Genomic DNA, 55,880 nt, shown 5'->3' on the forward strand with positions numbered 1-55,880 from the left:
CGGATCGAAAGGCACGCGCGGCACACGGAAAAGGGCGCCCCGAGGGACGCCCTTCCGTTGTCTGTCACAAGGGACAGATGCGAAGGCAATTGCCTTACATCATGCCGCCCATGCCGCCCATGTCGGGCATGCCGCCGCCGGCTGCTCCGCCATCCTTGGACGGCTTGTCCGCCACCATCGCCTCGGTGGTGATGAGCAGACCTGCAACCGATGCCGCGTCCTGAAGTGCGGTGCGCACAACCTTGGCCGGGTCGATGACGCCGAACTTGAACATGTCGCCATATTCTTCGGTCTGTGCGTTGAAGCCGAAGGTCACGTCGTCGCTTTCGCGGATCTTGCCTGCAACAACCGAGCCGTCCACGCCGGAGTTCTCGGCGATCTGGCGCAGCGGCGCTTCGAGCGCGCGGCGAACGATGCCAATCCCGACGTTCTGATCGTTGTTTGCACCGGACAGACCTTCAAGCGTCTTGGCGGCCTGCACGAGGGCGACACCGCCGCCGACGACAATGCCTTCCTGCACAGCGGCACGGGTCGCGTTCAGAGCATCGTCCACGCGGTCCTTGCGCTCTTTCACTTCCACTTCGGTCATGCCGCCAACGCGGATCACGGCCACGCCGCCTGCGAGCTTCGCAACCCGCTCCTGGAGCTTCTCACGGTCGTAATCGGAGGTGGTTTCCTCGATCTGCGTGCGGATCTGACCCACGCGCGCCTCGATTTCCGCCTTCTCACCGGCACCATCGACGATGGTGGTCTCGTCCTTGGTGATGGAGACCTTCTTGGCCGAGCCGAGCATGTCCATGGTGACGTTCTCGAGCTTCATGCCCAGATCTTCGGAGATCACCTGGCCGCCGGTCAGGATCGCGATGTCCTGCAGCATGGCCTTGCGGCGGTCGCCGAAGCCCGGTGCCTTGACGGCTGCGATCTTCAGGCCGCCGCGCAGCTTGTTGACCACGAGGGTCGCCAGCGCTTCGCCTTCCACGTCTTCCGCGATGATCAGCAGCGGCTTCTGCGACTGGATCACGGATTCGAGCAGCGGCACCATCGGCTGGAGCGAGGAGAGCTTCTTCTCGTGCAGCAGGATCATGCAGTCGTCGAGATCTGCAATCATCTTGTCCGGGTTGGTGACGAAGTAGGGGCTGAGGTAGCCACGGTCGAACTGCATGCCTTCGACAACATCGGTCTCGGTCTCGAGGCCCTTGTTCTCTTCGACGGTGATCACACCCTCGTTGCCGACCTTCTGCATCGCGTCTGCGATCTGCTGGCCGATTTCGGCTTCGCCGTTGGCGGAGATGGTGCCGACCTGCGCAACTTCAGCGCTGTCGTTCACTTCACGGGCCGCTGCCTTGATGGCTTCGACAACCTTGGCTGTCGCCATGTCGATGCCGCGCTTGAGGTCCATCGGGTTCATGCCCGCTGCGACCGACTTCATGCCTTCCTTGACGATGGCCTGAGCCAGAACCGTCGCGGTGGTGGTGCCGTCGCCGGCTTCGTCATTGGTGCGGGAAGCGACTTCCTTCACCATCTGGGCGCCCATGTTCTCGAACTTGTCCTCAAGCTCGATCTCTTTGGCAACAGACACACCGTCCTTGGTGATGCGCGGCGCGCCGAACGACTTGTCCAGGACCACGTTGCGGCCTTTCGGGCCGAGGGTCACTTTCACGGCGTCGGCGAGGATGTTCACGCCCTTGAGCATGCGCGAACGGGCTTCAGTATCGAATTTCACGTCCTTGGCAGACATTGAGGGTCTCCTGAATTGAATGTTTGGGATGCGGTAAGCGTCGGGTCGGGCTCAGCCCGCCACGTCTCAGCTGATGATGCCGAGGATGTCGCTTTCCTTCATGATCAGCAGCTCTTCACCGTTGACGGTGACCTCGGTGCCCGACCACTTGCCGAACAGGATCTTGTCGCCGGCTTTCACGCCCATCTCGATGAGCTCGCCGCTGTCCTTGCGCGCGCCATCGCCGCAAGCAATCACTTCGCCCTCTGCCGGCTTTTCTTTGGCGCTGTCGGGGATGATCAGCCCTCCGGCGGTCTTTTCGTCGCTTTCCACGCGCTTGACCAGCACACGGTCATGAAGCGGTTTGAATGCCATCTTCGAGTCTCCTCGCTCAAAGTTCCCACTTGGATCGAACGACCCAACCTTTGGCATCGTCCGACCGTTATCACTCACCATGTGTGAGTGCTAACGGCGCAGGAGATAGGCAAGCTGCCAGAGCCTGTCAACACGAAATCATCGAAAAAACCCATGCAAATTTTCTGCGTTCCACCTTGATATCAAGCGGCTCGCCCCCATGCGATCGCTGTGCCTTGGCGGCGGTGGGGCCGGCAGGGCCCGGAGCCTCCATCCGGGCCCCGGCGCGCGGGCAGGGCCACTCCCCCGCAGCGCGTGCGGCGCGACACGCGCGTAGAGCGGAACCCGGCTGCGCGCCACGTGGCAGCGCGTCACACGCTGTCGACCCAATCCGCCAATCCGCGCCGTCCGGCCTCCGTCAGCGCATAGACACCCGTTTCGACCTTGCAAAACCACCCGTAATGATTGTCGCGCATCAGCCGCGTGGCATTGGGCACCGCACAGGCCCGCGCCACGATGGATCCCTTCTCCGGGCCAGTTTGCGCAAGATAGGCGGCACATTTCACCGCGTCCTGACGATAGGCCGTGACCAACCCGTGACGCGTGGAGCCGCCATCATTGGGATCTCCGTCAAGCCGGTCAAAAGCGCGCAGCATCTTTTCCCGGCGCGGTTTGTTCTTGCGCGGCGCATAGGGCCCCGGATCACAGTGCAGTTCGACCGTCCCGTCCGTCGCGCGCACGGTCAGGAACCCGAGGCCGAGCCGGCGGCACAGCGCGCGGTTGTCTCGCAGCGCACGCCGCGCCTGTTTGCCGGTGGGTTTCGGCACCGCGATATAGACCTGGTCGGTGATGGTCAGACGCGCCACCGCCTGATGAAACAGTGCGAGGCTGATCCGCAGCTTGAGCTCTACAATCACCGGCTCCGCCTCGTCACCGGCATCGGGCCGCCGCGCAACAAGGTCCGCAGCCCCGACCTCGCCCTTGACCACGTAGCCGCGCGCTTCCAAATACGCTTTGATCGGGGCATAGAGCTCACGTTCTCGCAACATATCCACAGTTTCGCCCCGCTCCGGCCCGTTTGCAATGCCATGCACCCGACCCGGACACCCGGAAAGGACACGCGCCATGATCCGAGCGTTCACCCCCTCCCTGCCCGCGATGGCCGCGCTCGCCCTTGCTCTGGCGCTGCTGCTCCCGGCGCCGCTTCTGGCGCTCTGCGGCGGTGAAGATCTGCGCCCGACCCTGACCGGGCCCGAGCGCGCCGAACTGGCCGATGCGCTCGACGGGCGCCGTTTTCCCGAGGGCAATCACTGGCGGGCCACCCGTGGCGAAAGCGTCATCCACCTCATCGGCACCATGCATATCGACGATCCTCGTTTTGAGCCGGTGATCACCCGTCTCTCCCCGCTGATCCGATCGGCCGGGACGGTGCTGCTCGAAATGACCGACGTGGAAGAACAGCGCCTGCAGGCCATGATGGCGCGCAACCCCGCCCTTCTGGTGCTTGAGGATACAAGCCTGCCCGCGCTTCTGAACGAAGAGGAATGGCGCACCCTTTCGGCGACCTTGGCAAGCCGCGGCATCCCCGGCTTCATGGCCGCAAAATTTCGACCGTGGTATATCTCGATCCTGTTGGCCATGCCCTCCTGCATGGCGCTCGATGGCGGCATGCCCCAGGGGCTCGACGGCCAGATCGAGGACATCGCACGCGAGGCCGGCGTCCCGGTTGCTCCGCTCGAGGCCTTCGACGCAGCGATTTCGGTGTTTGCAGAAATACCGCTCGACCGCCAACTCGACATCCTGCGCAGCAGCCTTGCCCCACCGGAGGATCAGGACGACCTGTTCACCACGCTTGCCGCCGCCTATTTCGAAGAACGCCACGCCGAAACATGGGCCGTGCCCGACGTGCTGGCCGGACGGTTTACGGCGCTTGATGCGGCACAAACCGAAGCGCTGTTCGCTGATTTCTCCGACCGCCTTCTGGTGCAGCGCAACCGCGCCTGGATCGACGTCATCCTCGACGCGGCGGGCACCGGTGACGCCCCCTTGGTTGTGGCGTTTGGCGCGGCTCACCTGAGCGGCGCGGACGGGGTCTTGGCGCTTCTGGAAGACCAGGGCTTCACGATGGATCGGCTGCCCTTCTAGAGCCACCGCCCGGCCGGATCCGCGGCCGCATGGCCCAGCAGCGCCAGCACGCGCACTAGCGCCCACATGGCCCAGCAGCGCCCACTCGGCCAGCAGCGCCCGCACGGCGGCACCGCTCCCGATACGGCCGGCGACACAGAACACCTGCGCCGCCGACCGATATCAGAAAACCCCGCTATCCGCGCATCCACACCGGCGCCGAACGGCTCCGCGCCCTCTCGACGGCCGCGTGTCAGGCCGCCAGCCCGCGCCCTTTCAACAGCGCGTCCACGCCCGGCATCTTGCCGCGGAACTGCATGTAAAGCGCCTCGGCTTCCTCGGATCCACCGCGCGACAGGATAAAGCCCTCGAGCTTTTGTGCCATCTGCGGATCGAACGGGCCACCGGCCTCCTCGAAGGCGGCAAAGGCGTCCGCGTCCATCACCTCTGACCACATGTAGCTGTAATATCCGGACGAATACCCGTCGCCCGCAAAGACATGCGCAAAATGCGGCGTTGCGTGGCGCATCGTGATCGCGCGCGGCATGCCGATCGCCTCAAGCACTTCGGCCTGTTTCTGCATCGGATCCTTTGGCGCGGGTCCGGAATGAAACTCCAGGTCCACGAGCGCAGAGGCCACATATTCCACCGTCTGAAAGCCCATGTCGAAGGTTGCGGCGGCGAGCACCTTGTCAAGAAGCGCCTGCGGCATCGGCTCGCCGGTTTCCGCATGGGTGGCGAATTCCGCAAGAACCTCCGGCACTTCAAGCCAATGCTCATAGAGCTGGCTTGGCAATTCCACGAAATCCCGCGCCACGGAGGTGCCCGATACCGACCCGAATTCCACATCCGACAGCATCTGGTGCAGGGCATGGCCGAACTCGTGGAAGAGCGTGCGCGCATCGTCATAAGACAGCAAGGCCGGCTTGCCCTCGGAGGGTTTGGCGAAGTTGCACACATTCACCACGACCGGTGTCCGCAGCTGCGGCCGCCTTGCCTGGCTGCGGAACGCCGAACACCAGGCGCCTGACCGTTTCGAACTGCGCGCGAAGTAATCGCCGATGAACACCGCCACATGCGCCCCGTTGCGCGTGACTTCCCAGGCCCGGCAATCCGCGTGATACAGAGGGATGTCGATCGGCGCGAACTCCAGCCCGAACAGCCGGGTTGCACAGGCAAAGGCGCCGTCGATCATCCGGTCAAGCTGGAGATACGGCTTGAGCTCCGCCTCGTCGAGATCGTGCAGCGCCTGGCGACGCTTTTCCGAGTAATAGCGCCAGTCCCACGGCTCGAACGGCCCGTCGATCCCGTCCGCCTGCAGCATGGCCTCCATCTCGGCCATGTCGGCCATGGCTTGCGCGCGCGCCGGTTCCCAGACCTGCATCAAGAGATCGCGCACATTCTCCGGCGTGCCCGCCATCTCTGTTTCCAGCTTGTAATGGGCAAAATCGGGATAGCCGAGCAGTTTGGCGCGGGTCTCCCGAAGCCCGAGTATCTCGGCCGCGATACCGCGATTGTCCGTCTCACAGCCATTTTCGCCGCGCGCGGTCCAGGCCCGCCAGGCCTTTTCCCGCAGGTCGCGCCGCGGGCTGAACTGAAGAAACGGCACAATCAGCGAACGCGACAAGGTCACCACCGGACCGGGCCGCCCAGCGGCCTCGCCCGCGCTGCGCGCCGCGTCGATCACGAAATCCGGCAGACCTTCAAGATCCGCCTCGGCGAGATCCATCATCCAGTCAGCCTCATCCTTCAGCAGGTTCTGCGTGAACGCTGTCCCCAGCACCGCAAGCCGCGACTTGACCGTCTTCATCTCTTCCGCGTCCTCGCCTTCCAGCGCCGCGCCCGCCCGCACGAAGCCGCGATGCGTCAGCATGAGCACGCGCGCTTCCTCGGGGCCAAGGTCAAGCGTTTCGCGCGCCTCCCACAGCGCCTGAACCCGCGCAAACAGCGCTTGGTTGGCGTAGATGGCCGAGCTGTGCGCGGAGAGTTTTGGGCTGAACTCGCGCTGCAGGGTCTGGCGGGTCTCGTTGCTGTCCGCGCCCGCAACATTGTAGAAAACCGACAGAACCTTATCGAGCGCCTCGCCCGCGCCCTCCATCGCCTCGATCGTGTTGGCAAAGCTCGGCGGTTCGGGATTGTTGGCGATCGCCTCGATCTCCGCCGCATGGGCCACGACGGCCTCCTCGAAGGCGGGCGCAAAATGCGCATCCTCGATGGCCTCGAACGGCGGCAGCGCAAAGGGGGTCGACCAGTCGGTCAAAAGCGGGTTGGTCATGTATGTCTCCTTTGCCCAAGACGTAAGCCGCCCAAGGCCGCAAATCAAACGGCTTTGCCACCCTTGCACACAGGGCAATCGGCGCGCGGCCGGAGCGTGATCTTGCGGGTCTCGCCCCAGAGCGCGTCATAGATCAGCATCTCGCCACGAAGCACCGCGCCCGCGCCGGTTATCTGCTTGACCGCTTCGACCGCCATCATCGACCCGACCACCCCGGGCAACGGGCCAAGCACACCGGCCTGTGCACAGGACGGCGCAAGCTCCGGCGCAGGCGCTTCGGCAAAGATGCATTGATAACAAGGGCCCCCGGCTTTTGGGTCAAAGACGCTGACCTGCCCCTCCCACTGGCTGAGCGCGCCCGAAATCAGCGGCTTGCCCTGCTCCGCTGCAACCCGGTTGACAAGGTAACGCGTCTCGAAATTGTCCGTGCCGTCGAGAACGAGATCATACTCTGCCAGAAGATCCGCCACGATATCCGGCGTCAGACGGCGCTTGTAGGGGCGCAGATCGGCATAGGGGTTCAGCGCCTTCATGGCGATTTCGGCGGAAAACACCTTGGGCATGCCAAGATGCGCGTCGCGGTGGATCACCTGTCGTTGAAGATTGCCCGCGTCCACCACGTCATCGTCGATCACGCCAATCGTGCCGACACCGGCCGCCGCGAGATAGAGCAACGCGGGCGATCCAAGCCCCCCGGCACCGACCACCAGAACCCGCGCCTGCTTGAGCCGTTTCTGCCCCGGTCCGCCAAGCTCGCGCAGCACGATATGCCGCGCGTAACGGTCAAGCTCGCCATCGGCAAAGGCGCCCGGCACGGGAGTTGGTGCATCGGCCTGTTCACGCGCCTCGGCTTGCCCGCGCAAACGCCGCAGAAACACGCGATAGGCCAGAACCAGCACGAAAAACCCGCCAACGATCAGCCAAAGCGCCGCGCTTTCGCCCGTCGCCATGCGCAACGGGTGGCCATCCGGCAAAACGAGATGCAGCGCCAGAACCGCAACGTAAAGCAGTCCGATCATGTAAAGGCGCGCCTGCCTTGGCGCCCCAAAAAGATGCCCGATGCCCCAAAGCAACGCTGCCAGACCAAGGACCAGAACCATTCATCACACTCCGGTGGACCCAAACCCGCCTGTTCCGCGCCGCGTGCCGGACAGGCCATCAACCGCCCTGAAGGTGGCGCGCAAGACCGGCGCGACAACCATCTGCGCGATCCTGTCGCCATGCGCGATCACAAAAGGGCTGTCCCCGGCATTCATCACGATGACGCCAAGCGGTCCGCGATAATCGCTGTCGATCGTGCCGGGGCTGTTGGGCAGGGTGATCCCGTGTTTGAGCGCCAGCCCCGAACGGGGCCGGATCTGCACCTCGAACCCGTCGGGAATGGCCAGCCGGAGCCCCGTGGGCACAAGCGCGCGCGCCCCCGGTGCCAGCGTGACCGTCCCCCGGTCGGCAAAATTTGCCCGCAGGTCCGCGCCCGCCGCACCCTCCGTTTCATAGCGCGGCAAGCCGAGGCTCGTATCGGCATCGGCGTCCCACTGGATGTCAATGGACACCGCGCTCATGACAGGGTCTGCGCAATGCGGCGGGCCAGCTCCGCTGCCACCGCGTCCTTGCCCATGCGCGGCCAGACCTCCGCCCCGCTGTCCGAAATCAGGGTCACCGCATTCTCCGCGCCCCCCATGATGCCGGTCTCCGGGCTCACGTCATTGGCCACGATCCAGTCACAGCTCTTGCGCGCACGCTTGGCCGTGGCGTTGGCTTCCACGTCATCGGTCTCTGCGGCAAAGCCCACAACAAGCGGCGGGCGGCCGTCTTCAAGCTGCGCCACCGCCGCGAGAATGTCGGGGTTTTCCGCAAACTGCAGGACCGGCAACCCGCCGGCGGTCTTCTTGATCTTGGAGTTTTGCGCCTGCGCCATGCGCCAATCGGCCACCGCCGCGGCAAAGACGGCGGCATCGGCCGGCAAGGCCGCAAACACCGCGTCATGCATCTGCTGCGCGGTTTCGACCTCGACAACCGTCACCCCCGCCGGGCGCGCCACCGCCGCCGGGCCGGTCACAAAGACAACATCGGCCCCAAGATCGCGCAACGCTTCGGCAATCGCTGTGCCCTGCGCGCCCGAGGACCGGTTTGCGATATAACGCACCGGGTCGATGGGCTCATGGGTCGGGCCCGACGTGACGAGGATCCGCTTGCCCGTCAACGGTCCGTCCGACAGCGCGGCCTCGATGGCCGCAACGATCTCCAGCGGTTCCGACATCCGCCCCGGACCGAACTCGCCACAGGCCATGTCGCCGTCGTTTGGGCCGCAGACGCGCACGCCATCTCCGCGCAGGGTGGCAAGGTTGCGCTGCGTTGCCGGGTGCTCCCACATCCGCACATTCATCGCCGGCGCAATCAGCACAGGGGTGTCCGTCGCCAGCAGCAGCGTCGAGGCAAGGTCATCCGCGTGGCCCTGCGCCATCTTGGCCATCAAGTCCGCTGTAGCCGGGGCCACAACCACCAGGTCGGCCACGCGGCTGAGCTGGATATGGCCCATTTCCGCTTCGTCGGTCAGGTCGAACAGGGCGCTGTAGACCTTCTCTCCAGCCAGCGCTGACACGCTGAGAGGCGTGACGAACTCCGTCGCGGCCCTTGTCAGAACGGGGGTGACCGCCGCACCGCGTTCCCGCAACCGCCGGATCAGATCAAGCGATTTGAACGCCGCGATGCCGCCGCCTATGATCAGCAGGATACGTTTGTTTGCGAGCATGGACCGGACCCTTTCACCGCGTCTTCACCGCGTCGGGCCGACCCTAGCCGGGCGGCCTGCGAAGGGAAAGGGGGCGCGGGTCAGCGAAAGGCGGCGCAGGGATCGCCACGATCCACCGGCGCGGTGATCTCCACCACGTCAAAGCCGCCGGGCGGCGCGCCGGTGGGCGTTTCGCCCTGCCCGAGGCTGCGCATGGACAGCGTGGGCGCCGCGCGTTCCAGCGCCGCCGGCGCACCCCAATCGAGCCGCGCGTGACCGTTGCCCGTGATCACGACAACCGGGCCCCCAAGAGCCGCCACCGCGTCGCGCGCGGCGCGGGCGAGGGCCGCATCGCGCAGCCGCTGGATCTCCACCATCACCGGCAGCATCGTCTCCGGCAGGGCATTGCAATGGGCCTCGGCCTGCAAGGTCTGGCGCATGGCCTGCTCCGCCTCCGGCAGCCTCTCGGTCAAGCCGAAATCGGCAGCTTCCGGACCGAACACGGCCTGCATTCCGGTCTGCATCGCCGCCCGTGCCTGGTCACGCGGGATCGCGGCACCCCGGATCTCGGCATCGGGCGCGGCGGCAAAAATCGGGTAATACATGGCAAAATCCGGCCAGCCGCTCGCATCCCAATCCAGCACGTCCGCCAGCGCCGCCCTATCGCCGCGCAGCGCGGGCGTCACGCGGGCGGCCTGCGCTTCTGTCAGCATTTCGAACACAAGCGCCGTGGGGCGCAGCATCTCCACGAGCGCGGCCTGACGGGCGTGGTGCGCGGGATTGTCATGCTGCTCCCCGAGGAACACAACATCCGCATCCCGCCACTCACGCAAATCGCCGCCCACGGCAAGAACCGGGGCGGCGATCAGGCATATCACGAGAAACAGGCGTCTCATGCCAGGAAGTACTGAACCTCACGCGACTGCGCCTCAAGCGACTTGCGCATTTTCACGAAAGCGGCCGCTTCAAGCTGGCGCACGCGCTCTTTCGACAGGCCAAGCTCATTGCCGAGGCTTTCGAGCGTGCGGGCCTCGTCGCGCAGCTTGCGCTCGCGGACGATGAACCGCTCACGCTCGTTCAGCGCGCTCATGGCGCTGACAAGCCAGGTGCGCAGCTGATCGGTGTCATGCCGGTTTTCCACGATCTCGTCGGCCTGTGCGCTGTCATCCTCAAGCGCGTCGATCCACTCGCGGCCCTCGTCCTCAACCGACTGCGTCGCGTTCAGCGAATAGTCGGAGCCGGACAGGCGGCCTTCCATCATCTCGACGTCATGCAACGGCACGCCGATCTCCGTCGCAATCATGTGGCGCAGCTGGTGCCGGTCGAGTGTCTCGCCCGCCGACGCCGCTTCGCGTTCGATCCGTGCCTGAACCCGACGCATATTGAAAAACAGCGATTTCTGGGACGACGTGGACCCCGTGCGCACCATGGACCAGTTGCGCATCACGTAATCCTGGATCGACGCCTTGATCCACCACACCGCGTAGGTGGAGAAGCGCACACCGCGATCCGGGTCAAACTTGTCCGCCGCCTTCATCAGGCCAAGCCCGGCTTCCTGGATCAGGTCGTTCATCGGCGCGCCATAGCGCTTGAACTTCGCCGCCATCGAAATCGCGAGCCGCATATACGCCGTGATAAGTCTGTGCAGCGCCTCTTCGTCGCGTTCGTCCCGCCATGCATAGGCCAGCCGAAGCTCCGTTTCCGCATCAAGCAGCTCGGCCTTCATGGCCCGCCGTGACAGGGTCTGGTCGTTGAATGCATCAAGTGCCATGGTCGCTCCCCAAGGTCTTGTCGCTGAATCAGCGTTTCTTTTGTCCCTTGTTCTGAGTTACGGGCCCAGCGATGGTTCGGATCACTCTTACCGGAAAAAAATTTGCATTTGGGATGCCGTTTTGACCGATTGCGTCGCAGAGGGGGCGCCAGACGCAGGATCACGGACGTTTCAAGGGCTAGACGGTCCAGCTTAACAAAACCCTAAGAGTTTACGAAAATTCCATTCATTGTTCACCCATCGTGATCGGGTGCCCCACATCATGGCATTTCCCTCCGCGATGCTGCCTCGCTAGGCTCTGCGCGAAATGCCCGGAACAAGAGGACGGCCCCTTCATGTCTGATACGCTCATCATCGGCGACTACGCCTATTCAAGCTGGTCGCTGCGCGGCTGGCTTCTGTTCGACCGCTTCGGCATTGCCGTGACGCTTCGAAGGATCAGCTTTCTGGATGCAGAGGTCCGCGACCAGTTGTCCGACCTGCCGCCTGCGCGCACGGTGCCCCTCTGGCAAACCGCGGAGGGTGGGTTGCTCCGGGACAGCATCGCGATCGCCGAAGAGCTTGCCCAGCGCCATCCCGACGCCGGTTTCTGGCCGGATGATCCGATCCTGCGCGCCACCGCCCGCAGCTTGACCGCCGAGATGCATGCCGGCTTTGCCGCCCTGCGCGAGTATTGCCCCATGAACCTGCGCGCCGCTTATCGCGCCGTGCCCGTCCCAGAGCCCGTGCGGACGGATCTCGACCGGATCGAGGAACTCTGGGCGCTGGCGCTGGAGCATTCGGGCGGTCCTTGGCTCTGTGGCGCCTATTCCGTGGCCGATGCGTTCTATGCTCCGGTGGCGGCGCGGATCGCCGGCTACGGGCTGCCCGTCGGCCCCGTGGGGCAGGGCTATGTCGAGGCCCATCTGGGCGACCCCGCCTTTCGTCGCTGGCGCTGCATGGGGCTGGTGCAAGGCCCGGACCTGCCCTGGTATCGGCGCGATTATCCCCGCGCCGACTGGCCCGGTCCTGCGCCGCGCACCGCCCGCGCGGTGGAAACCGGCCCGGCAGAAAACACCGCCTGCCCCTATTCCGGCGACCCGGTGACGCATTTCATGGAAACCGATGGGCGCGTGTTCGGCTTTGCCAGTGCGCTCTGCCGCAACGAAACCGTAGCCGACCAGGACGCCTGGCCCGCCTTTGTTGCAATGCGCGACGGTGCCTGAGCCAGCGAAGACACCGGGCCACATCGTTTGACCTGCTGCAAAGTCCGGCCTGCCGCAAAGGGATTAACGTCCCTGCCCTGTGATTAACCATTCGGTAACCACGTTGGCAGCAGGATGGGCGCCATCTTGTCCGAACAGGAGCCTGCATGGTTGCACACGCCTACACGGTGGCCTTCGACGGGGTCGAAGCGCGCCCGGTCGAAGTCCAATGCGCCGTCGCGCCGGGCGTGCCGGCCTTTTCCATCGTCGGCTTGCCGGACAAGGCGGTGTCGGAGGCCCGCGAAAGGGTGCGCGCCGCGCTCAGCGCGCTCGCCATCGCGATGCCTTCGAAACGCATCACGATCAACCTCTCGCCCGCCAACCTGCCCAAGGGCGGTTCACATTTCGACCTGCCCATCGCGCTCAGCCTGCTGGCTGCGCTCGATATCATCCCCGAGGATGCCGCCGCACATGTGGTGGCGCTTGGCGAGCTGTCGCTCGACGGTGCGCTTGTGGCGGTGCCCGGCGCCCTGCCCGCCGCGATGGCTGCGGCGGAATCCGACCGCGCCCTGCTGTGCCCCGAGGCCTGCGGATCCGAAGCGGCCTGGGTCGAAGCCTGCACCGTCATTTCCGCGCCGTCCCTGCTCGATCTGGTACAGCATTTCAATGGCCAGACCGTGCTGCCCCCCGCAAAGCCGGGCGAAGTGGTCGAAACCGGCGGTGTGCGGAACATGCGCGATATCCGTGGTCAGGAACGGGCCAAGCGCGCGCTCGAAATCGCCGCCGCCGGGCGCCATCACATGATCATGGTGGGCACGCCCGGTTCCGGGAAATCCATGCTTGCCGCGAGCCTGCCCGGTATCCTGCCGCCGCTAACCCCCGCCGAAGCACTGCAAACCTCGATGATCCATTCGCTCGCGGGGCTTTTGAACGAAGGCGGGATTTCCCGCACCCGGCCCTATTGCGACCCGCACCACACCGCATCAAGGCCCGCCATCGTCGGCGGCGGGCGTCAGGCGGGGCCGGGTCAGGCCAGCCTCGCGCATAACGGGGTGCTCTTCCTCGACGAGTTGCCGGAGTTTTCCTCGGATGTGATCGAGGCGCTGCGCCAACCGATCGAAACCGGAGAGATTGTCGTGGCGCGCGCCAACAGCCATGTGCGCTACCCGTGCCGCTTCATGCTGATCGCCGCGGCCAACCCCTGCCGGTGTGGCTACCTGACCGACAGCGCGCGCGCGTGCTCCCGGGCGCCGGTTTGCGGCGAGGACTACCTGTCGCGTATTTCCGGCCCGATGATGGACCGTTTCGATCTGCGGATCGAGATCCCGCCCGTGGCGCTGGATGAGCTCGACCTGCCCCCGACCGGTGAAACCTCGGCCACCATTGCGGCCCGCGTGGCCGCGGCACGCGCGCTTCAGGAAGCCCGCTTTGCCGGTCTGGACGACGTGATCACCAATGCCGATGCACAAGGCCCCGTGCTAGACGAGATCGCAAGCCCGGATCCCGACGGCAAGGCGCTGCTTCTGGCGGCGGCGGAGCGGTTTGGCCTGTCCGCGCGCGGCTATCACCGGGTGTTGCGCGTGGCGCGCACCATTGCCGATCTCGCCGAAAGCGATCGTGTGGAACGGGCGCATATCGCCGAGGCGCTGAGCTACCGGGTGTTGTCTGCCAAAACGCTCTGAATGAAACGCGCCGCCTCGAAGAGGCTTTCCCGCGCTTCGGGTTGCCATCCGTCGAGGAGCTGCCAGCCATGGGCGACATCGTCGAATTCCCGTGTCTCGACCCGCGCACCATGCGCGGCGAGCCGCTCTGCCATCCGGGCCCCATCCGCGCGCAGGATTTCCGTGGCGCCCCAATGCAACAGCACCGGCGGGCAGCCCGGGAAGGCGGCATAGAGCGGAGAAAGCCGCGGATCGTCCGGCGCAAGCGCACCGCGCACGCGGTCGCACAGGTCGGCAATGCGGCTGACCGGAAAGAGCGGATCCGCGTCCCGGTTCTGCACAAGGCTGTCGCCGCTCATGGTCAGGTCGGTCCAGGGCGAGAAGGCAAAGGCGCAGGCCGGCGGTGTTCCCGACTGGCACAGATGGGCAAGCAGCGCCAGCGCCAGCCCGCCCCCTGCCGAATCGCCGCCCAGCACAATCTGGTCCGGCCGGTAACCCAGTGCCATCAGCCGCGCCCATGCCGCGCAGGCATCATCGAACGCGGCTGGCGCCGGATGCTCGGGCGCAAGCCGGTACTCCGGTGCGCAAATCTCCAGCCCGACCAGCTTGGACAAGCGCCCCAACATGCCCGCATAAACCTGCGGGCTGCCTGCGACATAGCCACCGCCGTGAAAGTAGAGGATCACCGGTGCCACGGGCGTCGCCCCGACGCCAAACCAGTGCAACCCGCCCGGTCTTTGCAGGTGCCGGAGCCCGGGCGGTTGCCGCATCATCCATCGTATCGCGGCGTCCAGTTCCCGCCGGGCGCGCTCGGGCGCCTGCAACCGACGCAGGCGCGGCTTCACGAACACGCGCAGCTGGGCGTTGATCAGACGCCGCTGCCAGCTCACGCGCGCTTGGCTTCGATCACATCCCAGATGCGGCCCGCGACCGAGACACCGTCGAACCGCTCAAGTTCCTGAATGCCGGTCGGCGACGTGACGTTGATCTCCGTCAGGTACTCGCCGATCACGTCAATACCAACGAAGATCTGGCCACGCTCCCGCAAAACGCCGCCAATGCGAGCGCAAATCTCGCGGTCGCGCGCGGTCAGCGCGACCTTCTCGGCGCGGCCACCGACATGCATGTTGGACCGCACTTCGCCTTCGGCGGGCACCCGGTTGATCGCCCCCACGGGCTCGCCATCGACCAGGATCACCCGCTTGTCGCCCTTGGTCACCGCCGGGAGGTATTTCTGCACGATCAGCGGCTCGCGCGAGAAGCCCGTGAACAGCTCGTAGAGCGATGACAGATTGCGGTCTTGCGCATCAAGCCGGAACACCCCCGCACCGCCATTGCCATAAAGCGGCTTGAGGATGATATCCCCATGCTTTGCCTTGAACGCGCGAATGGTTTCAAGATCCCGGGCGATGGTGGTCGGTGGCGTCAGGTCCGGAAAATCGAGGACGAGCAGTTTTTCCGGGAAATTCCGCACCCAGAACGGATTATTCACAACCAGCGTGGTGTCCGCCAACCGGTCGAGCAGATGCGTCGACGTGATATAATGCATGTCGAACGGTGGATCCTGCCGGAGCCAGACCACATCCATCTTTGACAGGTCGACACAGACGCGCTCGCCAAGCGTCGCAGGGTCCGCCCCGTTGCGGTCCACTGTCATCCAATGACCCCGCGCCGTGATCACCCCTTCTTCATAAGCGAGCTGATCCGGCCCGTAGTAAAACAGCCGATGACCGCGCGCTTGCGCCTCTTCGGCCAGCCGAAACGAACTGTCCGCATTCACATCGACCCCGAGAATCGGATCCATTTGAAAGGCAATCTGCATAGCCATCCCCCGTTGCTCCGGCATAAATGGCGCAAGCACGCTCCCGGTTCAATGGTCGAGGTTTCGCTTCATGCCGTGATCGCGTTCTCCAGAACCCGGATCTGGCCATGCCCGTCAAGCACCGCCACGTCGAAACGGACCTCCGTCAAGGCACCGCGCGGCTGTGTCCCGAGAAACTCTTCCGCAGCGCTGATAAGACGCGCGATCTGGCGCCCGCCCAAACGCGTCAGGGCGCGTTCGAAAGACCGGCTTTTCTTGACCTCGACAAAGACCAACCCGTCCCCATCGCGCATGATCAGGTCAATCTCTCCACCAGCGCCGCGCCATCGCCGTCTTTCAAGGTCATACCCGCGCCGCGCATAGTCGGTCTCGACCTGATGCTCCGCCGAAACCCCTGCGTGGTAGCCGATCCGCCCCCGGTCGCGCCGCGCCGCACCGCAGCTGGTCTCGCCCCGTGCCGCGTCGGAGACACGCTCGTTGTAGGGCTCCGATCGTGCGCGCAATCCCGGCATCGCGTCGGTTTTCTGTCTCACAGGTCTCTCCGCATTGTTGCCGGTCACCCCTCTCTTTCAAAGGCACCCGATGTGATTGGACAGGCACCCGATTGGTTTTGGCAGGCACCAGTGTTTTGGCAGGCAACCCGATTGCCGTCAGGCTTCCGTTACGTTGGCGGAAAGCCCGAGCTTTCGCGGCCATCCCAAGTGCCGGCGGCCACTCCGCCGGATGTCAGGCGCCTACCGCCAGGCCCGCGAGACAAGCGCCCCCGCCGCCACGCAACCATCCCGCTCAGTCATTCTCCGACATGGACATTGCCATTTGGTAAACCTCCCGCCGTTTAACCCCCAATTCCCGGGAAAGCCGGTCCGCGGTGTCCCGCACCGACAGGGTTTTCAGCGTCTCGCGGACCTGGTCTTCGAGCGTCGCCTGATCGATCCGCGGCGCAGAGCCTTTCTCGATCAGAACCACGATCTCGCCGCGTGCGGGGTTTTGCGTGTAATGCGCGCAAAGCTCTGCGAGCGTGCCTCTGCGGCATTCTTCGAAGCGTTTCGTCAACTCCCGACAGACGGCGGCCTGGCGATCCGCTCCGAGGGTGTCGGCTGCGGCTGCCAACATTGCGCCCAGCCGCTTGGGTGATTCGTAGAAAACCAGTGTTGCCGGGGTGTCCGCCAGCGCTTCGAGCGCCCTTGCCCGTGCTCCGCGCGCGTTGGGCAGGAAGCCCGCAAACAGGAACTGGTCGGACGGCAGTCCCGCAACACTCAGCGCGGTCACAACGGCCGACGCGCCGGGTGCTGCGGTTGCGGGCAGCCCGGCCTCGCGCACCGCGCGCAAAAGATCGAACCCCGGGTCGGAGATCAGCGGCGTGCCCGCCTCGGACGCATAGGCCACCGACCGCCCCGCGGCGATCTCGTCGAGCAGACGCGGCCGCGCCCGCGCGCCATTGTGGTCATGATAGGCAATCAGCGGACGCTCCCCCACCGGAATGCCGCACAGTTCGAGCAACCGGCGCAAGGTGCGCGTATCCTCCGCCGCCAGAACATCGGCGCTCGCCAAAACATCCATCGCCCGCAACGTGATGTCGCGCGCGTTTCCGATCGGCGTTGCGACCATGTATAAACCCGGCGCCAATTCGCTCTTTTTCCAATTCGTCACTGGACCCCCAATTCGGCTCCTCTATGATCCCCAGCAACCGCGCAGGGGTGGAAGATCCGCCCTTGACCGCCGGTATCGGACCATGGATCACCGTCGAGACGGGGACAGACGGCCAGGGCCCGGCAAAACGATCTGTGCCAAAGGGAGATCACCTACCATGTTCGCTGCATTATCCCCCGTGCGCAAGCGCACGCGCCCGCTTCTTGCCGCCGTCGCGGCGCTGTTCCTCGCCGCGTGCGACGCCTCCATGCTTGGCCCGCTCGGGGCAAATGGCGGCGGTGGCCCGTCGGTCGATCCGAACGCGCCGATTCAGGTCGCGTTGCTGATTCCCAAATCCGACTCCGGTGCTGCTCCCGTGGCACAATCGCTGGAAAACGCCGTGCGGCTCGCGATTGCCGAAAACCCCGATGTGACCTTCGATCTGCGCGTCTATGACACCGCCGGGTCGCCCAACACCGCCGCGGCACAGGCCCAGCGCGCGGTTGACGAGGGCGCCAAGATCATCCTCGGCCCGCTCTTTGGCGAAGCGGCCAATGCCGCTGGTCTGACCGTGCTCGACGAAGGCGTGAACGTGCTGAGCTTCTCCAACAACCCGTCCATCGCCGGCGGCAATGTCTTTGTGCTCGGGCCGACCTTCCAGAACACCGCAAACCGTCTGCTGCGCTATGCGCGCACCCAAGGCGATCAGACCGTGGCCGTGGTCTATTCCGACGACGTTCCGGGACAGTTCGGGCGCCTCGCCGTGGAACGCGCCGCAACCGCTGCCGGCATGACCGTAACCGCTGCGCAGGGCTACGCGCTCTCGGTCGAAGGCGTGAACGCCGCGGCGCAGGCCATTTCGGCGGCCGCGGCGCAGGCGGACTCGCTGATGATCACGACCGATGCCACCAATGCCGCGATGCCGATGCTGCTGCGCACTCTGCCCGACAATGGCGTCAGCGCGGCAAACACCCAGTATATCGGTCTGACGCGGCTTGACGTGCGGCCGGATCTCTTCTCCCTGCCCGGTGCGGAAGGCATGTGGTTCACCCTGCCGAACCAATCCCGTCAGGATTCCTTCGCGGCGCGCTACCGCAACGCCTTTTCCACAACCGCGCACCCGCTTGCCGGGCTTGGCTATGACGGTATTGCCGCCATCGCGGCGCTGGCCAAGCAAGGGCGCCGTGATGCGCTTACCGCGCGCGGCCTGACCCAAGCCAATGGTTTCAACGGAACCGGCGGCCTGTTCCGGCTCCTGCCCGATGGCAGCAACGAACGCGCGCTTGCGGTGGCCGCGGTGCGCAACAATCAGGTGGTGATCCTTGACCCTGCCCCCAACGGCTTCGGCGGCGCGGGCTTCTAAGCCCGCGATACCGCTCGACGAAGACAAGCTGCCGGACGATCTGATCGCGCCGGCAGCCGACATATTCGACGCGTCCTCAACCCGCGAAGCGCTGTTTTCCGCGTTCGAACCGGACGCGACCGAAGCGGATATCCGGCGTATCACCGTCGCAACGCTGCGCGCCGCGCAAAAACAGGGCCGCGCCACCATTGCAGAGGCCTTCGCCGCCGAACCGTTCGGCGCGCGCCGCACCGTGCGCAGCTACAGCTGGCTGACCGATGGCATCGTGCGCCTCGTGTTCGAGGTGGCCACCCAGCGGCTGCACCGTCTTCACAACCCGACCGAAGGCGAACGCATTGCCGTGATCGCGGTCGGCGGCTATGGCCGGGGCGAAATGGCGCCGTTCTCCGATGTCGATCTGTTGTTCCTGACGCCCTACAAGATCACGCCATGGGCGGAGAGCGTGATCGAATCGATGCTCTACATGCTGTGGGACCTGAAGCTGAAGGTGGGTCATGCCTCGCGCACAGTGCGCGATTGCCTGCGTCTTGGGGCCGAGGATTTCACGATCCGCACCGCGATGCTGGAAAACCGTCTGATCACGGGTCACGCGCCGCTCGCGGCCGATCTCGAAAAGCGGCTCCGCAAGGACCTGTTCGACGGCACCGCCCGCGAATTTGTCGAGGCCAAGCTCGCCGAACGCGACGCACGCCACGAACGGCAGGGCCAGCGCTACATGGTCGAGCCCAACATCAAGGAGGGCAAGGGCGGTCTGCGCGATCTGCAATCGCTGTTCTGGATCACCAAATACGTGCATGCCACCGACAACGTGCTGGTGCTTCTGGAAAAGGGCATCTTCCGGCCCGAGGAATACGATACGTTCTGCGAGGCCGAGCGTTTCCTCTGGGCCGTGCGCTGCCATCTGCATCTCGCGGGCAACCGCGCCGTCGAGCAGCTCACCTTCGACATGCAGGTCGAGGTCGCCGAGCGGATGGGCTACGTGGACAAGGGCGGCCGTCGCGCAGTGGAATGGTTCATGCAGGACTATTTCCTGCACGCGACCGCCGTGGGCGATCTGACCCGGATCCTGCTGACCTCGCTGGAAGCCGATCACACCAAGGACGCGCCGCTCATCATGCGCATGTTCAAGCGGCAGCCCAAGACAAAGCCCGGCTACGCGGTGCTCAACAACCGTCTCGCGATCGAGGATGAGGACGCCTTTCTGGCCGACAAGCTGAACATGCTGCGGCTGTTCGAGGAAGCGCTCCGCACCGGGTTGCTGATCCACCCCGACGCGATGCGCCTCGTTCAGGCCAACCTGCACCTGATCGACGACGAACTGCGCGCCGACAAGGAGGCGAGGCGGATCTTCCTCGACCTGCTGCTCAAGCACGGCAATCCCGACCGCGCGCTGCGGCGCATGAACGAGCTCGGCGTGCTGTCGGCCTTCATCCCGGATTTCGCGCCCATCGTGGCGATGATGCAGTTCAACATGTATCATCACTACACGGTGGACGAGCACACGATCCAGTGCATCTGGAACCTCAGCGAGATCGAACACGGCAATCTCAACGAAGAGCTGCCCGTTGCCTCGACCATCCTGCGTGAGGGCGTCAATCGGCGCATCCTCTACGTGGCGCTGCTGCTGCACGATATCGGGAAAGGCCGTGACGAGGATCATTCCGTTCTCGGCGCACGCATCGCGCGGATCGTGGCGCCCAATCTGGGGCTGAACAAGGCCGAGGCCGCAACCGTGGAATGGCTGGTGCGCTATCATCTGCTGATGTCCGACATGGCCCAGAAGCGCGACATTGCCGACCCGCGCACCGTGCGCGATTTCGCCAAGGCCGTCGGGTCGCGCGAACGGCTCGACCTGCTGTGCGTGCTGACGGTCTGCGACATCCGGGGCGTTGGCCCGGAGGTCTGGAACAACTGGAAGGCGGCGCTCATCCGCGCGCTCTACAGGCAGACCCGCCGCGCGCTCGAAAGCGGGATGGAAGCGCTCAACCGCGAGAACCGCGGCACCGAGGCACGCAAGCTGCTGCGCGCCGAGCTGGAGGATTGGAGCGCGGCGGACCTGCGCACCGAGACCGCACGTCACTACGACCCTTATTGGCAGGGTCTGCACGTCACCGCGCATGTGGTCTTTGCAAAGCTGCTGCGCAACATCGAGGATGACGAGATCGAGATCGACATCCACCCCGATGACGACCGTGACGCCACGCGGGTGTGTTTCGCAATGCAGGATCACCCCGGCATCTTCTCGCGCCTTGCCGGGGCGCTGGCGCTGGTCGGCGCCAATGTCGTCGATGCGCGCACCTTCACCACCAAGGATGGCTTCGTGACCGCGGCGTTCTGGATTCAGGATGCCGAGGGCACCCCCTACGAGGATGTGCGTATCCCCCGCCTGCGTGACATGATCGGCAAGACCCTGCGCGGCGATATCGTCCCGCGCGAGGCCATGCGCTCCCGCGACAAGCTCAAGAAACGCGAAAAGGCGTTCCGGGTGCCCACCTCGATCACCTTCGACAATGACGGCTCGGAGATCTTCACCATCATCGAAGTCGACACGCGCGACCGCCCCGGGCTGCTTTACGATCTCACGAGCACACTGGCCGCAGCCAATATCCGGATCTTCTCCGCGCTGATCGCGACCTATGGCGAACAGGTGGTCGATACGTTCTATGTGAAGGACATGTTCGGGCTGAAATTCCACTCGAAGTCGAAACAGGCCGCGCTGGAAAAGAAACTGCGCGCCGCAATCGCCGACGGCGTGGAGCGCGCCAATACCGGATAGGGCGCCGGGGAGGTGGTGCGCGCGGCACCTGCGCGTTTGGGGGCGAGCGCAAGCGCCACCGGAAACCCGCGATGACCGGTGGTGGCTCGGGAGCGCCGACCTCAAGGGTTTCAAGCGCGGCTTGGGCAGTGCAGACCGCGCCGTCGTCGTGTCACCGCGCCCGCGCGCCAGCGCTTGGCTGATGGGCCAGCCTCCCATGCCACAAGGGGGCCGGGGTCAGACCGCAGGACAACTGGGACCCCCTCAGACCGCAGGACAGCTGGGGCGGGCAGCTCCTCAGACCGCAGGACAGCTGGGAGACCAGCCCCCCAGACCACAGGACATCTGGGGGGCCAGCCCCCCAGACCGCAGGACAGCTGGGGGGCCAGCCCCCCAGACCCCCCGGGATATTTCCAGCCCAAAGAAACACAGGCGCGGCACGAAAAAGGGGGATGCCCGCGCGATGGGAGGGGGATGCGCGGGACATGGTGCCGGCAAGGCCGCGCCGGGCTCGACCCCGCCGCTTGCGCCCCGCGCTCCTCGGCATCGGTGGCCCGGTGATCCCGAAAGGGCGGCCGACCCGTTGGCTTTCCCGGCATGGAGTGTCCCAAGGCTGGTCCCTGTGCGAGGCTCGGCAAAATGCATGCCCGGCGCCGCGCAGCGCCCAGGCATCTCCCCCGGGCAGGCGCCGCTGCACCACGTTGCCCCCCCTTTGGCCGCGCGGCACGGCGGGCCTTTCGCGGCCCATCGCAATCCGCTAAGCCACCCCCAGTCAACAAGGCCGTCCCACCATGAAACCCATTCGCCTTCTTTCCGGTGTCCTGACCGTGGGTTTCTGGACCTTGATGAGCCGCATCCTTGGCGTTGCGCGCGAAATCATGATCCTGGCCTTCATCGGTCCCGGCCCTGTCATGGACGCCTTTGTCGCGGCCTTCCGCTTGCCGAACATGTTTCGCCGCTTCTTTGCGGAAGGCGCGTTCAATGCGGCCTTCGTGCCGATGTTTTCGAAGAAATACGAAGCCGATGAAGACCCGTTGGGCTTTGCCCGTGATGCGATGAACGGGCTGGCCGTCCTGTTGCTGCTGCTGACGGCGCTGGCGTTGATTTTCATGCCCGCGCTGGTCTGGGCCGTGGCTGGCGGGTTCGTGGGGGATCCGCGCTTTGACCTGACGGTGGGCTATGGGCGGATCGTCTTTCCCTATATCCTGTTCATCTCGCTCGCGGCGCTGTTCTCCGGCGCGCTCAACGCCTCGGGCCGGTTTGCCGCGGCGGCCGCAGCCCCCGTTCTGCTCAATATCCTTGTCTGTCTCGCCATGGGGCTGGGCTATTTGCTGGGCGGGTCGGTTATCACGTGGCTGGTCTGGACGGTGCCGGTTGCCGGCATCGCGCAGCTTGCGCTTGTCTGGGTCGCCGCGGATCGGGCCGGCATCCGCTTGCGCCCGGCGCGCCCCCGTCTGACGCCCGATATGCGCAAGCTCGCCGTGATCGCCCTGCCCGCCGCGCTTGCCGGCGGCGTCATGCAGATCAACCTGCTCGTCGGGCAGCAGGTGGCCTCGCATTTCGACAAGGCGGTGGGCTGGCTCTATGCCGCCGACCGGCTCTATCAACTGCCCCTTGGCGTGGTCGGGATCGCAGTCGGGATTGTCCTTCTGCCCGACCTGTCGCGGCGCCTCAAGGCGGGGGATGCCGAAGGCGGGCGGGCCGCGCTGTCGCGCGCGGGGGAAATCTCGCTCGTGCTGACCATCCCGTCGGCTGTTGCGCTACTCGTGATCCCGCTGCCGCTCGTCTCCGTGTTGTTCGAACGCGGGGCCACGGGGCGCGATGACAGCCTTGCGATTGCGCTCGCGGTCGCGATCTACGGCGCGGGTCTGCCGGCCTTTGTGCTGCAAAAGGTGCTGCAACCGCTGTTTTTCGCGCGGGAGGACACGCGGTCTCCGTTCCGCTACGCGGTCTGGGCGATGGGGGTGAACGCCGCTGTCGCGGTGGGGCTGTCGCCGGTGATCGGCTGGATCGCTCCGGCCATTGCCACCACGCTCGCCGGCTGGGTCATGGTCGCAATGCTCTTGCGCGGCGCGCGCCCCATGGGTACGGTCGCGCGGTTCGACGATCGGTTCAGACAGCGGCTGCCGCGCATCCTTGTGGCGTCCGCAGCGATGGGGATGGTGCTTTGGGGCGCGGGCCATGTCCTCGCGCCATGGCTCGACATGGCCTATCTGCGCTACCCGGCCCTGCTAGTGCTGATCGTGATCGGCGCGCTGGCCTATGGTGTCGCCGGGCAGCTCCTCGGCGCGTTCCGGCTCTCGGAATTCCGCGACAGCCTGCGCCGCCCCCGCCGATGATCCCGACTCGATCGCGCGGCGCGGCTCACTGACGGCGGATCCGCGTGATCAGCCGGGCCAACCCACCCGGCACCAATACGATCGACAGCATGAACCCGGCCACAAAGCCCGCAATATCGGCGATCCAGTCCGAGCCGGCATCGAACAACAGGCTGAACACCAGCTGAATGAAGAGCAGCAGACCAATCAGCGTGAAGGCCCGCATCTGCGGCGCCCCGACCTGCCCAAGCCGCAGCCATAACAGGTAGGTGAAGCTCCCGATCAACCCGTAGACCGCCGGAAACCCGCCCACCAGCAACGCCGGGTCGTCGAGCGCAAGCCCCCAGACCAGCGCGCCGAACACGGTGGACACCACAAACACCGCCAGAAAGGCAACCGCCCCCATCGCTTCCGCCACGATCTTACCCATGGCCAGCAGGATCACCATGACAAAAAGCCCATGCATGAACGTCACGTGCACAAAGGCATAGCCGAGAAACCGCACCAGATGCTCCGCCGGGTAGCGCCCGGTCTCCCGCATCCAGTCGAGCACCGCTCCCGAGAAGGCAAACCGCTCGATCGCCATGGTGCGCCACCCCACCGCGTCCGGCCCGCCGATCAACCCGCGCGCACCCAACGAAAAGGCCAGCTCAAGCCCCGCCATGATCAGGAAGAGCGCCACCACCACCGGGGGCAGCGGGTTGACGGGGCTTTCGTTATGGGGATGGGTCATCGCTCGATCACGGGCCGCGTGCGGCCTCCTTGTGGCACAGGGGCGGACGCCGCCTGCTTGACGGGTCCCGGACCCACGAGTAAGCCAGCCGGAAGCAGAATTCCAGACGGAGAAGACCCATGTCCGAGGCCCCCGCCTCAACCGCTTTCACGCCGCGCGTGTTCTCAGGCATCCAGCCCTCCGGCGGGCTGACGCTCGGGAATTACCTCGGTGCCCTGAAACGCTTCGTGACGATGCAGGATGAGGCTTATCAGACCGTCTATTGCATGGTCGACATGCATGCCATCACCGTCTGGCAGGATCCCGCCAAGCTCACCGCCGCCACGCGCGAGCTCTGCGCGGGCTTCATCGCTTCCGGCATCGACCCGGAGCGGTCCATCCTGTTCAACCAGAGCCAGGTGCCCGAGCACGCGCAGCTTGCATGGATCTTCAACTGCGTCGCGCGCATGGGCTGGATGAAGCGCATGACCCAGTTCAAGGACAAGGCCGGCAAGAACGCCGAAAACGCCTCTCTGGGGTTGTTTGCCTATCCCGCTCTGATGGCCGCCGATATCCTTGTCTACCATGCGACCCATGTGCCCGTGGGCGAGGACCAGAAACAGCATCTGGAGCTGACGCGCGACATCGCGACCAAGTTCAATCACGACTACGGCGTGGACTTCTTCCCCCTCACCGAGCCCGTGATCGAAGGTGCCGCAACCCGCGTGATGAGCCTGCGGGACGGATCGAAGAAGATGTCGAAATCCGACCCCTCGGATATGAGCCGCATCAACATGACGGACGACGCCGACACCATCGCCGCCAAGATCCGCAAGGCGCGCACCGATCCCGATGCGCTGCCATCCGAGGCGGACGGCCTGGCCGAACGCCCCGAGGCGCGCAACCTCGTGAACATCTATGCCGCGCTTGCCGACATGACCGTGGACGCCGTGCTGCGTGATGTCGGCGGCAAGCCGTTCTCGGAATTCAAGCCGATGCTGTCAGAGCTTGCCGTGTCAAAGCTGTCGCCGATCTCTGCGGAAATGGCGCGGCTTGTGGCGGCCCCTGACGAGATCGACCGCATCCTGTCCCGCGGCGCGGAGCAGGCGCGCGACATCGCCCGGCCGATTGTCGAAAAGACCTACGACATCGTCGGCATGGTCCGCTAGGCGCTGCCGTTTCGGCCTTTGTCAAACTCAGGACTCGGCGGTGCGCACCCAATCGCGCGCCGCCTCTATATCCTTTGTCTCGAACACACGCATCTTGGTCGACATGAAGGCCCCCGCCGCGCGGGTGATCGGGCTGAGCCAACCGATATCGGTCACGACTGCAACATGGCTGATATGCGACAGGTTCTTGATGTCGAACCGGATCCCCGGCAGCAGGATGCTGGGATCGAAGGTCGGAAAACTCTCGATGACCTCGATCATGCGCACCGTGCCGTGGGTGTCGATAAAGGCCTGAACCTGCTCGATCACCGCATCATATTCCTCGCGGCCAAGATGGCCGGACACGGTGAATTCCATAAGCTTGGCGGCGGGGTCTTCGGAATAGGTCAACGTCATGGGGTTCTCCCTTCTCCAGAACCCCGAGCATAGCGCGGCGGCGCGCCCGGTTGCATGACGCATATCAATACGCGCTGCGCAACGGTGGCTTTGCCGGATCAGCTGGCCTTGGTGATGCGCGCCAAAAGCCGCAGAGCGTGGCTCGGGTCCCGTGCCACGGGCGGCAGAACCGGGTCATATGCCGCCCGGATCACACCGGCGATATCGGGGCGCAGGACAATCCGCCCATCCGGCGCCTGCGCCAGCGCCGAGCGGTCGCCAAACGCCGTATCTGACCACAGGACGATGCTCTGAACCGCCTGGCTGAGCGCCAGTGTCTCGGCGGGCACCGCGCCAAGCTCCGCGTCCATCCGCAAGAAGATGAAACAGGCCCGGATCGCCCCCGCCTGATCAAACCGGAACACCCGGTATTGGTTGGCGTCCGCCGCCTTCAGCCGCGCCACCAGAGGCTCCAGCCCTTCGATCAGCCGGTCGAGATCCGGCACGCCCAGCAGCTCGTCCCAGTCGCGGAAGAAGAAGATCATGACATTGGAACCCAGTTCCGGGTCCGTCTCCGCCATCTCGTGCCCGGCCAGCGCGCAGACCGCCTCGAACGCGCCCTTGATGACGCCCAGCGTCCTGTCCTCGACCCCAAACACGATCGGCGCAATCGGCCGCCCCCAACGCGCGCACAGGTAATGACCGTCCGAGCGGGTGAAAAGCGCCTCGACGGTCTCTGCCGTCAGCGCATCCTTTTGCGGTCCGGTCTCCTCCGATTGGGTCATGGCGCCTCTCCGGTCCTCTGTTCGCGCGGTTTCCGGATAGGCACATAGCCGGACCCGCCCCGCGCGCCAACGCCGAATATGATGACCCGTCGTCAAAACCGGAGCCCCGCGCCGCAACGCTCCGGAACTGCGCAGCATGGAGCGGGGCCGCCCGGAGCTGCCGCGCCGGGCCGGAAGCCGCCGCCGCCGGCCTGCGCGGCCCGAGCCCCCATGACAACGCCCGGCCCGATGCGGCCCCTCGCGCCCCGAAGCGCGGTCGTTCACATCTCCAGCTGCCGGGTCGCATTCGCCGAACTGGCCAGCGCAGCACACGCACCCCATGACAACGCGCGGCCCGATGCGGCCTGTCACCGACCCGCCGAGCCACAGAGCCACAGAGCCACAGAGCCACAGAGCCACAGAGCCACAGAGCCACAGAGCCACAGAGCCACAGAGCCACAGAGCAGTCCCTCACATCTCCAGCTGCCCTGTCAAATCCATCAGATCAGAAGGCACAGCACACGCACCCCATGACAACGCCCGGCCCGATGCGGCCCCTCGCGCCCCGAAGCGCGGTCGTTCACATCTCCAGCTGCCGGGTCGCATTCGCCAAACCGGCCAGCGCAGCACACGCACCCCGTGACAACGCCCGGCCCGATGCGGCCGGTCACGCCCCGCAGAGTGGTGATTCAAACAATCTGCGGCCGGGTCGATGTGGCCAACAAGGCGGGCATGGCACTGCGCCCGAAGGCATCGCGTTACCCCATGTGCCAGCCGGCAAGCTCATGCGCAGGGCGAGCGGGTCGCATCCCCATGCGCATGGGTTGTGCATGGAATGTGCATAGGATGTGCATCCTAGTTTTCGAACAGATCCGACTGTCCGGGCGGCTTTGGTGCGCTCATGCCGAGATGTGTCCAGGCCTTCGCGGCCAGCATCCGCCCGCGCGGCGTGCGCTGGATCAGCCCCTGTTGCAGCAGGTAGGGCTCCACTACCTCTTCGAGCGCGTCGCGGCTCTCTGACAAGGCTGCGGACAGGGTTTCGATGCCCACCGGCCCCCCTGCATAGTTCTCGGCAATCAGCCGCAAATAGCGCCGATCCGCACCGTCTAGCCCGAGGCTGTCCACCCCCAACCGCGTCAGAGCGCTGTCCGCCAGAGCCCGGCTCACAACGCCATTCGCCTCCACCACCGCGAAGTCGACAACGCGGCGCAAGAGCCGTCCGGCGATCCGCGGAGTGCCCCGGGATCGCCGCGCGATCTCAACCGCGCCTTCCGCGTCGATCTGGACGCCCAGCTTGACCGCATTGCGCGCGACAATCACCTCAAGCTCCTGAACTGTATAGAAGTTCAGCCGTGTCGGAATGCCGAACCTGTCCCGCAGCGGCGTTGTCAGAAGCCCCAGACGGGTCGTGGCGCCCACAAGCGTGAAGGGCTGCAACTCGATGCGCACGGTGCGCGCCGCAGGCCCCTCTCCGATCACAAGGTCAAGCTCGAAATCCTCCATCGCCGGATAAAGCACTTCTTCCACCGCCGGGTTGAGTCGGTGGATCTCGTCGATGAAGAGCACGTCATTGCGGTCCAGATTGGTCAGGATCGCCGCCAGATCGCCAGCCTTGGCCAGCACCGGGCCGGAGGTCATCCGGAACCCGACCTCAAGCTCCCGCGCCATGATCTGCGCCAGTGTCGTCTTGCCCAATCCAGGGGGTCCATGAAACAGCGTGTGGTCCATGGCCTCCGCACGGGTGCGGGCAGATTGAATGAACACGCGCAGGTTTGCCCGCGCCTCCGCCTGTCCGATAAAGTCTTCGAGCTTCTGAGGCCGCAGCGCGCGATCAAAATCCTCGGGCATCTCCGCACCGCGCAGCGCCGGATCAGGTTCGGTCATCGCGCGCCTCCGGCCTTGCCCAAGCGCGCTGCAGGATCAGGGAACACCATAGGACGCTCACGATTGCGGCGCCAGCAAGCGGAGCGCCGCGCGGATGAGCGCAGCCGTGTCCGCCTCCGGTGCTTCACCGGCGGCCTGTGCCACAGCGCCCGCGGCCTCCCCGGGCGCGTATCCGAGATTGCTCAACGCCGAAAGTGCCTCCGCCTGCGCTGCGCCGGACCCTTGCGCCGCTTGCGCGACACGGGGTGCAGCGGATGTCTGCGGTTCTGGCGCGCGATCCGGCGCGGCATCGAGGACCGCCACATCCGGAGCGCCGCCCATGGCCATGACGGAGGGTGCCTTGTCCTTGAGTTCGTTGACCACCCGCTGCGCGGTCTTTGGTCCGATGCCCTTGGCGGCCTTCACGGCATTCCAGTCGCCCAACGCGATGGCGCGTCCAACCCCGTCCGGCCCAAGCGTGCCAAGAATCGCCAGCGACGCCTTTGCACCAACGCCCTGCACCGACATCAGCAACCGATGCCATTCCTTTTCGACGAGAGTCGGAAAACCGAAGAGCTGCAACAGATCCTCGCGCACCAGCAGATCGGTGAACAACGCCGTCGCTTCGCCCACAGCGGGCAACGCGGCCAGTGTGCGCTCGGAACAATAGACCACATACCCGACCCCGCGCACGTCGATAAGAACGTGATCTTCACCGCGTCCGATCACGACACCCGCAACACGTCCGATCATGACACCACCTTCATGCGCTTTATGCTCAGATGATGCGCATGACAGATGGCGATGGCCAGAGCGTCTGCCGCATCCGCCCCTGCCGGTGTGACCCCCGGCAACATCATCTTGACCATATGCTCCACCTGGCGCTTGTCGGCATGACCAACGCCGACCACCGCCTTCTTGACGGCGTTGGGGGCGTATTCGCCAATCTCTAGCCCGAACTGCGCCGGGACAAGCAGCGCAATGCCCCGGGCCTGACCGAGTTTGAGGGTCGCGACGGCATCCTTGTTGACAAAGGTCTGTTCGACCGCGGCCACATCTGGCGCATGCGTGCGGCAGATGGCCGTCAACTCCGCGTGCAGCGCACACAGACGCTCCGCGAGATTCGGTCCTGCGGAATGGCAAATCCCGTTAGCGACATGCCGAAGCCGGCTTCCTTCGACGTCAATGACGCCCCAACCGAGGTTGCGAAGACCCGGATCTATTCCAATTATCCGCATCAAAACTGCTCTTGTTGTTTTGACGCCACGGTTAGCACGAAACGCGAACAAAGCAAAGGTTAATGCCCCGAGGATCAAAAGCGACATGGGGTGGTTCAGCGCCGACCGAGATGGTCCATTTGCGTCCCGCAAGCGCTTTGAAACGACATCGAACCGGGTCGGATTTCTGTCTGTTTTACAGGGCGTTAAGCAGATCTCGAGCTATGCAAAAAGCGCATATGACCCATGCGTTTTTCGCTGCTTGTCTGGGCAATTTGCCGGTTTTATGTGCGGTTCATCAACACGAACTGTTCACGCCAAGATCAAGGAGACAGACATGGCTGCATTCGACACGACCCGCCCCTACGCTGCCGCCGGCTCTTCCAGCCGTATCGCATCCGTGTTCCTCTCTGCCTTCTCGGCGGTCGCGGCATGGAATGACGAGCGCCTCACCCGCAAGAGCCTGTCGAAACTGTCTGACCGTGAGCTCGACGATATCGGTCTCGTACGCGGCGACATCGACTCGATCTCGATGCGCTGAGGCCGCGACCTGCCCGATGCCGCTGCGCCTGTTGGGCGCGGCGGGTGTGTGGACGGTCCGGCAAATGGGATTACACTTGGGAATGGCCGTCCTTCGGGGCGGCTTTTTTCCGTTCGGGGCTTTACACGCGGCACTGCCCTTGCAGGTCGCTTGCGCCCGGACGGACCGCGGTGGCGGCAAACACCCTGCACCAGAGGATAAAGGGCGCACCGTGCCTAAGCCATCGGGCGCCCTCTTGAGAGGGGGCAGGACATGTCACAGGGGCGTGTCCACGACAGAGGACATCCGACGATCTTTAGCCGAGCAGCGGTGCAATGAGACCGCCGACAAACCGGGTGATCGGGTCTGCCTGCATCAACCACGCGCCGGCCTGCTCATACAGGCTGCCCGCCTGAAGCGTCAGCACGTTGCTGTTATAGGTCTCGGGACCAAGCCCTGCGAAAAGGAATGCCTTGAACAAGAAGAACCCGACACAGGCCGCAAACAACAGCCGCAAACCGAAACCGGCGGCCTTGCTGTCAGGGCACTGGACGATCAGGCCCGTGTTCTTGTCAATCTTGGTAACGTATCCACGCGCCATCCGCGCGTGCTTTGCGCGGACCTCGGTCTCACGTCTGCGAAATCTGATAAGGGCGTCATCCATGAGCAGTCTCTATCATCCGGCCCCCACCGAATGATGACCGGTCTAACGGTCAAATGAGGCAAAAGTGGGGCAATTGCCTCTCTTTTTTCTTAAAGAACCGTAAATTGCGGTGAGAATGGGTCGCGTGGATCAAGCCGATTTGTGCAGCAGCAGCGTCACCCAGTCGCCATAGGTATCTTGACGCTCGAGCGCGATCCCCTGCGCGGCATAGGCCTTGACGACCTCATCGGCCTGCCGTGTCAGGATACCGGACAGGATCGCATACCCACCCGCATCCAGATGGCGCGCCATGTCGGGTGCAAGGTCAATCAGCGGCTGCTTGAGGATATTGGCAAAGATCAGGTCAAACGGCGCGGCGGCGGCGATATCGGGATGGTCGAACCCCACCGCCTCAAGACATGTGACCCGGTCGCGCAAGTCATTGGCCACGACATTGACTTGAGCAACCTCGACGGCGACCGCGTCGATATCGGAGGCGATCACCCGATCGGGCCATATCCGTGCCGCCGCCATGGCCAGCACGGCCGTGCCACAGCCGATATCGGCCACGCGGCGCCCCCGGAACCCGTCCGAGGCGAGGCGATCCAGCGCGCACAGGCAGCCCAGGGTCGTGCCGTGATGGCCGGTGCCAAACGCCATTGCCGCCTCGATCAGCAGCGGCTCGGCCTTTTCGGGCACCTTGTCGGCGTCGTGGCTGCCATAGACAAAGAAGCGCCCCGCCTCGACCGGGGTGAGCTCGCGGCGCACCTTGTCGACCCAATCGGTATCCGGCACCGCGCTGATGACAAAAGGACGCGCGTTGAAGCCGGCGGCCAGCAGGGCGAGTTCCACCTCGTCTGGACTCTGGGTGAAGTAGCCACCCACCTCCCAGGTGCCGCTGCCGTCCTCGATCTCGAAGACACCAACACCCGAAGGTTCGGGATCCATGGCTTCCATGGCTTCGCCAAGCGCTTCGGCGCTGGCCTGGTTGGGCAGCTGGGTAAAGGCGGTCCAGGTGGCGGGCATGTTTGTCGTCCTATTCGGCGGGAGCCGCGGCAAAGCGCGAGAAGATCGTTTCGTTTCCGGGTTCGGGATGACGCGGGATGAGGAGCGAAAGACCGAGGCTGACCGCAGCCATCGCAGCCGCAGCGGCGAAGACGGCACTTGGGGAAACCAGCCAGATATAGCCAAGCAGCGCGGGTAGGAACACCGCCGCGATATGGTTGATCGTGAACGCCACCGCCGCAGTCGGCGCAATGTCACCGGGATCGGCTATTTTCTGGAAGTAGGTCTTGAGCGCGAGCGCCAGCGCAAAGAAGATGTTGTTGGCAACATAGAGGATCGCGGCAAACAGCGCGCCCCAGCCAAACCAGTAGATCCCGCCATAGAGCACGAAAACCGCCGTCAGCCCGACATATTCGAACGCCATGGCATTGCGTTCGCCAAAGCGGTGCACGACACGGCCGAGGATGGGCGCGAGAACGATATTGGCAACAAGCGTGATCAGCATCAGCTTGGTGATCTCGTCCACGGAGTAGCCAAACCGCTCCACCATCATGAACCCGGCGAACACCACGAAGATCTGGCGCCGCGCCCCGGACATGAATTGCAGCGCGTAATACAGCCAATAGCGCCGACGCAGCACGAATTCCTTGGTCTGGGGGTTGGGCGACTCAAATTGCGGAAAGGCCAGCACGCAGTAGAGCACGATCGCCAGCGTCAGCCCGCCCGACACGAGATAGACGAAGTTATAGGACAGATCGAGCGCATCCCACGTGGCGACAATGGCGACATAGGCCACAAACGTCGCCGCAGAACCCGCCGAGATCAGCAAGCCGAGCACCTGCGGCGCACGATCCTTGGACAGCCATTGCAATTGCAGGCTTTGATTGACCGTCTCGTAATAGTGAAAGCCGATGGAGCTGAGCAGCGTGATGAAGAGGATCCCGCCCAAAGACGGGAAATAGGCGGTCAGCGCGGTGGCGACCCCCAACAGTGTCAGCGACACCATGGCCAGAACCTGTTCACGCATCACCATGATGACGAGGATGACACCGACCGCAAGAAAGCCCGGAATCTCGCGCACCGTGTGAAGCCAGCCGATATCCGCGCCGTCAAACCCCGCCGCCTCGATAACGAAGTTGTTGAGCAGCGCCGACCAGGTGGCAAAACTCAACGGCATCGCAATTGCCATGAGAAAGAGCAACGTCAGCGGCCTGCGATGGACAGGCAGGCTATGCGCCTCTGAAAGGGGAAATACGGCCATGGTTCTGGCTTTACGCCCATTGCGAGGCTTTGCCTAGACTCCGGCGCCACGAATCCGTTCTTCGAACGACCAAGGCGCGGCCCGTCTGATCTGCATCAAGGAAGCGATACGCGATTCTCGACATAGCTCACGGCAATGAGCGAATGGAGGCCCAAACATGGACCTGGTTCCCCTTGTCGATCGGCTTGGCGACGCGCCGAGTGCCGCGCTTTTCGGGCTCGTTACGGGCATCGTCTTCGGCGTGGCCGCGCAACGCTCCCGCTTCTGTCTGCGGGCGGCTGTTGTCGAACTGGCCCGCGGCCGCATGGAAGACCGCATGGCGGTCTGGCTCCTGTGTTTCTCGACCGCCGTGGTGTGGGTGCAGGCCGCGCAGCTGAGCGGTCTGATCGAAACCGGCGACGCGCGGATGATGGCCGTGCCGGGAAGCTGGTCGGGTGCGGTGATCGGCGGATTGCTCTTTGGTGCGGGTATGGTGCTCGCGCGCGGCTGCTCTGGGCGCCTGCTGGTTCTGGGCGCCACGGGCAACCTGCGCTCGATCGTATCGGGCCTGATCTTTGCGGTTACCGCGCAGATGGCGCTGACCGGTTGGCTCTCGCCGGCGCGCGACAGTCTCGCGGCGCTGTCGATCACGCCCAACGGGCGCAATATGGAGCTCCTCTCGTCGCTGGGCCTGCCGGCCTATAGCGGTTTGCTCTTTGGCCTCGCGACCGCCGCGTTGGCCCTGCATCTGGCACGGCGACACAAGATCGGCCTGCGCCGGCTTGTTTTTGCTTCCGGCGTTGGCTTCGCGACAGCACTCGGCTGGGCGCTGACCTATGCACTCAGCCAGGTCGCCTTTGAACCGGTGCAGGTCGAAAGCCTGACCTTCACCGGCCCGTCAGCCAACACGCTGATGTTCATTCTCGACAAGAGTGCGCTTCTTGAATTTGACATAGGCCTTGTGCCCGGGGTTGTGATCGGCGCGGGAGTCTCTGCGTGGCTGGCCGGTGAATGGCAATTGCAGGCCTTCGAGGGCACTGTCCCGATGCGAAACGCCATGATCGGCGCGGCGCTCATGGGCTTTGGCGGGATGCTGGCAGGCGGCTGCGCGATCGGGGCGGGGGTCACCGGCGGGTCGATCTTTGCCGCCACTGCGTGGCTTGCCTTGTTCTGCATGTGGATCGGCGGCATGGCTACCGATGCGGCGCTGCGCGCCAGCGGCCAGCCTGCCCCGGCTTGACCGGGGTCATCACCGCCGCGCGCTCACGTCCGGATGCGCCAGCCGGTCTTGAAGATCCACCAGACGGCCACGAGGCAAAGCGCGGTGAAGCCGACAATGGCCAGAAGGCTCAGGCCCACCGGCACATCCGCCATGCCAAAGAACGCCCAGCGAAAGCCCGAGATGAGGTAGACCACGGGGTTGAAGAGCGTGACCGACTGCCAGAAGGGCGGCAACATTGAGATGGCGTAAAACGACCCGCCAAGAAAGACCAGTGGCGTGACCACCAGAAGCGGCACCAGCTGCAATTGCTCGAAATTGCCCGCCCAGATGCCGATGATGAAGCCGAGCAGTGCAAAGCTCAGGCAGGTCAGCACAAGAAATGCGATCATCGCGAACGGGTGCATGATGGTGATATCGACAAAGAACGCAGATGTCGCGAGGATCACCAGACCGATGAACAGCGCCTTGGTCGCCGCGGCGCCGACATAGCCAATGACGATTTCGAGGAAATTGACCGGGGCAGAGAGCAGCTCGTAAATGGTCCCGATGAATTTCGGGAAGTAGATCCCGAAACTGGCGTTTGTGATCGCCTGCGTCATGACGGTCAGCATGATCAGTCCCGGCACGATGAACGCCCCGTAGCTGACGCCCTCGACCTGGTCGATGCGCGATCCGATCGCGGCGCCAAAGACCACGAAATAGAGAGACGTCGAGATCACCGGAGACACGAAGCTCTGGGTCAGGGTCCGGAAAAACCGCATCATTTCGAATTGGTATATTGACCAGATAGCGCGCCAGTTCATGCCGAGGCCTCCTTGTCGCCGTTCCGGTCTTCCTGCTCCGCCACCATGCCGACGAAGATGTCCTCCAGCGAGTTCTGGCTGGTCGCAACATCGCGGACCCGCAACCCGGCGCTGCCCAGATCGGCCATGAGCCGGGCGATCCCCGTCCGGTCGGCGCGGGTGTCATACGTATACCGGAGCGTGCGCCCGTCGCGGGTTTGCTCCAGCGCGTAGCCCGCCAACCCCGCAGGCACGGCGTCTATGGGCTCGGTCAGCTCGATGCTGAGCGTCTTTTGTCCCATCCGGGCCATCAGGTCGGACTTGTTCTCGACCAGAAGGATCTCGCCCTTGTTGATCACGCCGACGCGGTCGGCAATGGCTTCGGCCTCTTCGATATAGTGGGTCGTGAGGATGATTGTGACGCCATCGGCCTTGAGCCGGGCAACGGTCTCCCACATGTCGCGGCGCAGTTCCACGTCGACCCCGGCTGTCGGCTCGTCGAGGAACAGCACGCGCGGCTCGTGACCAAGCGCCTTGGCGATGAGCACGCGCCGCTTCATGCCGCCCGAAAGCTGCACGATCTTGCTGTCGCGTTTGTCCCATAGCGTGAGTGTGCGGAGCACATGCTCCACATGGCTGTCGTCGGGCGGATACCCGAAGAGCCCGCGCGAAAAGCGCACCGCGTCGATCACCGTCTGGAACGGCTCCAGCGTCAGTTCCTGCGGAACCAGCCCGATGAGTTTGCGTGCGGCCCGGTAATCGCGGACGGTGTCGTGGCCACCAACGGAGATCGTGCCCGAGGTAATCCGGGTAATCCCGCATATCGCTGAAATCAGGGTCGTTTTCCCCGCGCCATTCGGACCAAGCAAGGCGAGGATCTCACCCTCTTCGATATCGAGGTTCACGCCTTTGAGCGCCTCGAACCCATCCTCATAGGCTTTCCGGACGTTGCGGATCTGCACCATTGCCATCAGGCGTTCCTTCTTCTTCAGGGCAGCAGACTCTAAACCCGATCGTTCAAAAGGCAACATGCGTCCCTGCACGCATCTCAGGCAGATCGGTGCGTGGGCGCGCAGCGGCAGAGCGTGTCGTTTTCGGTGTGGACGGAGCGGCGCACGGCACGTAAGCCATGATCATGCCTCCATCATCCACCGCAAGCGAAAGCCTCGACCGGCCCGCCCTCGGCATTCTTCTCATTTGCCTCGGCGTGGTCGCCATCTCGGTCAACGATCTCCTGATCAAGGTTCTGTCCGGCGGCTACCCCCTGCACCAGATGGTTTTTGTGCGCTCGGCCATCGGATTGGTTTTCACGCTTGGGTTTGTCTTTGCCGAAGGCGGTTTGGGCATTCTCAAGACGCGGTCTCCGGGGCTGCACATGCTGCGCGGGGTGCTCGTGGTCTTTGCGAACATGACCTTTTACGCGGCGGTGGCCGTGATGCCGTTGGGCAAGGCGACGGCCTTGTTTTTCGTGGCACCCTTGTTCATCACGCTGTTGTCGATCCCGATGCTCGGAGAGCGGGTGGGCGCCTTGCGGATCGGAGCGGTGCTTTTCGGCTTTGCCGGTGTTCTGGTCATGCAGCAGCCGTGGGTTGCGGAGACGGAAATCTCGCGCTGGGTCTTGCTTCTGCCGGTATTGGCGGCAGCGCTCTATGCGTTCATGCAGGTGCTGACGCGCAGACTTGGAGTAACGACGAAGGCCTCCGCGATGGCGGTCTACATTCAGTCGACCTTCCTGCTTGTCTCAGCGCTGTTCTTCCTTGTTGCCGGAGACGGGCGCTTCGCAGAAGGGGTTCAAAACGAAAGCCTGATTTTCCTGCTGAGGCCGTGGATCTGGCCCGCGCCGGAGGATTGGCCGGTGTTTGTCGGGCTGGGATTGTGCTCGGGGGTGATCGGCTATTGCCTGAGCGCCGCCTATCGCATGGCCAAGGCGGCGACGATTGCCCCGTTCGAATATATCGGCCTGCCGCTGGCGATCTTCTGGGGCTGGGCGGTCTTTGGCGAATGGCCTCAGATCGCGACCTGGATCGGCTGTGCGATGATTGTCGGAGCCGGTATCTTCGTGTTCCTGCGCGAGCAGGCAAAGGCGGCGCCGACCCCGGGAAGACGGGCACGCTGGGGGCGTCGCTAGGGGCGGATCTTGCCGGTTTCGGAGGATGCACAATCCATGCACAACCCATGCGCATGACGGTGCATGTCCGGTTTAGGGGGCGCTGCCCCCGTCTTTGGCAAGCCAAAGACTCCCCAGGAGTATTTCTGGACAGAAGAAACCGGGGGTGGACGCTTGGGAGGGGGCGTGTTGCGGCAACCTGGCGGGCAAGAGGAACGCGGATATGTGGGGGATGGATGGCGACCGAATTTCAGGAAGGACGGGGCGGGCCGTCATCGCGATAGAGCAGGTCGGCTGGGAAAGGAAGATGGCGCGGATTGGAGGGAGAAGGGAGAGCCCCCCGCGACGGACCCAGGGCGCGCGCGGGGGGAGACCGCGGCTCGGAAAGAGAGCGGCTTGGAGCGGGGAGAGCGTCGCGGGCAAGGACAAGCTCAGAGGGAGAGAGCGACGCGGGAGGCGGAAAGAAAAAGGGGTCAGTGGCAGAAAGCGACGGGGAAGGGAAAAGTAGATCTGAGGAAAACAGAGCGTCGCGCGAGAGGCAGCGTATTGAAGCGAGAAGGGAGGTCGACAAAAAAGAGAAGGAACGGCTTCGGGGGACGCGAGAGAGTGGCAGGCGCGGGACGTGGTCGGAGGGAGGGAGAGGATCGGAGGGGAAAGGGCCGGAAAGGGAGAGCGCGTTGGAGGGCGCGTTTCGACCCGAATGGCTCAGACAGAGAGATAGGCGTCACGGATTTCGGGATGGGCGTTGAGCTCGGCGAGTGTGCCTTCGAACTTGGTGGTGCCGCCTTCGATGATCACGGCGCGGTCGGCAACCGCGCGGGCGAAGTGCAGGTTCTGCTCCGACAGCAGCACGGTCAGACCGTCGGCCTTGAGCTGCGTGATCACATGGGCCATCTGTTCGACGATCACCGGGGCGATGCCTTCGGAGGGCTCGTCGAGCAGCACGAAGCTGGGATTGCCCATGAGCGTGCGCGCGATGGTCAGCATCTGCTGTTCGCCACCCGAGAGCGCCTTGCCGCGATTGCCCCGCCGTTCCGCGAGATTGGGGAAAAGCTCGAACAGCATCTCCTCGGTCCATTGCACGGTGCCGTCGCGGGCGGGCTGGCGGCCCACTTCGAGGTTTTCGGTGACGGTGAGATCGGTGAAGATGCGGCGTTCTTCGGGCACATAACCAAGGCCGAGCTTGGCGACCTTGTGGGTCGGCCAGCCGGTGATGTCCTGTCCGTTGTAGCGCACGCTGCCGGAGCCGGGCACCACCATCTGCATGATGGATTTCATCGTTGTCGTCTTGCCCGCGCCATTGCGGCCCAGAAGTGCGACCACCTGGCCGCGCGCAACCGAGAAGCCCAGATCGTTGAGCACATGGGCCTTGCCGTAAAAGCTGTTGATGTCGGATAGCTCAAGCATCGGCCGCATCCTCCTGTGCGAAGACCGTGCCGCCGCCGAGATAGACCTCCTGCACGCGCGGGTCGTTGCGGATGGCTTCGGCGTTGCCTTCGGCGATGAGTTGGCCACGATTGAGCACCATGATGCGGTGCGAATGGGCAAAGACCACGTCCATGTCATGTTCGGTGAAGAGCACCGACACGCCCCGGTTCTCGACGATCTCCGCCGTGAGCTGCATCAGGCGGATGCGTTCACGCGGGGCCATACCCGCCGTGGGTTCGTCCATGAGCAGCACCGCAGGATCATGCGCCAGCGCGATGGCCAGTTCCAGCCGCTTGAGATCGCCATACGCAAGCACCGCGCAGTGCCGCTCTGCCTGATCGGCCATGCCGACCATCTCGAGCAGTGCGAGCGCCTCGTCGCGGTAGAGCCTGTGGGCGCGTGGACGGATCGACAGGATGCGGTGGTGATGCGACATCAGCGCCATCTGGACATTCTCGCCCACGGTCATCGACGCGTAGGTGGCGGTGATCTGGAACGTGCGGCCCACGCCCTTGCGCCAGACCTTTCGCGGGTTCATGCCGGTGATGTTTTCGCCCTTGAGCCAGACCGCGCCCCTGGTGGGGGCAAGCTGGCCCATGAGCATGTTGAAGCAGGTGCTCTTGCCCGCGCCGTTGGGGCCGATCAGCGCCAGAAGCTCACCCGCTTGCAGCGAGAAGGACACGTCATCGACCGCGACAAGCCCGCCGAAAGCCTTGGTGAGGTTGCGCGTTTCCAAAACGGGGGATGGCGATGGCGGGGCCTCTGACCGGGTTTCTGACCGGGCCTGTGTGGCGGATTGGGATGCGGGGGGGTGCGATGCGGTGGTCATGCGGCTTCCTCCCGCGCCTTGCGCTTGCGGGTTTCCTCTCCGCGCAGCCAGCCCGCGCGTTCGGCCCATTTGCGCGCCGTGCCGACGATGCCCTCGGGCATGACGATCACAACGAAGATGATCAGCAGGCCAAGGATCAGGCGCCAGTATTCGAACCGGGTGATGACCTCTTCGAGCCCTTTGAAGGTGGCCGCGCCCACAACACCGCCCGCCAGCGTTTTCACGCCGCCAAGGAACACGACGATCAGCGCGTCGAAGCTGCGGGCGATCTCCATCTCGTTGGGAAAGACGCTGCCCTTGGAAAACACGAACAGCCCGCCCGCGAGGCCGGCCATCATGCCGGCAAACCCGAAGCCCAGCCATTGCACGCGTTTGACGTTGATGCCGGTGGCCTCGGCGCGGCGGTCGCTGTCACGGCCTGCGCGCAGGGCATAGCCGAAGGGCGAATGCGCGACGTGGCGCATGGCGAGGATGCCGCCAATGCAGAGGATGAGCGCGAGGTAGAAGAAGACCGTCGTGTCGTTGAGCCAGTCGGCGGGCCAGATATTGACCAGCCCGTCATCGCCGCCTGTCACCTCGCCCCATTGGAACACGAGGCTCCAGAGGAGCTGCGCGAAGGCCAGCGTGAGCATGGCGAAATAAACGCCCGTCAGGCGCAGGCAGACCCAGCCGATGATCAGCGCGCCGAGGCCCGCGCCGATGGGGGCCAGCACGAAGGCCAGTTCCATCGGGGAGTTGGAATGGGTGACGATGAGCGCGGCCACATAGGCACCGCCGCCGAAATAGGCCGCGTGGCCGAAGCTGACGAGGCCGGAGAGGCCCATGAGGAAGTGCAGCGAGGCGGCAAAGAGGCAGAAGATCAGGATGTCGGTGGCGAGCACTTGGCTGAAGCTGGAGCCGTAGAGCGGCAGGGCGGCGAGCGTGGCGATGCCCGCGGCGACAAGCAGGCGGACCTGTGTGCCCGCCGGGCGGATCGGTTTTTCCGGCTCGCCGACCTGGCCGTGTTCGCCCGCCACTTCGGGCCGTCCGAAGAGGCCGTAGGGGCGGATCATCAACACCAGAACCATGACGACGAAGATCAGCACAAGCGTGGATTGCGGCAGGTAAGTCACGCCGAAGACGTTGACCACGGAGATGATGACGGCGGCGAGATAAGCGCCGGGCAGCGAGCCCATGCCGCCGATCACGACGACGACGAAGACCGCCGTGAGGATGTTGAAATCCATCAGAAGATCCGCCCCGCCCTTGGGCAGTTGCAGCGCGCCGCCGAGACCGGCGAGCCCGCAGCCCAGCGCGAAGACGCCGGTGAAGAGCCACGCCTGATTGACGCCGAGCGCGCCGACCATCTCGCGATCCTGCGTGGCGGCGCGGACCAGGACGCCAACGCGGGTGCGGGCAATCAGATACCAGAGCAGCAGCGCGACGATGGGCGTGATGACCAGCAACGCGATGTCGTATTTCGGCACCGGCTCACCCATGATGCGGATCACGCCGCGCAGGCCGGGTGCGCGCGGGCCGAGGAGATCTTCGGGGCCCCAGATCATCAATGTAAGGTCAGCCACCACGAGGATGACGCCGAAAGTGGCCACAAGCTGGAACAGTTCGGGCGCGCGATACACGGGCCGGAGCACGAGGATCTCCACCAGCATGCCGATCACGCCGACCGCGATGCCCGCAAGCAGGATCGCGCCCCAGAAGCCGACCGCGCCGGGCAGCACCTGCATCAGCGTGTAACCGATATAGGCGCCAAGCATGTAGAAGCTGCCATGGGCAAAGTTGACGATCCGGGTGACGCCGAAGATCAGCGACAGGCCGGAGGCGACCATGAACAGCGCGCCGGCATTGGCCAGCCCGGTGATGAGCTGCGCGATGAAAAGACCCATGCGGCGTTCCTCGGATCATGGTTCAGTGCGGGGATGCGGCACGGGGCGGCCCCGCACTGCACGCGGCGCGGCCCCCGGCCATGCGCGCCCCAATGACTGTGGGGCGCGCGCGGGTGGGTCTGTGGGTCCGGATCAGTTGCCGGGACGCAGCTCCATCACCTTTTCGTCAGACGGCAGGTAGTCACCGCCGTATTTATACTCCCAGTCGACCATGACGCCCTTGCCATCGCGCAGAGCCGTGGTGCCGACATAGGCACCCATGGTCGCCTGATGGTCAATGGCGCGGAAGGTGATATCGCCCATGGCGCTGGCCACTTCGAGCCCCTTGAAGGCCTCGCGGATCGCGTCCGTTTCGGTGGAGCCTGCACGTTCGAGCGCGGCGGCGATGGATTGCACGGTCATGTAACCGACGATGGAGCCGAGGCGCGGGTAATCGTCGTAGCGTTCCTGATAGGCCTTGACGAAGGCGCCGTCCGGGCCGTCTTCGAGGTCATACCAGGGGAAGCCCGTCACGACCCAGCCCTCGGGGGCCTCGTCGCCCAGCGGGTCGAGATATTCCGGCTCGCCCGAGAGCAGACCATAGACCGTGCGCCCGTCGAACAGACCCCGGTCGCCGCCTTCGCGCACAAGCTTGGCAAGGTCAGTGCCGAAGGTCACGTTGTAGATTGCGTCGGGTTTGGCGCGCTCGATGGCCTGCACCTCCGCGCCTGCGTCGATCTTGAAGAGCGCGGGCCATTGCTCCGCGACAAACTCCACATCCGGGTTGAGCTCGGTCAGCACTTCCTTGAAGGCGGCCACGGCGTCCTTGCCATAGGCGTAATTCGGCGCGATGGTCGCGAATTTGGTCGCGCCCGACGCCGCTGCCTCTTCCGCCAGCATCGCCGCCTGCATGTAGGTCGAGGAGCGCAGGCGGAAGGTGTAATCGTTGCCCGATGCCCAGACGAGGCTGTCTGCCAGCGGTTCGGAGGCAAGGTAGACATAGCCCTTTTCCCCCGCCAGCGAAGAGATCGCGAGGCCCACATTGCTGAGGATCGTGCCGGTGATCATCACCGCGCCATCGCGGGTCATCAACTCTTCGGCGATCTTCACCGCCTCGCCGGGTTCGCCCTGATCGTCGCGGAAGATGAACTCCAGCGGACGGCCCATGACGCCACCGGCGGCGTTGATTTCTTCGAGCGCCAGCTCGATGCCCATCTTGTAGGGCCCGGCAAAGGCGGCCATGCGCTTGTAGTGGTTGATTTCGCCCACGATGATCGGGCCGTCCTGCGCGGTTGCGGCAAACGGCGCCATGGTCACGGCCACAGCCGCCCCCATCAGCGTCTTGAGAAATGTCTTTCGTTTCATATCCGTCCCTTCCTGTTGTGGATTGGGCCCAGCTCAGTCGTGCTGGACAAATGTCGGCCGTTCCGGCTCTCCAAGATATTCTGTTGCCTCTGCCTCCACGAGGTCACGGATGCGTTTGCGATAGACATTCGGCCCCTTGTCGATGGCGATGCGAATCGGTTTGCGCTTCTGCGGGCGCTGTTCGGCTTCGTGCACCGCTTCGAGCACGGCCACATCCTCGGCAAAGGCGGTGCGGAACATGCCGTCCATCTGCGCAGAGGCGTCCTCGTCACCCTGCGCGCGGTTGCGCAGATGCATCCAGTGGTCGATCGTGTAATCCTCGCTGACCGGGGTGACAAAATGAAGGGCAAAGATGCGCACACCCTCGTCGCGGTCTTCCTCGGCGATGTTGCGCCCGGCCTCGATGGAGCCGAAATCGATCACGGCGGTGGAGGGGATGTGCAGGTGGTAGTAGTGCCAGCGGTCCACATTGCCGGAAAACCCGCCGAATTTCTGAAAGAACCCGACAGGCGGCGCGTTGCGGATCCAGCGCCACGCGGTGATGACCTTTCCGGCGGTGGAAACGTGCACGGGCACGTCTTCGGAGGCCGACGAGCCAAGCGTGGTCGGGTGGACAAAGCTCACATGCGCCGGGTCCACGAGGTTTTCGGCCACGTTGAGGTAATGGGCCCGGATATGCAGCGCATCGCCGTGATGCGCATGCCAGTTGGGGTCCTCGAACTCGGGCATGTCGAAGATGTCGCCGGGGTCGGCCAGCGCGGGCTCGCCCATCCAGATCCAGACGATGCCGTGGCGCTCCTCGACCGGGAACGCATCCACATAGGCCGATGCGGGCAGGTTGTCCTGGCCCGGCACGCGCACGCATTTGCCGGCACCATCGAAGGTCATGCCGTGATAGCCGCATTGGATGGTATCGCCGATGCGCCTGCCCTTGCTCAGCGGCAAGAGCCGGTGCGGGCAGCGATCCTCGAGGGCCACGACCTTGCCCGTCGAGCTGCGAAAGAGCACCAGCGGCTGGTTGAGGATCGTCAAGGCGCGCAGGGCCTCGCCGAAATCGCGCGACCACCCCGCCACATACCACGCATTGCGAACAAACTGCATCTTACGGTCCTCCCGTCCGGTCGGGCGCGCCATGCGGCGTCTCCCGGGTTGGATTGCCTTGATCGGGCCATAAATACTTGTTAGCTGTCAAACAATTTTTCGGGTTTGGCGCGAATTGATGCCGGGCATGGAGATCTTTGCATGTTTGGGCAGCCCGGCGACGGCAAAGGAACAGGGTTTGACCGAGGATGATGGACCTGAATACCGGCTTGAGGACCAGATCGGTTACAAGCTGCGGCTGGCCAACCAACGGCATGTGGAGCTGTTCTCGCGGCTGATGCCGGAGGCGACGCCGACCCAGTTCGCGGTGCTGGCGCGGCTGCGGGAGGTCGGGCCGATCTCGCAGAATCACCTCGGGCGGCTGGTCGGCATGGACGCGGCAACCACCAAGGGCGTGGTGGACCGGCTCAAGAGCAAGGGGTTTGTCTCCTCCAGCCGGTCGGAGACGGATCTGCGCCGCTTGCAGATTGCGCTGACCGAGGAGGGGCGCCGCTTCGCCGATGCCGCGGTTTCACGGGCGCGCGAGATTTCCCGGGCCACCGCCGCAAACCTCACCCCGCGCGAGCTGGAGCGGCTGAACGAACTGCTCGACAAGCTCTGAGCGGATACGGTCGGGAGGCCGGAAAGGGATGGCCGGGCGCGTCGGCGCAGGCCGCATCCGGCTCCGGGCAAACCCTCACCCCTGTCGCACCAGCTTTCCCAACATGAGATGCGCAACGCCATGCAGCGCCAGCCCGACCACGACCCATCCAAGCGACGCCCATGTCAGCAAGGACAGGTCTTCGGTGACCGGCCGCAGCAGCGCGAAGGCGATCAGCGTGAACCCCACCGCGTTGCAGAAGCCGCAAGCGAGCTTCAGCCGTTCATTGCGGATCGCGCGGCGATCGGGTGCGAGATCCTCGGCAGGCTGTCCCAGAATGCGCGCCGGCCCCGCGGCAACGGTGTAGGCAGCGGCGATCTCAAGCGGTGTTGTGGACTGGAGGGCCATGACGGGGACTTTCAAACAAGCGTGGACGTCTCATACAGTTGCAGACTTCTCCCGGGCCGGCTGTGAAGCGGTTCACACGCCCGCTGCGGACCCCCTGAAAATCGCTCGGCCCCTGCGCATGGCTCCCAAACCGCCCGCAAAAAAAGCCGCGGCCCCGCTCAAAGCGCCGCCTCCCTGTTTCTTCTGTCCGGAAATACTCCGGGGGTGCGGGGGCTGGCCCCCGCTAAACCGAGCGTGCGGGGGCTGGCCCCCGCTAACCCGAGCGTGCGGGGGCTGACCCCCGCTTCCCCAAGCGTGCGGGGGCTGACCCGACTGGTTCAAATGTGCAAGACCGATCAACGCGGTTTCAGGTGTGCAACGGCTGGCCCTCGCGCGCGACAGTCACGCGGCAACCGCCGCCTCCGTCACCCGCGTGCAGGGCTTTACCCGCGCGCCCCGGTGGGCGCTTTCGGTCGCCGCAGCAATCCGCGCCCGCCTCAGCGCAACCCATCCTCACCCTTGGCGTCTTTTGCCTCCAGCCCGCCGACTCGAGGCAGGGGGCGACCGCTATCGGTGACGGCCACGGCGACGAGTATCTCATTGGCGCGCGGCGCGTCATTCATCCGCACCTCGACCCCGTCGAAATGGCTGCGGACATAGGCCGCGTCCTTATGGCCAAGCGGCACGTCGAGATCCTGCCCCGGTCCACCTCGCTTTTTCGAGGAGGGCACGAGTGCCGCTCCCTTTTCAACCGCCGCGCGGAGCGGTTTGCCCATGGCCGGGTGCAGCAGGGCGGCGGCATGTTCCAGCTCGCCATTCTCGCCCACCATCGCGGCCTTGCCATAGCCTTCAGCCTCGGACGGCGCGATGCCGAGCGCGTCAACGCAGCGCTGCCCCAGAAGCCCGCCGAGCTCCGCGCCAATCTCGATCAGCGGTGTGAGGTCTTCCTCAAAGATCCCGGCGAAGGGGTTGGCGATCACCGCAACGGCCACGGCTTTGCGGGTCGGCGGATCGATCACGCGGCCCATTTCCTGATGTGTTTCCTCGACCCAGACGGCCAGCTTGCGGATATCGGCGCTCATCTCAGACCGTCCTCTCCCTTGATGTCTTCAACCTTGAGCCCGCCCGCGCGGTCATGCACACGGGCCCCGGTGGTCATCACCAGCACCAGTGCCAGCTCATCGGCGCGCGGCGCGTCGTTGAGGCCCACCTCCATCGCGTCGAAATGGCCGCGCACATAAGAGGCGTCGATATGGGTGATCGGCACATCCAGCCGGGTGCCCGGCGCACCGACCTTCTTGGTGGAGGGCACAATGGCCTTGGCCCCGCCCAGCACCTCGCGCATGGCGTAGCCGCCCGGCACGTGCCAGAGCGCGCCGTGTTCGATCTCGCCATTGGTGCCGACAATCGCGCCCTTGCCATAGCCCTGCACGGCATCGGTGCCGCCGAGCATCACCGCAAGGCGCGACGCCATCTGGATGCCCAGGGGCTTGAGATCTTCCATGAAGGGCTGAATGTCCGCCTCATAGCGCCCCGCAAAGGGGTTGGCGATCACCGCGACGATGGCGGCCTTGCGCAGGGGCGTGGCCGCGGGCGGGCCGCCCTCATGGTGTATTTCCTCTTCGACGGTGAGAATCTTGCGGATGACTGGGTCGGGCATGGGGGCTCCTGTCAGGCTCGGGGCTTCGTGGTCAGGTCATGAGCGCGGGGTGCGCGGTATCGTCCGCCATGGTTGTGACGGTCTGGCCGCGCAGAACCAGCGCCGCGGAGTGGATGACACCGCGCGCCCGCAGCGCGTTGGCGCGGGAGAGACCGGCGGCGAGGGCCGCGTGCACCTCGTGCCGGGTCAGCGCGCCCAGCGCCTGCGTCACGGGACGCGCGCCGAGATCGCTGTCGGGTTGGATCGCCTGCGCCGGCACGCGGGTCACGGCGGGATGATCCGGCAGATCGACGGCGTTGGCAATCAGTGTTGCGGCGACGTCGGCGGTGGCCGCATCGCACGCCAGAACCGTGACGCTGTCGGCGATGCCGAGACTGAGGCTGCGCCCGCCGCGCCCGGAGGTGGCGATTCCGCCAACACCGTCTCCGGCCGAAATCTCGGCCCGGCCCAGAGCGGACGCATCCAGACCCGCCAGACCGACCCGGAAGCGCCGCCCCCGCGCCAGATGCAGCGCGATGTCCCCGCCATTGTTCACGTAGGCGCGGGTCAGGCGTCCGGCCGACACCATGGCGGCGAGCACGGTATCGGCCACAGCGCCCGCCACGGCGGCCATGGGGGTGACAAACGCACGCTCCGCGACGCGCGTGCAGGCCTGTGCCATATGGCGCGCGATGGCCCCGTCGAGCGGTTGCCCGAGCGGGCGGCGCAGGGCGGGCAGCTCCGCCACAAGCTCGGTCAGGACCGTGTCAAAGCGGTCGCGGGCCGCTGCGAGCGCGGCTTCACGCGCAGCGCCTTCGGCGCCAATCACGAGGTCGATGGGCCCATGTTGCAGATGGATGCGCCCGCCGCTCAGAGCGGCCATCACGGGGCCGGTCATGCGCCGCCCTTGCCGCGGCGCGCGCGGTGGCGCTGGTGGTCATGCGGGTCGGGCTGGCCGTGTTGGGCGGCAACCTTGCGGATCTCGGGCGACAGCACGCTGTCCACCGGCTGCACGTGATCCATATGACCACCAAGCGCGGCATAATCGGATTTGCGCAGGGTGAATTCGATGGGAGCCACAAGCGCGGGTGTGGGCACATACCCAAAGGAATTTGTTGGCATGTCCATCACATCAGCCATGAAGGTGATGCCGCCGCCGGGCCAGACATAGGCCTCCGCCCCGCCGCAGCTCACATAGGTCAAAGCGTCCTTCACCGATTTGGTCAGCCGCACGGGGTTTTCGGTCACGCCCGCGCGCAATGAGCCGCCCGCGCCGCCCATGAAGAGCACCGAACAGAGCGAGGGTTCGCAATTCTCCGCAATGCGCTCGCAGCTTGCCAGCAGCGGGGCGGTGATCTCAGCAGGTTGCGGTTCGAGCGCGTCGTCGAGCGTGAAATAGGCCCATTGCTCGCCCGTGGTGGAAACCATCAGCAGGCGCAGGCCGGGCCATGCCTTTTTCGGGTCGGCGGATTTGAGGATCGTCAACGGGTCTTCGACATCGGTGCCGCCCCAACCAGTGCCGGGTTCGGCCACCTGAAAGTAGCGGCCGGGTGTCGACCGCCGCCCGTTGATGCGGATGCCGGAAGGCGTCATGCCAAGCTGTTTGCCTGCCTCGTGTTCGGTCAGCACGCCGGTGATGTGGTCGTCGACGACGATCACCTCGTCCACATGCGGCTGCCATTGCTTGGCGAACATGCCGATGGTGGCGGAGCCGCAGCCGACGCGCATGAGCTTTTCCGGGGTGCCGTTGATGATCGGCGCCTGCCCGGCCTGCACGACGATCGTGGCCCCCTCGTCGATCTCCATCTCCACCGCTTCGCGGTTGCACAGCGCCATGAGCGCGTCACAGGTCACGCGGCCCTCTTTCTTGGAGCCGCCGGTAAGGTGCTCGACCCCGCCAAGCGAGAGCATCTTGGAGCCGTATTCGGAAGTCATGACATGGCCGATGGGTTCGCCCTGCACGCGCACCACCGCGCGTTCGTGGCCGATGAACCGGTCGGTGTCGATCTTCACCTTGACGCCGCAATAGCTGAAGATGCCTTCGGTCACGACGGTGACCATGTCCACATCCTCCACCAGCTGGCTGACGATGAACGGGGCGGGTTTGTAGTCGGGATAGGTTGTGCCCGCGCCCACGGCGGTGACAAAGGTGCGGTCGCCCTGGATCACATCGCCGTCCCAGTCCTGCGAATTGCTTTCCTGATCGAGGAACTTGACCGCGCGGGCGCCGCTTTCGATCACGGTGAGCGGATCGAGCCGCACCAGCGTGCCGCCGTGATTGGCGTAGCGGTCGCAGGCCCCGGCCTTGCCGTCGGCGATGTAGCACATCACCGGGCAGGCGTCGCAGCGGATCTTCTCGGGGGTGTCCTTAGCCATGACCGGCCTCCTTGAGTGCGGCGCGCAGCCGCGCGGGCGTGACGGGCACCTGCCGCAGGGTGGCCCCGGTGGCGCGGGTGATGGCGTTGAGGATCGCGGGTGCCGTGGGGATCAGCACATGTTCGCCCAGCCCCTTGGCGCCGTAGGGTCCGTGCGCGTCGGGTTCCTCGACGATGAGCGTGTCGATGGGCGGAATATCCCCGAAGGTGGGGATCAGGTAGTCATGCAGGTTCTCGGTGCGGCCGGGAATGAACTCCTCCATCAGCGCCATGCCGAGCCCCTGCGCGATGCCGCCATGGACCTGCCCCTCCACCAGAAGCGGGTTGATCGCGCGGCCCACATCATGCGCGGCGACAAAGCGCAGCACCCGCGTGGTGCCGAGCGCGATGTCCACCTCGACCATGGCGAGATGCGCGGCGTAGCCGAACTGCGCGTAGGGCGCGCCCTGCCCCTCCGCGTCCAGCGGCAGGGTCGGCGGGTCGTAGGTTTCGGCGGCTTTCAGGACGTAGCCTTCGGGGTCGGGTGTGAGCGTATCGAGTCGCAGGCTATGGGTTTCGGCCTTGTCGGTGATGGTGATGCCGTCAGGGCCGGGCGTGATGGTCGCGTCTTCGGCGGCGTTGACCTGCGCGAGGATGGCGCGGCGCAGCGCTTCGCCGGAAAGCCGCGCGGCGTTGCCGCTCACGAAGGTCTGGCGCGAGGCGGAGGTCTTGCCCGCATCGGGCGTGATGTCGGTGTCGCCGCCCCTGAGCGTGATGGCAGAGACGGGCACACCGAGCGCCTGCGCGAAGATCTGGGTGATGACGGTGTTGCTGCCCTGTCCGATATCCGCGGCCCCCTGATGCAGCACGATCTCGCCCGAAGCGGTCAGGCCGCATTTGATCGTGGAGGGGTTGGGCAGGCTGGTGTTGCCGCAGCCATACCAACCGGCGGCGATGCCGACGCCGCGCCGGGTGGTTGTGGCGGTTTTGTTGAAGCTGTCGGCCTCGGCATTGAGCGATTGCCACGCCGGGCGCAGCGCCTCAAGGCAGGCGGTGATGCCGACGCCTTGTTCGAAGACCTGCCCGCAGACGGTGGGCTCGCCGTTGGTGAGCGCGTTCTGCAGGCGGAAGTCGAGCGGGTCGATGCCCAGCTTGGCGGCGAGCGCATCGAACATCACCTCCTGCGCGATGGCCGATTGCGGCACGCCGAAGCCGCGAAACGCGCCGGAAGGCGTGCCGTTGGTGTAGATCGCGGTGGAGCGCGCCTCGTAATCCGCCACGCGATAGGGACCGGAGGCATGCACCGGCACGCGGTTGGCGACGGTTGGCCCCCAGCTTGCATAGGCACCGGTGTTGAAGCGCCCGTCGAAATGCAGCCCGCTGAGCGTGCCGTCTTTTGTGGCGCCGATACGGATTGTGATCTCCGCCGGGTGGCGCTTGGTGGTCGACATCATTGACTCGGTGCGGGAATAGGTGATTTTCACCGGGCGGTTCAGGCGCAGGGCCGCGAGCGCAATAAACGGCTGCATCGACACGTCGATCTTGGAGCCGAAGCCCCCGCCGGTGGCGGAAGGGACAACGCGGATCTTCTCCATCGGCAGGGCGAGGATGTCGGCCAGCGTCTCTTGATCCATCACCGGGGCCTGCGTGCAACCGTGCACGTGCAAGCGCCCGTCCACCATCTCCGCATAACCCGCTTCCGGCTCGATATAGGCGTGCTCCACATAGGCCGTGGTGAAACGCCCCTCGACGATTGTATCGGCCCGCGCCAGCGCGCTGTTGGCGTCGCCGTGACGCACGAAGCCGCCGCACATGACGTTGCCCTGCTTGCCGTCGTGAAGCTGCGGGGCGTGATCGGCGGTGGCCTCGGCCGGGGTCATCACCGCATCGAGCGGCTCCCACGTCACCGGGAAATCCGCAGGATCGAAGGCGCGCAGCGTGGCGGGATCGGCGACGATAGCGGCAATCGCCTCCCCCCGGAACCGGCCATGCCCTTCGGCAAAGACCGGCTGGTCGATGAAACCGGGGATCACGCCGAAGCGGTTCAGGCCGGGAATGTCGCGGGCGGTGAGAACGAGTGCGATGCCGGGGTTCGCCGCCTGCCAGGCATCGAGATCGCCAAGCGTGAAGCGGGCATGGGCGTGCGGCGCGCGGATCACGCGCAACTCCAGAGCACCGTCCGGCGCGACATCATCGCCGAACCGCTCCCGCCCGTCGAGCTTGGGCCAACCGTCGAGCCGGGGCAGGGCGTCGCCGATGCGGCCTTGCGGCGCGGGTTCGGGGGCGCAAACGCCGGTGGCGACCACCGCGTCGATGATCTTGCGATAGCCGGTGCAACGGCAGAGAACCCCGCCCAGGGCATCCTCGACCTGTGTCGCGGAGGGCGCGGGCACACGGCGCAGCAACTCGGCGGCGGCGACCAGCATGCCGGGCGTGCAGATACCGCATTGCGCCGCCTGATGGGCATGGAACTGCGCCATGAGCGCTTGGGCGACAGGGTCGGAGGCGGCGAGACCGGTCTGGGTATCGACCCGCGCCCCGTCAACCCGCGCGGCGGGCATCAGGCAGGCGCAGACCGGCGCGCCATCAACCAGCACCGTGCAGGCACCACAATCGCCCGCGTTGCAGCCGATCTTGACATCACGCGCCTCCAGACGGCTGCGCAACAGCTCGGACAGGCGCTCCGCAGGGGCCGTATCGGCGGTAACGGGCCGGCCATTGAGCGTGAAACCGATGCGCGCGATCTGGGTCGGGTTATCCATGCTGCCCCCCCTGCCCCGGCACGGCCCGGGCGATGGCGCGGGCGATGAGCGTCCCGGCCGCGTCGCGGCGATAGCCTGCATCGCCACGGATGTCGTCAATCGGAGACAATGGCGCGACCTGCGCCGGCGTCATGCGCTCCAGGATCTCGTCCGGAGCCGCCCCCGTCAGCGCGGCTTCCAGCGCGGGCAAACGCTGCGCCACCGCAGAACAGGCCCCGACCGCCACCCGCGCCGTGTCGATCCGACCGTCCTTCATGGAGACCAGCGCCGACACCATGGCGATGGAAATCACCAGGTATTTTCGCGCGCCAAGCTTCAGGAAACTGCCGCGCGCGGCACCGGGATCGGGGATATGCACGGCGCGAAGCAGCGCGCCCTTCGGCAGCGCGGTCTGGCGCACGCCGGTGAGGAACCGGCCAAGCGGGGCGCGGCCCGGGCCGGTCGGCCCGATCCAGGAGACCTCCGCATTGAGACACAGGAGCGGCGGCACGCCGTCGGCCGCTGGCGAGGCATTGCAGAGATTGCCGCCAAGGGTGCCCGCGTTCTGGATCTGCACCGAGCCGACCTCGCGCGCGGCGGCCTTGAGCCCGTCAAACGCAGGCGGCAGATCGGCGCGCAGGATCTCGGTCCATGTGGTGAGCGCTCCGATCTCCCAGCCATCGTTGACACGGCGAATGCCCCCGAATCCGTCCAGCGCCGTCAGATCGAGCACATCGGCAGGAAGCGGTGCCGCGCCCCTGGCCGGATACCAATCGGTGCCGCCGGCAATCGGCGCAGCCCCGTCCGCCAGAAGCGCAAGCGCAGCCTCGACGGAATGCGGTCGGTGATAGCCCATGATGGCTCCAAACTGCGTAAGCGACCGATGCATGCCTGAAGACCCACCGGCCGGACTGTTCGTTAGTATACGAATAGAAAACGCGGCAGCGCCCTGCCTGTCAAATGGTTTCGCACAAGAGTCGCCCGCAGGTCTCTGAACGCTTGATCGAGACGCCCGATCTGTTAGCGTTCAAATGAAAATGACAGGAGGTCCGGATGTCTGAAACCCCGCATAAACTGGTGATCCGCAATGTCGGGCTGATGCTGTCCGGGCGGATCGAAGCGCCTGTTCTGGACGCCGATTGCCTTGTGGCGCTGGACGGGCGCATCGCGCAATGGGGCCACGAGGCGGATCTTGACACAAGCGGTGCGGAGACAGTGATCGATGCCCATGGCGTGACGCTTTCCCCGGGCTTGATCGACAGCCATGTGCACCCGGTGGTGGGCGATTATACCCCGCGCCAACAACAACTTCACTGGATCGACAGCACCCTGCATGGCGGCGTGACGACGATGATCTCCGCCGGTGAGGTGCATATGCCCGGCCGGCCCAATGACCCGGTGGGCACCGTGGCCATGGCGATCGCGGCGCAGCGCTGGTACGACAATCTGCGCCCTTCGGGCGTGAAGATGCATGCGGGCGCGCCACTTCTGCAAAAAGGCCTTGAGGAGCATCACTTCAAGCAGATGGGCGAAGCCGGTGTGCGGCTCATCGGCGAGGTCGGGCTAGGCACGATCAAGGACGGCAAGACCGCTCACGAAATGGTCGGCTGGGCGCGCAAATACGGGATGCAATCGACGATCCACACCGGCGGCCCGTCGATTCCCGGCTCCGGATTGATCGACGCGGACATGGTGCTGGATACCGGGACGGATGTGGTCGGCCATATCAACGGCGGCCATTCCGCCCTGCCGGATGACCAGATCATCTGCATCTGCGAAAACTGCAAGGCGGCGCTGGAAATCGTGCACAATGGCAATGAGCGCGCAGCCCTTCTGACGCTCAACACCGCGCGCGAGCTTGGCAAGCTCGACCAGGTGATTCTCGGCACGGACGGGCCTGCCGGATCGGGCGTGCAGCCCTTGGGGATCCTGCGGATGGTTGCCATGCTGTCTGCCCTCGGAGACGTGCCCGCGGAGGTGGCGTTCTGCTTTGCGACCGGCAACACCGCGCGGCGGCGCACGCTTGATGTCGGCCTGATCGAAAAAGGGCGCGCGGCGGATTTCGTACTGATGGACCAGGCGCAGCACGCACCGGGCAAGGATTTGCTCGACTCAGTCCGGCTCGGGAATTTGCCCGGCGTGGGGATGACGGTCATCGACGGCATCGTGCGCTCTCAACGCAGCCGCAACACGCCACCGGCCACGCGATTGCCGGAAATCGTGACGCAGTAGCGCCGGGCGTCGGGCCGTCGCGCGCACGCCCGGCCCGCCCCCGTCGCGCCCGCGCGGCCCCGTTCGGGCGGCCGTTGCCTGCGGTCACATGACGTCCCCGCGGGAGACCATGGCACAGCGCCACAACGCGCACCCGTTTCTTCTGTCTCGAAATACTCCAGGGGTCTGGGGACAGCGTCCCCAGCCGAAAGGACAAGCGTGGGGGCATCGCCCCCACACATTTGTGACCCTCTCGGCCCCAAGGCGAACCGGCGGTCCGCCTTTTAGCGCAGGTAGGCCTGCAAATATCCAGCGGCGCGCGCCTTGCGCATTGCGGCCTCGATCGGTGCACCCTCCGAATAAGGTCCGGCCTTAACGCGGCGCAGCGTCTCGCCACCGCGCCGAACGGTGCCGATGCGCACGCTCAACCCCTGCGCAGACAACCGCCCGGCGGCCGCCCGGGCCTTGGCCTCGGTGGTAAAGACACCGATTTCCACAAAACGCGGCTTTCCGGGCGCCGCACGGCGGGCCGGTTCCTGCCGTGTCGAGACGAAGACACCCTCTCCCTGCCCGTGGCCGCCATGGATCTGCACGATCTGGCCGCTGTGCTGCATCGGGCGGCTCCGCGGCGTGACATGGCCCACAAGCACAGGGTTCTTTGTGCGCTGCGCGCCCGCGATCTTGACGAGCCTGCGCGGGACGGTGTTCGTCCAGATTTCCTGCGTGTCGTAATAGCCTTTGACGGTCTGCCACGCCCGGAACGGGTTGAGACGATCATCTTCCCATGCCGGCTTGTAGCCCGCGGGAACATGCATCACGGATCGGTCCTGTTGCTCCCAGACGTGCTTGGGGACGATCTGCAGACGACCCGGAGGCCGGAACCCGCCCGGTTTGGACGGCGCGGCGGGCTGCATGACGCGGATCGGTTTGCGAGCATGGCGCGGCGCAGCGGGTTCCATCATCACGATCTGGGCACCGTGATCCTGCATCATCGCACCGCTGTGTTCCGGCACGGGGCGCACAAGGCGCGGCACCGCGCGCGGCGCAGGCGGCGGGGCAGCGCCATCGACCACGGCAGCCGCGGCGCGGATCTGCCGGACGTCTTCGGCGGTGGCATCGGGCGGCACCACAACCGGCGCGACCGCCACATCCGGTGCCGGGGCCGCTGCGCCATTGCCATTGCCGTTGCCGTTAACCGGGGCCGCGACCACCGGCGCCGGTGCGGGCGCGCTCTCGGTTGCGGTCGCTGCACCACCGGCCTCTTCCGCGACGGCAAAGGTCGGGGTCTGGCCACAGACCTGCTCACGCGAGCGCGACACGCGCGGCACCCAAGTGACCGCGCCGTTCACACCGCCACGCACGAAGACGCACCCGTTGATATCGACGAATTCCCGACCCTCGAAATCATCCGGCGGCGGGTTGGCCGGACCGGCGGTATCCTGGGCTGTTGCCGACCCGGAAACAATCCCCAGGGTACTTGTGAACAACGCAATAAACGCGAATCTTTTCAAAACCATGTCTGCCCCCACAGATGCGTTACGAGCCTGCACCATGAGGGCTGATCTGTAAAGAAGGCGTTAACCTTACTTGGTTCCGAACATGCGGTCACCGGCGTCGCCGAGACCGGGCACGATATAGCCTTTCTCGTTCAGCTTTTCATCGAGCGCAGCGGTCACGACGGGCACATCCGGGTGGGCTTCGGCCATGCGCGCAACCCCCTCGGGCGCCGCGAGGAGACACAGGAACCGGATATTCGTTGCCCCTGCCTGCTTGACCAGATCGATTGCCGCGGCAGAGCTGTTTCCGGTCGCCAGCATCGGGTCGACCACGATGGTCAGGCGCTCGTCGAGATTGGCGGGCAGCTTGTTGTAATACTGCACCGGCTTGAGCGTTTCCTCGTCGCGGTAGAGCCCGATAAAGCCAACGCGGGCGGAGGGGATGAGATCGACGATACCATCCAGCAGGCCATTGCCAGCACGCAGGATCGACACCAGCGCCAGCTTGCGCCCGGCAATCACCGGGGCCTCCATCTCGCAGATCGGCGTTTCGATCGTCTCCGT

50 protein-coding genes (1 of these 50 running past the window's edge) are annotated in these 55,880 nt (G+C 65.3%); 12 read left to right on the forward strand and 38 right to left on the reverse strand.

Annotated features, from left to right (window positions below):
* Positions 1 to 94: 94 nt before the first annotated feature.
* The 3 genes from groL to J1C49_RS15150 all read right to left on the reverse strand — a co-directional run bounded on the left by groL (position 95) and on the right by J1C49_RS15150 (position 3,120).
* Positions 95 to 1,738, reverse strand: coding sequence for a chaperonin GroEL (gene groL / locus J1C49_RS15140; RefSeq protein WP_227446677.1), 1,644 nt, complete (start codon positions 1,736 to 1,738; stop codon positions 95 to 97).
* Between the two features lie 66 nt (positions 1,739 to 1,804).
* A complete protein-coding gene (locus tag J1C49_RS15145; RefSeq protein WP_227446678.1) occupies positions 1,805 to 2,092 on the reverse strand; it encodes a co-chaperone GroES in 288 nt (95 codons plus the stop codon).
* 350 nt (positions 2,093 to 2,442) lie between these two features.
* Complete coding sequence (locus J1C49_RS15150) at positions 2,443 to 3,120, reverse strand: DUF2161 domain-containing phosphodiesterase (RefSeq protein ID WP_227446679.1); 678 nt, start codon at positions 3,118 to 3,120, stop codon at positions 2,443 to 2,445.
* 76 nt (positions 3,121 to 3,196) lie between these two features.
* Between J1C49_RS15150 and J1C49_RS15155 the strand changes: the two genes are divergently transcribed.
* Entirely contained in the window at positions 3,197 to 4,216 is a 1,020-nt protein-coding gene (locus J1C49_RS15155; protein WP_227446680.1) for a TraB/GumN family protein, read from the forward strand.
* Positions 4,217 to 4,448: 232 nt separating this feature from the next.
* On the opposite strand, the gene J1C49_RS15160 is transcribed toward J1C49_RS15155, so the two are convergent.
* From J1C49_RS15160 to J1C49_RS15185, 6 genes are all read right to left on the reverse strand, one after another.
* A complete protein-coding gene (locus tag J1C49_RS15160; RefSeq protein ID WP_227446681.1) occupies positions 4,449 to 6,470 on the reverse strand; it encodes a M3 family metallopeptidase in 2,022 nt (673 codons plus the stop codon).
* 44 nt (positions 6,471 to 6,514) lie between these two features.
* Positions 6,515 to 7,570: a molybdopterin-synthase adenylyltransferase MoeB gene (locus J1C49_RS15165; protein WP_227446682.1), complete on the reverse strand. Its 1,056-nt coding sequence runs from the start codon at positions 7,568 to 7,570 to the stop codon at positions 6,515 to 6,517.
* Positions 7,571 to 7,573: 3 nt separating this feature from the next.
* Positions 7,574 to 8,032 (reverse strand): dUTP diphosphatase, encoded by a 459-nt coding sequence (gene dut / locus J1C49_RS15170; protein ID WP_227446683.1) that lies wholly within the window; start codon positions 8,030 to 8,032, stop codon positions 7,574 to 7,576.
* Positions 8,029 to 9,222 carry a bifunctional phosphopantothenoylcysteine decarboxylase/phosphopantothenate--cysteine ligase CoaBC gene (coaBC, locus tag J1C49_RS15175; RefSeq protein WP_227446684.1) on the reverse strand — a complete coding sequence of 398 codons (1,194 nt, stop codon included), beginning with the start codon at positions 9,220 to 9,222 and terminating at the stop codon, positions 8,029 to 8,031. Before coaBC ends, dut begins: the two co-directional genes overlap by 4 nt.
* A gap of 80 nt (positions 9,223 to 9,302) precedes the next feature.
* Positions 9,303 to 10,097, reverse strand: a complete 795-nt coding sequence (locus J1C49_RS15180; protein WP_227446685.1) for a ChaN family lipoprotein — start codon at positions 10,095 to 10,097, stop codon at positions 9,303 to 9,305.
* Entirely contained in the window at positions 10,094 to 10,972 is an 879-nt protein-coding gene (locus tag J1C49_RS15185) for an RNA polymerase factor sigma-32 (RefSeq protein WP_227446686.1), read from the reverse strand. The genes J1C49_RS15180 and J1C49_RS15185 overlap by 4 nt, the downstream gene beginning before the upstream one ends.
* Before the next feature lie 335 nt (positions 10,973 to 11,307).
* On the opposite strand from J1C49_RS15185, the gene J1C49_RS15190 reads away from it, so the two are divergent.
* Positions 11,308 to 12,177, forward strand: a complete 870-nt coding sequence (locus J1C49_RS15190; protein WP_227446687.1) for a glutathione S-transferase — start codon at positions 11,308 to 11,310, stop codon at positions 12,175 to 12,177.
* A gap of 146 nt (positions 12,178 to 12,323) precedes the next feature.
* Positions 12,324 to 13,838 (forward strand): YifB family Mg chelatase-like AAA ATPase, encoded by a 1,515-nt coding sequence (locus J1C49_RS15195; protein WP_227446688.1) that lies wholly within the window; start codon positions 12,324 to 12,326, stop codon positions 13,836 to 13,838.
* Here the strand turns inward: J1C49_RS15195 and J1C49_RS15200 are convergent.
* The 4 genes from J1C49_RS15200 to rsmI all read right to left on the reverse strand — a co-directional run bounded on the left by J1C49_RS15200 (position 13,808) and on the right by rsmI (position 17,247).
* On the reverse strand, positions 13,808 to 14,707 hold the full coding sequence (locus J1C49_RS15200; protein WP_227446689.1) for an alpha/beta hydrolase: 900 nt from the start codon (positions 14,705 to 14,707) through the stop codon (positions 13,808 to 13,810). The two genes, J1C49_RS15195 and J1C49_RS15200, sit on opposite strands and share 31 nt — an antisense overlap.
* Positions 14,704 to 15,639 (reverse strand): glutathione synthase, encoded by a 936-nt coding sequence (gshB, locus tag J1C49_RS15205; RefSeq protein WP_227446735.1) that lies wholly within the window; start codon positions 15,637 to 15,639, stop codon positions 14,704 to 14,706. The genes J1C49_RS15200 and gshB overlap by 4 nt, the downstream gene beginning before the upstream one ends.
* A gap of 68 nt (positions 15,640 to 15,707) precedes the next feature.
* Positions 15,708 to 16,172: a YraN family protein gene (locus tag J1C49_RS15210; RefSeq protein WP_227446690.1), complete on the reverse strand. Its 465-nt coding sequence runs from the start codon at positions 16,170 to 16,172 to the stop codon at positions 15,708 to 15,710.
* 253 nt (positions 16,173 to 16,425) lie between these two features.
* A complete protein-coding gene (gene rsmI, locus J1C49_RS15215) occupies positions 16,426 to 17,247 on the reverse strand; it encodes a 16S rRNA (cytidine(1402)-2'-O)-methyltransferase (protein WP_227446691.1) in 822 nt (273 codons plus the stop codon).
* A 199-nt stretch (positions 17,248 to 17,446) separates the two neighbouring features.
* Between rsmI and J1C49_RS15220 the strand changes: the two genes are divergently transcribed.
* The 3 genes from J1C49_RS15220 to murJ all read left to right on the forward strand — a co-directional run bounded on the left by J1C49_RS15220 (position 17,447) and on the right by murJ (position 23,725).
* Positions 17,447 to 18,631 carry a penicillin-binding protein activator gene (locus tag J1C49_RS15220; RefSeq protein ID WP_227446692.1) on the forward strand — a complete coding sequence of 395 codons (1,185 nt, stop codon included), beginning with the start codon at positions 17,447 to 17,449 and terminating at the stop codon, positions 18,629 to 18,631.
* Complete coding sequence (locus J1C49_RS15225; RefSeq protein ID WP_370639424.1) at positions 18,591 to 21,407, forward strand: [protein-PII] uridylyltransferase; 2,817 nt, start codon at positions 18,591 to 18,593, stop codon at positions 21,405 to 21,407. The genes J1C49_RS15220 and J1C49_RS15225 overlap by 41 nt, the downstream gene beginning before the upstream one ends.
* 770 nt (positions 21,408 to 22,177) lie before the next feature.
* Positions 22,178 to 23,725, forward strand: a complete 1,548-nt coding sequence (gene murJ / locus J1C49_RS15230; RefSeq protein WP_227446693.1) for a murein biosynthesis integral membrane protein MurJ — start codon at positions 22,178 to 22,180, stop codon at positions 23,723 to 23,725.
* 25 nt (positions 23,726 to 23,750) lie between these two features.
* Here the strand turns inward: murJ and J1C49_RS15235 are convergent, their stop codons facing one another.
* On the reverse strand, positions 23,751 to 24,437 hold the full coding sequence (locus J1C49_RS15235; RefSeq protein WP_227446694.1) for a rhomboid family intramembrane serine protease: 687 nt from the start codon (positions 24,435 to 24,437) through the stop codon (positions 23,751 to 23,753).
* Between the two features lie 119 nt (positions 24,438 to 24,556).
* On the opposite strand from J1C49_RS15235, the gene trpS reads away from it, so the two are divergent.
* Entirely contained in the window at positions 24,557 to 25,585 is a 1,029-nt protein-coding gene (gene trpS, locus J1C49_RS15240; protein WP_227446695.1) for a tryptophan--tRNA ligase, read from the forward strand.
* 27 nt (positions 25,586 to 25,612) lie between these two features.
* On the opposite strand, the gene J1C49_RS15245 is transcribed toward trpS, so the two are convergent.
* The 5 genes from J1C49_RS15245 to ruvC form a co-directional block, all read right to left on the reverse strand.
* Positions 25,613 to 25,981 carry an STAS/SEC14 domain-containing protein gene (locus J1C49_RS15245; protein WP_227446696.1) on the reverse strand — a complete coding sequence of 123 codons (369 nt, stop codon included), beginning with the start codon at positions 25,979 to 25,981 and terminating at the stop codon, positions 25,613 to 25,615.
* A gap of 98 nt (positions 25,982 to 26,079) precedes the next feature.
* Positions 26,080 to 26,745: a hypothetical protein gene (locus J1C49_RS15250; RefSeq protein WP_227446697.1), complete on the reverse strand. Its 666-nt coding sequence runs from the start codon at positions 26,743 to 26,745 to the stop codon at positions 26,080 to 26,082.
* A gap of 834 nt (positions 26,746 to 27,579) precedes the next feature.
* On the reverse strand, positions 27,580 to 28,608 hold the full coding sequence (gene ruvB, locus J1C49_RS15255; protein ID WP_227446698.1) for a Holliday junction branch migration DNA helicase RuvB: 1,029 nt from the start codon (positions 28,606 to 28,608) through the stop codon (positions 27,580 to 27,582).
* Positions 28,609 to 28,665: 57 nt separating this feature from the next.
* Positions 28,666 to 29,340, reverse strand: a complete 675-nt coding sequence (gene ruvA / locus J1C49_RS15260; RefSeq protein ID WP_227446699.1) for a Holliday junction branch migration protein RuvA — start codon at positions 29,338 to 29,340, stop codon at positions 28,666 to 28,668.
* Positions 29,337 to 29,825 carry a crossover junction endodeoxyribonuclease RuvC gene (gene ruvC / locus J1C49_RS15265; RefSeq protein WP_227446737.1) on the reverse strand — a complete coding sequence of 163 codons (489 nt, stop codon included), beginning with the start codon at positions 29,823 to 29,825 and terminating at the stop codon, positions 29,337 to 29,339. The genes ruvA and ruvC overlap by 4 nt, the downstream gene beginning before the upstream one ends.
* Positions 29,826 to 30,141: 316 nt before the next feature.
* Between ruvC and J1C49_RS15270 the strand changes: the two genes are divergently transcribed.
* Positions 30,142 to 30,345: a DUF1127 domain-containing protein gene (locus J1C49_RS15270; protein ID WP_227446700.1), complete on the forward strand. Its 204-nt coding sequence runs from the start codon at positions 30,142 to 30,144 to the stop codon at positions 30,343 to 30,345.
* Between the two features lie 295 nt (positions 30,346 to 30,640).
* Here J1C49_RS15270 and J1C49_RS15275 read toward each other — a convergent pair whose 3' ends face one another.
* From J1C49_RS15275 to J1C49_RS15285, 3 genes are all read right to left on the reverse strand, one after another.
* Positions 30,641 to 30,988 carry a hypothetical protein gene (locus J1C49_RS15275; protein ID WP_227446701.1) on the reverse strand — a complete coding sequence of 116 codons (348 nt, stop codon included), beginning with the start codon at positions 30,986 to 30,988 and terminating at the stop codon, positions 30,641 to 30,643.
* A gap of 129 nt (positions 30,989 to 31,117) precedes the next feature.
* Entirely contained in the window at positions 31,118 to 31,993 is an 876-nt protein-coding gene (locus J1C49_RS15280) for a 50S ribosomal protein L11 methyltransferase (protein ID WP_227446702.1), read from the reverse strand.
* A 10-nt stretch (positions 31,994 to 32,003) separates the two neighbouring features.
* Positions 32,004 to 33,233 carry an MFS transporter gene (locus J1C49_RS15285; RefSeq protein WP_227446703.1) on the reverse strand — a complete coding sequence of 410 codons (1,230 nt, stop codon included), beginning with the start codon at positions 33,231 to 33,233 and terminating at the stop codon, positions 32,004 to 32,006.
* A 157-nt stretch (positions 33,234 to 33,390) separates the two neighbouring features.
* On the opposite strand from J1C49_RS15285, the gene J1C49_RS15290 reads away from it, so the two are divergent.
* Positions 33,391 to 34,452: a YeeE/YedE family protein gene (locus tag J1C49_RS15290; RefSeq protein ID WP_227446704.1), complete on the forward strand. Its 1,062-nt coding sequence runs from the start codon at positions 33,391 to 33,393 to the stop codon at positions 34,450 to 34,452.
* A 23-nt stretch (positions 34,453 to 34,475) separates the two neighbouring features.
* Here the strand turns inward: J1C49_RS15290 and J1C49_RS15295 are convergent, their stop codons facing one another.
* Both J1C49_RS15295 and J1C49_RS15300 read right to left on the reverse strand, forming a co-directional pair.
* Positions 34,476 to 35,237, reverse strand: coding sequence for an ABC transporter permease (locus tag J1C49_RS15295; RefSeq protein ID WP_227446705.1), 762 nt, complete (start codon positions 35,235 to 35,237; stop codon positions 34,476 to 34,478).
* Entirely contained in the window at positions 35,234 to 36,187 is a 954-nt protein-coding gene (locus J1C49_RS15300; protein ID WP_370639425.1) for an ABC transporter ATP-binding protein, read from the reverse strand. Before J1C49_RS15300 ends, J1C49_RS15295 begins: the two co-directional genes overlap by 4 nt.
* A 158-nt stretch (positions 36,188 to 36,345) precedes the next feature.
* Here J1C49_RS15300 and J1C49_RS15305 point away from each other — a divergent pair, with 158 nt between their 5' ends.
* On the forward strand, positions 36,346 to 37,344 hold the full coding sequence (locus J1C49_RS15305) for a DMT family transporter (RefSeq protein ID WP_227446706.1): 999 nt from the start codon (positions 36,346 to 36,348) through the stop codon (positions 37,342 to 37,344).
* 684 nt (positions 37,345 to 38,028) lie between these two features.
* Here J1C49_RS15305 and J1C49_RS15310 read toward each other — a convergent pair.
* The 5 genes from J1C49_RS15310 to J1C49_RS15330 all read right to left on the reverse strand — a co-directional run bounded on the left by J1C49_RS15310 (position 38,029) and on the right by J1C49_RS15330 (position 43,908).
* Positions 38,029 to 38,730 (reverse strand): ABC transporter ATP-binding protein, encoded by a 702-nt coding sequence (locus J1C49_RS15310; protein WP_227446707.1) that lies wholly within the window; start codon positions 38,728 to 38,730, stop codon positions 38,029 to 38,031.
* The gene (locus J1C49_RS15315; protein WP_227446708.1) at positions 38,723 to 39,580 is read right to left on the reverse strand and encodes an ABC transporter ATP-binding protein; all 858 of its coding nucleotides are present in this window, start codon (positions 39,578 to 39,580) and stop codon (positions 38,723 to 38,725) included. The genes J1C49_RS15310 and J1C49_RS15315 overlap by 8 nt, the downstream gene beginning before the upstream one ends.
* Entirely contained in the window at positions 39,577 to 41,463 is a 1,887-nt protein-coding gene (locus J1C49_RS15320) for an ABC transporter permease (protein ID WP_227446709.1), read from the reverse strand. Before J1C49_RS15320 ends, J1C49_RS15315 begins: the two co-directional genes overlap by 4 nt.
* 132 nt (positions 41,464 to 41,595) lie before the next feature.
* A complete protein-coding gene (locus J1C49_RS15325; RefSeq protein ID WP_227446710.1) occupies positions 41,596 to 42,807 on the reverse strand; it encodes an ABC transporter substrate-binding protein in 1,212 nt (403 codons plus the stop codon).
* A gap of 33 nt (positions 42,808 to 42,840) precedes the next feature.
* Entirely contained in the window at positions 42,841 to 43,908 is a 1,068-nt protein-coding gene (locus tag J1C49_RS15330) for an aromatic ring-hydroxylating dioxygenase subunit alpha (RefSeq protein ID WP_227446711.1), read from the reverse strand.
* 178 nt (positions 43,909 to 44,086) lie between these two features.
* On the opposite strand from J1C49_RS15330, the gene J1C49_RS15335 reads away from it, so the two are divergent.
* Entirely contained in the window at positions 44,087 to 44,509 is a 423-nt protein-coding gene (locus J1C49_RS15335) for a MarR family winged helix-turn-helix transcriptional regulator (RefSeq protein WP_227446712.1), read from the forward strand.
* A gap of 75 nt (positions 44,510 to 44,584) precedes the next feature.
* On the opposite strand, the gene J1C49_RS15340 is transcribed toward J1C49_RS15335, so the two are convergent.
* The 7 genes from J1C49_RS15340 to J1C49_RS15370 form a co-directional block, all read right to left on the reverse strand.
* On the reverse strand, positions 44,585 to 44,896 hold the full coding sequence (locus J1C49_RS15340) for a hypothetical protein (RefSeq protein WP_227446713.1): 312 nt from the start codon (positions 44,894 to 44,896) through the stop codon (positions 44,585 to 44,587).
* A gap of 476 nt (positions 44,897 to 45,372) precedes the next feature.
* Positions 45,373 to 45,957 (reverse strand): amino acid synthesis family protein, encoded by a 585-nt coding sequence (locus tag J1C49_RS15345; protein ID WP_227446714.1) that lies wholly within the window; start codon positions 45,955 to 45,957, stop codon positions 45,373 to 45,375.
* Positions 45,954 to 46,535, reverse strand: a complete 582-nt coding sequence (locus J1C49_RS15350) for an amino acid synthesis family protein (protein WP_227446715.1) — start codon at positions 46,533 to 46,535, stop codon at positions 45,954 to 45,956. Before J1C49_RS15350 ends, J1C49_RS15345 begins: the two co-directional genes overlap by 4 nt.
* A 31-nt stretch (positions 46,536 to 46,566) precedes the next feature.
* Positions 46,567 to 47,412: a UPF0280 family protein gene (locus J1C49_RS15355; protein WP_227446716.1), complete on the reverse strand. Its 846-nt coding sequence runs from the start codon at positions 47,410 to 47,412 to the stop codon at positions 46,567 to 46,569.
* Entirely contained in the window at positions 47,409 to 48,890 is a 1,482-nt protein-coding gene (locus tag J1C49_RS15360) for a 6-hydroxynicotinate reductase (protein ID WP_227446717.1), read from the reverse strand. The genes J1C49_RS15355 and J1C49_RS15360 overlap by 4 nt, the downstream gene beginning before the upstream one ends.
* Positions 48,883 to 51,630 (reverse strand): molybdopterin cofactor-binding domain-containing protein, encoded by a 2,748-nt coding sequence (locus tag J1C49_RS15365; RefSeq protein WP_227446718.1) that lies wholly within the window; start codon positions 51,628 to 51,630, stop codon positions 48,883 to 48,885. Before J1C49_RS15365 ends, J1C49_RS15360 begins: the two co-directional genes overlap by 8 nt.
* Positions 51,623 to 52,498, reverse strand: coding sequence for a xanthine dehydrogenase family protein subunit M (locus J1C49_RS15370; protein ID WP_227446719.1), 876 nt, complete (start codon positions 52,496 to 52,498; stop codon positions 51,623 to 51,625). The genes J1C49_RS15365 and J1C49_RS15370 overlap by 8 nt, the downstream gene beginning before the upstream one ends.
* A 164-nt stretch (positions 52,499 to 52,662) precedes the next feature.
* Between J1C49_RS15370 and J1C49_RS15375 the strand changes: the two genes are divergently transcribed.
* The gene (locus J1C49_RS15375) at positions 52,663 to 53,841 is read left to right on the forward strand and encodes an amidohydrolase family protein (protein WP_227446720.1); all 1,179 of its coding nucleotides are present in this window, start codon (positions 52,663 to 52,665) and stop codon (positions 53,839 to 53,841) included.
* 263 nt (positions 53,842 to 54,104) lie between these two features.
* Here J1C49_RS15375 and J1C49_RS15380 read toward each other — a convergent pair whose 3' ends face one another.
* Together J1C49_RS15380 and upp are read right to left on the reverse strand one after the other, a co-directional pair.
* On the reverse strand, positions 54,105 to 55,337 hold the full coding sequence (locus tag J1C49_RS15380; protein WP_227446721.1) for an SPOR domain-containing protein: 1,233 nt from the start codon (positions 55,335 to 55,337) through the stop codon (positions 54,105 to 54,107).
* Positions 55,338 to 55,403: 66 nt separating this feature from the next.
* A protein-coding gene (gene upp / locus J1C49_RS15385; RefSeq protein ID WP_227446722.1) for a uracil phosphoribosyltransferase crosses the window boundary here: on the reverse strand, positions 55,404 to 55,880 show its 3' portion. 156 nt of this gene lie beyond the right edge of the window; only the last 477 of its 633 coding nucleotides appear in the window; its start codon lies off the right edge, out of view; it ends in the stop codon at positions 55,404 to 55,406.

Origin of the sequence: Cognatishimia sp. F0-27 (assembly GCF_020667845.1) — a bacterium.
Classification (GTDB): domain Bacteria; phylum Pseudomonadota; class Alphaproteobacteria; order Rhodobacterales; family Rhodobacteraceae; genus JAFMPQ01.

What these genes read in the sequence shown, in the direction of transcription:
- groL (WP_227446677.1), bottom strand. Translation starts at nt 1,738, where the DNA reads ATGTCTGCCAAGGACGTGAAATTCGATACTGAAGCCCGTTCGCGCATG.
- J1C49_RS15145 (WP_227446678.1), bottom strand. Translation starts at nt 2,092, where the DNA reads ATGGCATTCAAACCGCTTCATGACCGTGTGCTGGTCAAGCGCGTGGAA.
- J1C49_RS15150 (WP_227446679.1), bottom strand. Translation starts at nt 3,120, where the DNA reads ATGTTGCGAGAACGTGAGCTCTATGCCCCGATCAAAGCGTATTTGGAA.
- J1C49_RS15155 (WP_227446680.1), top strand. Translation starts at nt 3,197, where the DNA reads ATGATCCGAGCGTTCACCCCCTCCCTGCCCGCGATGGCCGCGCTCGCC.
- J1C49_RS15160 (WP_227446681.1), bottom strand. Translation starts at nt 6,470, where the DNA reads ATGACCAACCCGCTTTTGACCGACTGGTCGACCCCCTTTGCGCTGCCG.
- J1C49_RS15165 (WP_227446682.1), bottom strand. Translation starts at nt 7,570, where the DNA reads ATGGTTCTGGTCCTTGGTCTGGCAGCGTTGCTTTGGGGCATCGGGCAT.
- dut (WP_227446683.1), bottom strand. Translation starts at nt 8,032, where the DNA reads ATGAGCGCGGTGTCCATTGACATCCAGTGGGACGCCGATGCCGATACG.
- coaBC (WP_227446684.1), bottom strand. Translation starts at nt 9,222, where the DNA reads ATGCTCGCAAACAAACGTATCCTGCTGATCATAGGCGGCGGCATCGCG.
- J1C49_RS15180 (WP_227446685.1), bottom strand. Translation starts at nt 10,097, where the DNA reads ATGAGACGCCTGTTTCTCGTGATATGCCTGATCGCCGCCCCGGTTCTT.
- J1C49_RS15185 (WP_227446686.1), bottom strand. Translation starts at nt 10,972, where the DNA reads ATGGCACTTGATGCATTCAACGACCAGACCCTGTCACGGCGGGCCATG.
- J1C49_RS15190 (WP_227446687.1), top strand. Translation starts at nt 11,308, where the DNA reads ATGTCTGATACGCTCATCATCGGCGACTACGCCTATTCAAGCTGGTCG.
- J1C49_RS15195 (WP_227446688.1), top strand. Translation starts at nt 12,324, where the DNA reads ATGGTTGCACACGCCTACACGGTGGCCTTCGACGGGGTCGAAGCGCGC.
- gshB (WP_227446735.1), bottom strand. Translation starts at nt 15,639, where the DNA reads ATGCAGATTGCCTTTCAAATGGATCCGATTCTCGGGGTCGATGTGAAT.
- rsmI (WP_227446691.1), bottom strand. Translation starts at nt 17,247, where the DNA reads ATGGTCGCAACGCCGATCGGAAACGCGCGCGACATCACGTTGCGGGCG.
- J1C49_RS15220 (WP_227446692.1), top strand. Translation starts at nt 17,447, where the DNA reads ATGTTCGCTGCATTATCCCCCGTGCGCAAGCGCACGCGCCCGCTTCTT.
- murJ (WP_227446693.1), top strand. Translation starts at nt 22,178, where the DNA reads ATGAAACCCATTCGCCTTCTTTCCGGTGTCCTGACCGTGGGTTTCTGG.
- J1C49_RS15235 (WP_227446694.1), bottom strand. Translation starts at nt 24,437, where the DNA reads ATGACCCATCCCCATAACGAAAGCCCCGTCAACCCGCTGCCCCCGGTG.
- trpS (WP_227446695.1), top strand. Translation starts at nt 24,557, where the DNA reads ATGTCCGAGGCCCCCGCCTCAACCGCTTTCACGCCGCGCGTGTTCTCA.
- J1C49_RS15245 (WP_227446696.1), bottom strand. Translation starts at nt 25,981, where the DNA reads ATGACGTTGACCTATTCCGAAGACCCCGCCGCCAAGCTTATGGAATTC.
- J1C49_RS15250 (WP_227446697.1), bottom strand. Translation starts at nt 26,745, where the DNA reads ATGACCCAATCGGAGGAGACCGGACCGCAAAAGGATGCGCTGACGGCA.
- ruvB (WP_227446698.1), bottom strand. Translation starts at nt 28,608, where the DNA reads ATGACCGAACCTGATCCGGCGCTGCGCGGTGCGGAGATGCCCGAGGAT.
- ruvA (WP_227446699.1), bottom strand. Translation starts at nt 29,340, where the DNA reads ATGATCGGACGTGTTGCGGGTGTCGTGATCGGACGCGGTGAAGATCAC.
- ruvC (WP_227446737.1), bottom strand. Translation starts at nt 29,825, where the DNA reads ATGCGGATAATTGGAATAGATCCGGGTCTTCGCAACCTCGGTTGGGGC.
- J1C49_RS15270 (WP_227446700.1), top strand. Translation starts at nt 30,142, where the DNA reads ATGGCTGCATTCGACACGACCCGCCCCTACGCTGCCGCCGGCTCTTCC.
- J1C49_RS15275 (WP_227446701.1), bottom strand. Translation starts at nt 30,988, where the DNA reads ATGGATGACGCCCTTATCAGATTTCGCAGACGTGAGACCGAGGTCCGC.
- J1C49_RS15280 (WP_227446702.1), bottom strand. Translation starts at nt 31,993, where the DNA reads ATGCCCGCCACCTGGACCGCCTTTACCCAGCTGCCCAACCAGGCCAGC.
- J1C49_RS15285 (WP_227446703.1), bottom strand. Translation starts at nt 33,233, where the DNA reads ATGGCCGTATTTCCCCTTTCAGAGGCGCATAGCCTGCCTGTCCATCGC.
- J1C49_RS15290 (WP_227446704.1), top strand. Translation starts at nt 33,391, where the DNA reads ATGGACCTGGTTCCCCTTGTCGATCGGCTTGGCGACGCGCCGAGTGCC.
- J1C49_RS15295 (WP_227446705.1), bottom strand. Translation starts at nt 35,237, where the DNA reads ATGAACTGGCGCGCTATCTGGTCAATATACCAATTCGAAATGATGCGG.
- J1C49_RS15300 (WP_370639425.1), bottom strand. Translation starts at nt 36,187, where the DNA reads ATGGCAATGGTGCAGATCCGCAACGTCCGGAAAGCCTATGAGGATGGG.
- J1C49_RS15305 (WP_227446706.1), top strand. Translation starts at nt 36,346, where the DNA reads ATGATCATGCCTCCATCATCCACCGCAAGCGAAAGCCTCGACCGGCCC.
- J1C49_RS15310 (WP_227446707.1), bottom strand. Translation starts at nt 38,730, where the DNA reads ATGCTTGAGCTATCCGACATCAACAGCTTTTACGGCAAGGCCCATGTG.
- J1C49_RS15315 (WP_227446708.1), bottom strand. Translation starts at nt 39,580, where the DNA reads ATGACCACCGCATCGCACCCCCCCGCATCCCAATCCGCCACACAGGCC.
- J1C49_RS15320 (WP_227446709.1), bottom strand. Translation starts at nt 41,463, where the DNA reads ATGGGTCTTTTCATCGCGCAGCTCATCACCGGGCTGGCCAATGCCGGC.
- J1C49_RS15325 (WP_227446710.1), bottom strand. Translation starts at nt 42,807, where the DNA reads ATGAAACGAAAGACATTTCTCAAGACGCTGATGGGGGCGGCTGTGGCC.
- J1C49_RS15330 (WP_227446711.1), bottom strand. Translation starts at nt 43,908, where the DNA reads ATGCAGTTTGTTCGCAATGCGTGGTATGTGGCGGGGTGGTCGCGCGAT.
- J1C49_RS15340 (WP_227446713.1), bottom strand. Translation starts at nt 44,896, where the DNA reads ATGGCCCTCCAGTCCACAACACCGCTTGAGATCGCCGCTGCCTACACC.
- J1C49_RS15345 (WP_227446714.1), bottom strand. Translation starts at nt 45,957, where the DNA reads ATGAGCGCCGATATCCGCAAGCTGGCCGTCTGGGTCGAGGAAACACAT.
- J1C49_RS15350 (WP_227446715.1), bottom strand. Translation starts at nt 46,535, where the DNA reads ATGCCCGACCCAGTCATCCGCAAGATTCTCACCGTCGAAGAGGAAATA.
- J1C49_RS15355 (WP_227446716.1), bottom strand. Translation starts at nt 47,412, where the DNA reads ATGACCGGCCCCGTGATGGCCGCTCTGAGCGGCGGGCGCATCCATCTG.
- J1C49_RS15360 (WP_227446717.1), bottom strand. Translation starts at nt 48,890, where the DNA reads ATGGCTAAGGACACCCCCGAGAAGATCCGCTGCGACGCCTGCCCGGTG.
- J1C49_RS15365 (WP_227446718.1), bottom strand. Translation starts at nt 51,630, where the DNA reads ATGGATAACCCGACCCAGATCGCGCGCATCGGTTTCACGCTCAATGGC.
- J1C49_RS15370 (WP_227446719.1), bottom strand. Translation starts at nt 52,498, where the DNA reads ATGCATCGGTCGCTTACGCAGTTTGGAGCCATCATGGGCTATCACCGA.
- J1C49_RS15375 (WP_227446720.1), top strand. Translation starts at nt 52,663, where the DNA reads ATGTCTGAAACCCCGCATAAACTGGTGATCCGCAATGTCGGGCTGATG.
- J1C49_RS15380 (WP_227446721.1), bottom strand. Translation starts at nt 55,337, where the DNA reads ATGGTTTTGAAAAGATTCGCGTTTATTGCGTTGTTCACAAGTACCCTG.